The 55911-nt window shown below is 60.1% G+C and carries 53 protein-coding genes, 6 pseudogenes and 1 riboswitch (2 of these 60 cut by a window edge); of the genes and pseudogenes, 24 read left to right on the top strand and 35 right to left on the bottom strand.

Features of this window, described 5'->3' with window-relative positions:
• Positions 1-329, top strand: the 3' end of a protein-coding gene (gene doeB / locus ACVDG8_RS14870; RefSeq protein WP_447255320.1) for a N(2)-acetyl-L-2,4-diaminobutanoate deacetylase DoeB. Its footprint begins 670 nt before the window's first position; 329 of the gene's 999 nt are visible here — the last part of the coding sequence; the start codon falls outside the window, past its left edge; it ends in the stop codon at positions 327-329.
• A 94-nt stretch (positions 330-423) separates the two neighbouring features.
• On the opposite strand, the gene ACVDG8_RS14865 is transcribed toward doeB, so the two are convergent.
• Together ACVDG8_RS14865 and ACVDG8_RS14860 are read right to left on the bottom strand one after the other, a co-directional pair.
• On the bottom strand, positions 424-1659 hold the full coding sequence (locus ACVDG8_RS14865) for an AGE family epimerase/isomerase (protein ID WP_447255319.1): 1236 nt from the start codon (positions 1657-1659) through the stop codon (positions 424-426).
• Positions 1660-1712: 53 nt separating this feature from the next.
• The gene (locus ACVDG8_RS14860; protein WP_455707773.1) at positions 1713-1985 is read right to left on the bottom strand and encodes an aldo/keto reductase; all 273 of its coding nucleotides are present in this window, start codon (positions 1983-1985) and stop codon (positions 1713-1715) included.
• A gap of 77 nt (positions 1986-2062) precedes the next feature.
• Here ACVDG8_RS14860 and ACVDG8_RS14855 point away from each other — a divergent pair, with 77 nt between their 5' ends.
• Positions 2063-2380, top strand: coding sequence for a DoxX family protein (locus tag ACVDG8_RS14855; protein ID WP_447255317.1), 318 nt, complete (start codon positions 2063-2065; stop codon positions 2378-2380).
• A gap of 332 nt (positions 2381-2712) precedes the next feature.
• Here ACVDG8_RS14855 and ACVDG8_RS14850 read toward each other — a convergent pair whose 3' ends face one another.
• The 18 genes and pseudogenes from ACVDG8_RS14850 to ACVDG8_RS14765 all read right to left on the bottom strand — a co-directional run bounded on the left by ACVDG8_RS14850 (position 2713) and on the right by ACVDG8_RS14765 (position 21127).
• Positions 2713-3474: a hydroxymethylpyrimidine/phosphomethylpyrimidine kinase gene (locus tag ACVDG8_RS14850; protein ID WP_447255316.1), complete on the bottom strand. Its 762-nt coding sequence runs from the start codon at positions 3472-3474 to the stop codon at positions 2713-2715.
• The gene (locus tag ACVDG8_RS14845; RefSeq protein WP_447255315.1) at positions 3465-4070 is read right to left on the bottom strand and encodes a thiamine phosphate synthase; all 606 of its coding nucleotides are present in this window, start codon (positions 4068-4070) and stop codon (positions 3465-3467) included. Before ACVDG8_RS14845 ends, ACVDG8_RS14850 begins: the two co-directional genes overlap by 10 nt.
• A pseudogene (locus ACVDG8_RS14840) lies at positions 4070-4838 on the bottom strand (thiazole synthase). The gene ACVDG8_RS14845 and the pseudogene ACVDG8_RS14840 overlap by 1 nt, the downstream one beginning before the upstream one ends.
• A 3-nt stretch (positions 4839-4841) precedes the next feature.
• The gene (thiS, locus tag ACVDG8_RS14835; protein ID WP_447255313.1) at positions 4842-5039 is read right to left on the bottom strand and encodes a sulfur carrier protein ThiS; all 198 of its coding nucleotides are present in this window, start codon (positions 5037-5039) and stop codon (positions 4842-4844) included.
• Positions 5008-6009, bottom strand: coding sequence for a glycine oxidase ThiO (gene thiO / locus ACVDG8_RS14830; RefSeq protein WP_447255312.1), 1002 nt, complete (start codon positions 6007-6009; stop codon positions 5008-5010). Before thiO ends, thiS begins: the two co-directional genes overlap by 32 nt.
• Complete coding sequence (thiC, locus tag ACVDG8_RS14825; RefSeq protein ID WP_447255311.1) at positions 6006-7841, bottom strand: phosphomethylpyrimidine synthase ThiC; 1836 nt, start codon at positions 7839-7841, stop codon at positions 6006-6008. Before thiC ends, thiO begins: the two co-directional genes overlap by 4 nt.
• A gap of 105 nt (positions 7842-7946) precedes the next feature.
• A riboswitch (TPP riboswitch) is annotated at positions 7947-8063 on the bottom strand.
• A gap of 99 nt (positions 8064-8162) precedes the next feature.
• A pseudogene (locus ACVDG8_RS14820) lies at positions 8163-9147 on the bottom strand (beta-ketoacyl-ACP synthase III).
• Positions 9144-10408: pseudogene (locus tag ACVDG8_RS14815) on the bottom strand (adenosylmethionine--8-amino-7-oxononanoate transaminase). The pseudogenes ACVDG8_RS14820 and ACVDG8_RS14815 overlap by 4 nt, the downstream one beginning before the upstream one ends.
• On the bottom strand, positions 10408-11043 hold the full coding sequence (gene bioD / locus ACVDG8_RS14810) for a dethiobiotin synthase (protein WP_447255309.1): 636 nt from the start codon (positions 11041-11043) through the stop codon (positions 10408-10410). The pseudogene ACVDG8_RS14815 and the gene bioD overlap by 1 nt, the downstream one beginning before the upstream one ends.
• The gene (locus ACVDG8_RS14805; protein ID WP_447255308.1) at positions 11040-12179 is read right to left on the bottom strand and encodes an 8-amino-7-oxononanoate synthase; all 1140 of its coding nucleotides are present in this window, start codon (positions 12177-12179) and stop codon (positions 11040-11042) included. The genes bioD and ACVDG8_RS14805 overlap by 4 nt, the downstream gene beginning before the upstream one ends.
• Positions 12176-13117, bottom strand: a complete 942-nt coding sequence (gene bioB / locus ACVDG8_RS14800; protein ID WP_447257352.1) for a biotin synthase BioB — start codon at positions 13115-13117, stop codon at positions 12176-12178. Before bioB ends, ACVDG8_RS14805 begins: the two co-directional genes overlap by 4 nt.
• 157 nt (positions 13118-13274) lie before the next feature.
• The gene (gene nadC / locus ACVDG8_RS14795) at positions 13275-14129 is read right to left on the bottom strand and encodes a carboxylating nicotinate-nucleotide diphosphorylase (protein WP_447255307.1); all 855 of its coding nucleotides are present in this window, start codon (positions 14127-14129) and stop codon (positions 13275-13277) included.
• Entirely contained in the window at positions 14126-15667 is a 1542-nt protein-coding gene (locus ACVDG8_RS14790; RefSeq protein ID WP_447255306.1) for an L-aspartate oxidase, read from the bottom strand. Before ACVDG8_RS14790 ends, nadC begins: the two co-directional genes overlap by 4 nt.
• The gene (gene nadA / locus ACVDG8_RS14785) at positions 15664-16638 is read right to left on the bottom strand and encodes a quinolinate synthase NadA (protein ID WP_447255305.1); all 975 of its coding nucleotides are present in this window, start codon (positions 16636-16638) and stop codon (positions 15664-15666) included. The genes ACVDG8_RS14790 and nadA overlap by 4 nt, the downstream gene beginning before the upstream one ends.
• A 65-nt stretch (positions 16639-16703) precedes the next feature.
• Positions 16704-17669 carry an NUDIX hydrolase gene (locus ACVDG8_RS14780; protein WP_447255304.1) on the bottom strand — a complete coding sequence of 322 codons (966 nt, stop codon included), beginning with the start codon at positions 17667-17669 and terminating at the stop codon, positions 16704-16706.
• A gap of 641 nt (positions 17670-18310) precedes the next feature.
• Positions 18311-19234: an ROK family protein gene (locus tag ACVDG8_RS14775; RefSeq protein ID WP_447255303.1), complete on the bottom strand. Its 924-nt coding sequence runs from the start codon at positions 19232-19234 to the stop codon at positions 18311-18313.
• The gene (locus tag ACVDG8_RS14770; protein ID WP_447255302.1) at positions 19231-20271 is read right to left on the bottom strand and encodes an SIS domain-containing protein; all 1041 of its coding nucleotides are present in this window, start codon (positions 20269-20271) and stop codon (positions 19231-19233) included. The genes ACVDG8_RS14775 and ACVDG8_RS14770 overlap by 4 nt, the downstream gene beginning before the upstream one ends.
• A gap of 97 nt (positions 20272-20368) precedes the next feature.
• Positions 20369-21127 carry a DeoR/GlpR family DNA-binding transcription regulator gene (locus tag ACVDG8_RS14765; RefSeq protein ID WP_447255301.1) on the bottom strand — a complete coding sequence of 253 codons (759 nt, stop codon included), beginning with the start codon at positions 21125-21127 and terminating at the stop codon, positions 20369-20371.
• 184 nt (positions 21128-21311) lie between these two features.
• Between ACVDG8_RS14765 and ACVDG8_RS14760 the strand changes: the two genes are divergently transcribed.
• Together ACVDG8_RS14760 and ACVDG8_RS14755 are read left to right on the top strand one after the other, a co-directional pair.
• A complete protein-coding gene (locus ACVDG8_RS14760; RefSeq protein WP_447255300.1) occupies positions 21312-22778 on the top strand; it encodes an APC family permease in 1467 nt (488 codons plus the stop codon).
• Positions 22779-22978: 200 nt separating this feature from the next.
• Positions 22979-24592: a choline dehydrogenase gene (locus tag ACVDG8_RS14755; RefSeq protein WP_447255299.1), complete on the top strand. Its 1614-nt coding sequence runs from the start codon at positions 22979-22981 to the stop codon at positions 24590-24592.
• 169 nt (positions 24593-24761) lie between these two features.
• On the opposite strand, the pseudogene ACVDG8_RS14750 reads toward ACVDG8_RS14755, so the two are convergent.
• Together ACVDG8_RS14750 and ACVDG8_RS14745 are read right to left on the bottom strand one after the other, a co-directional pair.
• Positions 24762-25114: pseudogene (locus ACVDG8_RS14750) on the bottom strand (DUF2083 domain-containing protein); the annotation flags it as partial.
• 186 nt (positions 25115-25300) lie between these two features.
• A complete protein-coding gene (locus ACVDG8_RS14745) occupies positions 25301-25996 on the bottom strand; it encodes a response regulator transcription factor (protein ID WP_447255298.1) in 696 nt (231 codons plus the stop codon).
• A 295-nt stretch (positions 25997-26291) separates the two neighbouring features.
• On the opposite strand from ACVDG8_RS14745, the gene ACVDG8_RS14740 reads away from it, so the two are divergent.
• On the top strand, positions 26292-26735 hold the full coding sequence (locus tag ACVDG8_RS14740; RefSeq protein ID WP_447255297.1) for a hypothetical protein: 444 nt from the start codon (positions 26292-26294) through the stop codon (positions 26733-26735).
• Between the two features lie 302 nt (positions 26736-27037).
• Positions 27038-29668 carry an EAL domain-containing protein gene (locus ACVDG8_RS14735; protein ID WP_447255296.1) on the top strand — a complete coding sequence of 877 codons (2631 nt, stop codon included), beginning with the start codon at positions 27038-27040 and terminating at the stop codon, positions 29666-29668.
• A gap of 576 nt (positions 29669-30244) precedes the next feature.
• Here the strand turns inward: ACVDG8_RS14735 and ACVDG8_RS14730 are convergent.
• Positions 30245-30742, bottom strand: a pseudogene (locus ACVDG8_RS14730) (tyrosine-type recombinase/integrase); the annotation flags it as partial.
• A 498-nt stretch (positions 30743-31240) separates the two neighbouring features.
• Here ACVDG8_RS14730 and ACVDG8_RS14725 point away from each other — a divergent pair.
• The 7 genes and pseudogenes from ACVDG8_RS14725 (at position 31241) to ACVDG8_RS14695 (ending at position 39172) form a co-directional block, all read left to right on the top strand.
• A complete protein-coding gene (locus ACVDG8_RS14725; RefSeq protein WP_023780675.1) occupies positions 31241-32440 on the top strand; it encodes an IS256 family transposase in 1200 nt (399 codons plus the stop codon).
• 314 nt (positions 32441-32754) lie between these two features.
• Positions 32755-33393 carry a hypothetical protein gene (locus ACVDG8_RS14720; protein ID WP_447255295.1) on the top strand — a complete coding sequence of 213 codons (639 nt, stop codon included), beginning with the start codon at positions 32755-32757 and terminating at the stop codon, positions 33391-33393.
• 71 nt (positions 33394-33464) lie between these two features.
• Positions 33465-34334, top strand: a complete 870-nt coding sequence (locus ACVDG8_RS14715) for a hypothetical protein (RefSeq protein WP_447255294.1) — start codon at positions 33465-33467, stop codon at positions 34332-34334.
• A 9-nt stretch (positions 34335-34343) separates the two neighbouring features.
• Positions 34344-36665 carry a phage/plasmid primase, P4 family gene (locus ACVDG8_RS14710; protein ID WP_447255293.1) on the top strand — a complete coding sequence of 774 codons (2322 nt, stop codon included), beginning with the start codon at positions 34344-34346 and terminating at the stop codon, positions 36663-36665.
• A gap of 224 nt (positions 36666-36889) precedes the next feature.
• Positions 36890-37851: pseudogene (locus ACVDG8_RS14705) on the top strand (DNA cytosine methyltransferase).
• A 161-nt stretch (positions 37852-38012) separates the two neighbouring features.
• The gene (locus ACVDG8_RS14700) at positions 38013-38519 is read left to right on the top strand and encodes a hypothetical protein (RefSeq protein WP_447255292.1); all 507 of its coding nucleotides are present in this window, start codon (positions 38013-38015) and stop codon (positions 38517-38519) included.
• 170 nt (positions 38520-38689) lie between these two features.
• Positions 38690-39172, top strand: coding sequence for a hypothetical protein (locus ACVDG8_RS14695; RefSeq protein ID WP_447255291.1), 483 nt, complete (start codon positions 38690-38692; stop codon positions 39170-39172).
• 367 nt (positions 39173-39539) lie between these two features.
• Here the strand turns inward: ACVDG8_RS14695 and ACVDG8_RS14690 are convergent, their stop codons facing one another.
• Positions 39540-40910, bottom strand: coding sequence for an IS1182 family transposase (locus ACVDG8_RS14690; RefSeq protein WP_447252026.1), 1371 nt, complete (start codon positions 40908-40910; stop codon positions 39540-39542).
• Between the two features lie 92 nt (positions 40911-41002).
• Between ACVDG8_RS14690 and ACVDG8_RS14685 the strand changes: the two genes are divergently transcribed.
• Positions 41003-41629, top strand: a complete 627-nt coding sequence (locus tag ACVDG8_RS14685) for a hypothetical protein (RefSeq protein WP_447255290.1) — start codon at positions 41003-41005, stop codon at positions 41627-41629.
• 105 nt (positions 41630-41734) lie between these two features.
• Entirely contained in the window at positions 41735-42070 is a 336-nt protein-coding gene (locus ACVDG8_RS14680; protein WP_447255289.1) for a DUF3768 domain-containing protein, read from the top strand.
• 44 nt (positions 42071-42114) lie between these two features.
• Here ACVDG8_RS14680 and ACVDG8_RS14675 read toward each other — a convergent pair whose 3' ends face one another.
• Entirely contained in the window at positions 42115-42381 is a 267-nt protein-coding gene (locus ACVDG8_RS14675) for a helix-turn-helix domain-containing protein (RefSeq protein WP_447255288.1), read from the bottom strand.
• Between the two features lie 107 nt (positions 42382-42488).
• Between ACVDG8_RS14675 and ACVDG8_RS14670 the strand changes: the two genes are divergently transcribed.
• The 3 genes from ACVDG8_RS14670 (at position 42489) to ACVDG8_RS14660 (ending at position 43921) form a co-directional block, all read left to right on the top strand.
• Positions 42489-42845, top strand: a complete 357-nt coding sequence (locus tag ACVDG8_RS14670; RefSeq protein WP_447255287.1) for a hypothetical protein — start codon at positions 42489-42491, stop codon at positions 42843-42845.
• Positions 42842-43429, top strand: a complete 588-nt coding sequence (locus ACVDG8_RS14665; protein ID WP_447255286.1) for a DUF4339 domain-containing protein — start codon at positions 42842-42844, stop codon at positions 43427-43429. Before ACVDG8_RS14670 ends, ACVDG8_RS14665 begins: the two co-directional genes overlap by 4 nt.
• Positions 43430-43498: 69 nt before the next feature.
• Positions 43499-43921 carry a superinfection immunity protein gene (locus ACVDG8_RS14660; RefSeq protein WP_447255285.1) on the top strand — a complete coding sequence of 141 codons (423 nt, stop codon included), beginning with the start codon at positions 43499-43501 and terminating at the stop codon, positions 43919-43921.
• 1545 nt (positions 43922-45466) lie between these two features.
• Here ACVDG8_RS14660 and ACVDG8_RS14655 read toward each other — a convergent pair.
• The 3 genes from ACVDG8_RS14655 to ACVDG8_RS14645 all read right to left on the bottom strand — a co-directional run bounded on the left by ACVDG8_RS14655 (position 45467) and on the right by ACVDG8_RS14645 (position 47059).
• Positions 45467-46147: a thermonuclease family protein gene (locus tag ACVDG8_RS14655; protein ID WP_447255284.1), complete on the bottom strand. Its 681-nt coding sequence runs from the start codon at positions 46145-46147 to the stop codon at positions 45467-45469.
• A gap of 284 nt (positions 46148-46431) precedes the next feature.
• Positions 46432-46692, bottom strand: coding sequence for a helix-turn-helix domain-containing protein (locus tag ACVDG8_RS14650; RefSeq protein WP_447255283.1), 261 nt, complete (start codon positions 46690-46692; stop codon positions 46432-46434).
• Positions 46693-46873: 181 nt separating this feature from the next.
• Positions 46874-47059 carry a DUF3606 domain-containing protein gene (locus ACVDG8_RS14645; protein ID WP_447255282.1) on the bottom strand — a complete coding sequence of 62 codons (186 nt, stop codon included), beginning with the start codon at positions 47057-47059 and terminating at the stop codon, positions 46874-46876.
• Positions 47060-47187: 128 nt separating this feature from the next.
• Here ACVDG8_RS14645 and ACVDG8_RS14640 point away from each other — a divergent pair, with 128 nt between their 5' ends.
• The 3 genes from ACVDG8_RS14640 to ACVDG8_RS14630 all read left to right on the top strand — a co-directional run bounded on the left by ACVDG8_RS14640 (position 47188) and on the right by ACVDG8_RS14630 (position 48755).
• Positions 47188-48072 (top strand): ATP-dependent DNA ligase, encoded by an 885-nt coding sequence (locus ACVDG8_RS14640; RefSeq protein WP_447255281.1) that lies wholly within the window; start codon positions 47188-47190, stop codon positions 48070-48072.
• Positions 48073-48283: 211 nt separating this feature from the next.
• The gene (locus tag ACVDG8_RS14635) at positions 48284-48475 is read left to right on the top strand and encodes a hypothetical protein (protein WP_447255280.1); all 192 of its coding nucleotides are present in this window, start codon (positions 48284-48286) and stop codon (positions 48473-48475) included.
• 136 nt (positions 48476-48611) lie between these two features.
• Complete coding sequence (locus tag ACVDG8_RS14630; protein WP_455707772.1) at positions 48612-48755, top strand: hypothetical protein; 144 nt, start codon at positions 48612-48614, stop codon at positions 48753-48755.
• Positions 48756-48759: 4 nt separating this feature from the next.
• Here the strand turns inward: ACVDG8_RS14630 and ACVDG8_RS14625 are convergent, their stop codons facing one another.
• The 3 genes from ACVDG8_RS14625 to ACVDG8_RS14615 are packed head-to-tail and all read right to left on the bottom strand — an operon-like array spanning position 48760 to position 49916.
• Positions 48760-49011, bottom strand: a complete 252-nt coding sequence (locus tag ACVDG8_RS14625) for a hypothetical protein (RefSeq protein ID WP_447255279.1) — start codon at positions 49009-49011, stop codon at positions 48760-48762.
• Positions 49008-49307: a hypothetical protein gene (locus tag ACVDG8_RS14620; RefSeq protein WP_447255278.1), complete on the bottom strand. Its 300-nt coding sequence runs from the start codon at positions 49305-49307 to the stop codon at positions 49008-49010. The genes ACVDG8_RS14625 and ACVDG8_RS14620 overlap by 4 nt, the downstream gene beginning before the upstream one ends.
• 18 nt (positions 49308-49325) lie before the next feature.
• Positions 49326-49916 carry a hypothetical protein gene (locus tag ACVDG8_RS14615; RefSeq protein ID WP_447255277.1) on the bottom strand — a complete coding sequence of 197 codons (591 nt, stop codon included), beginning with the start codon at positions 49914-49916 and terminating at the stop codon, positions 49326-49328.
• 114 nt (positions 49917-50030) lie between these two features.
• On the opposite strand from ACVDG8_RS14615, the gene ACVDG8_RS14610 reads away from it, so the two are divergent.
• The gene (locus tag ACVDG8_RS14610; protein WP_447255276.1) at positions 50031-50528 is read left to right on the top strand and encodes a hypothetical protein; all 498 of its coding nucleotides are present in this window, start codon (positions 50031-50033) and stop codon (positions 50526-50528) included.
• 206 nt (positions 50529-50734) lie between these two features.
• Here ACVDG8_RS14610 and ACVDG8_RS14605 read toward each other — a convergent pair whose 3' ends face one another.
• The 4 genes from ACVDG8_RS14605 to ACVDG8_RS14590 form a co-directional block, all read right to left on the bottom strand.
• A complete protein-coding gene (locus ACVDG8_RS14605) occupies positions 50735-51190 on the bottom strand; it encodes a MucR family transcriptional regulator (RefSeq protein WP_447255275.1) in 456 nt (151 codons plus the stop codon).
• An 81-nt stretch (positions 51191-51271) separates the two neighbouring features.
• Positions 51272-51820, bottom strand: a complete 549-nt coding sequence (locus tag ACVDG8_RS14600; RefSeq protein ID WP_447255274.1) for a recombinase family protein — start codon at positions 51818-51820, stop codon at positions 51272-51274.
• A 101-nt stretch (positions 51821-51921) separates the two neighbouring features.
• The gene (locus ACVDG8_RS14595; RefSeq protein ID WP_447255273.1) at positions 51922-53280 is read right to left on the bottom strand and encodes a hypothetical protein; all 1359 of its coding nucleotides are present in this window, start codon (positions 53278-53280) and stop codon (positions 51922-51924) included.
• A 17-nt stretch (positions 53281-53297) separates the two neighbouring features.
• Positions 53298-53690, bottom strand: a complete 393-nt coding sequence (locus ACVDG8_RS14590; protein WP_455707771.1) for a hypothetical protein — start codon at positions 53688-53690, stop codon at positions 53298-53300.
• A 316-nt stretch (positions 53691-54006) separates the two neighbouring features.
• Between ACVDG8_RS14590 and ACVDG8_RS14585 the strand changes: the two genes are divergently transcribed.
• Positions 54007-54768: a DUF1353 domain-containing protein gene (locus ACVDG8_RS14585; protein WP_447255271.1), complete on the top strand. Its 762-nt coding sequence runs from the start codon at positions 54007-54009 to the stop codon at positions 54766-54768.
• Positions 54769-54808: 40 nt separating this feature from the next.
• Positions 54809-55911 carry the 5' portion of a S8 family peptidase gene (locus ACVDG8_RS14580; protein ID WP_447255270.1) on the top strand. Its footprint extends 442 nt past the window's final position, so only the first 1103 of its 1545 coding nucleotides appear in the window; it begins with the start codon at positions 54809-54811; the stop codon falls past the right edge of the window.

The raw sequence follows: 55911 nt of genomic DNA, 5'->3' as shown, positions 1-55911 counted from the left end.
TGCGCATCGCGCGGCGTGGCATCCTCAATGTGCTGCGCCATGCCGGCATCGTCGATGGTGCGGTCGAGAAGGACAGAACCCAGTGGCTGGACATGCCTTCGGGTGATTGCTTCGCCTTCGCCGAGGATGACGGCATGATCGAGACCATGGTCGATCTCGGCGAGCCAATCGAGGAGAGCCAGGCGATTGCCCGCATCCATCCGATCGGGCGCACCGGTCAGGCTCCGCAAGAGATCAAGGCCAGGATGTCGGGGCTGCTCGCCGCCCGTCATTTTCCCGGCCTGGTCAAGGCCGGCGACTGTGTTTCGGTCCTGGCGGTATTGGTTTGAAAGGCGTCGAGGCCGCTACGGCGACCGGACGGCATACCGAGGCTTGCCAAGGTCCAGCGGGAAGCACATGTGCTTCCCGCTGAAACGCTCCAGGTCAGCCGATCACTTTTGTAAGGCTTCCCTGCGCCGGGTACAGCGGTATCAGGCAAGCCTGCAGCGCGTGGTACAAGTCTGCCTTGCCCGCAAACAGCGAATGCGACGGAACAAGATTCTCGTCGAGTTCCTCGAACCATCCGCCATGCTCGCGGTCGATGTAGGATTCGGCAATCGTGTTCCAGATGCGCCGGTACCATTCTTCATGGAATGCGCTCGGGCGGTGTTCGATCAGAAAAGTGACAGCGCCCGCGGCCTCCGCTATCGGCCACCAGGGTTTGAAACGAAATGAAGGCTTGTCGGCCCAATCGAGGGTGTAGAAGAAGCCACCCTTGCTCCTGTCCCAGCCCAACTCCACGGACCGGCGAAACAGCGTCTCCGCGGCTGCGGGCATCCAGTCATGCTTTTTGCCGCCGAGCGCCCAGAGCTGGAGGGCTAACCTCGCCCATTCAAGCCAATGACCCGGCGTCGTTCCCGAGGGCCGGAACATCTCGTTGACCGCCTTGTAGGAGCGGTCGACCGTCCATTGCTCATCGAAATGCTCGGCGACACGAAAATCGCAGTCGCGGGCACGGCGGTTGATGATCAGGTCGGCGATTCGCTCGGCTTTGCGAAGATAATCCTGGTTGGCGGTCGCCTCATAGGCGGCCATCAATGCCTCGGTCAGGTGCATGTTGGAATTTTGACCGCGATAGCCTCGCATCGGCGTCCAATCGCGTTCGAACTCCTCGGTGATGGCGCCGTGCTGGTCTTCCCAGAAGCGATCGTTCAGGATCGTCGTGACGTCATCCAGCATCCTGTCGGCCAGGGGATGCCCCACCAGCTTCGCGCTTGACGCCGCAAGCAGCACAAAGGCGTGCCCGTAGCCCTGTTTGCTGGCGTCTTTCGGGCCGTCGTCGTCGAGCGACCACATGTAACCGCCATGCTGTGCGTCACGATGCGAATGCCAGAGGTAATTCATCCCGTGATCGATCATCCGGTCGCTGCCGGGGCGGCCAAGCAGACTGGCGATGACGTAACAGTGGACGGCCCGGGCCGTGGTGTGGATTGGCCGCACAGCGCCACCCGGCAGCGGCTTGCCGGAAGGATCGAGATCGAAAAACCCGCCCTTCGGGTTGATTGCGACGGGATCGAAAAGATCGAACAGGATGTTTGCCTGCTTCTCGAGCCAGGCGCGATGCCAAGGCTTGTCGCGCCAGGCCCCTGGGGTAGCTGACGTAAATGAAAGCTCTGGCATTCAACTCCTCCTGTTGTGGTGACCGCCTCGCGATGGCCCGCCGCAGATTTGGATCAGGTAACTATCGATGGCAAGTGAATGAGGTGCAGCTTGATGTTTTTGCTGCTCTCGCGATCGCTTTTCGCGTCGCGTGCCACGCCGATATTGTGCTTGCGGCAATAGGGCAGCGTTTCCGCCTCCACCTCGCGCCACAGCATGTTGTAGGGCGGCTGAAGCACGTCGATGACGCCGTGCTGACGGGCGCTGTCCATATCGGCGGTGCTGAAATTCGAGACGCCGACTGCCTTGATACGCCCTGACGATCGCAGCCGCTCCATCATCTCCATGGTCGGCCCGATTACGACGCCGATCCGACCGACGGCTATGGTCTCTCCAAGGTGCTGGGCGAGAAGATCATGGTACAATGAAGCTTTTCGGATGGCCCGCACCGTTCGAATATCCGCTGAATCCTTTGCTCTACGCCGCCGGAATCCTTGAGGTGTTTGGCGGCCTTCTATTGGCGATCGGCTTATTCGCCCGCCCAGTTGCCTTCGTGCTCTCGGGTGCGATGGCTTTCGCGTATTTCATTGCGCACGGGTCGAACGGCTTTTTCCCTGTGCTCAACCATGGCGAAGCAGCCGTGTTGTATTGCTTTCTGTTTCTCTACATTTCCGCAGTCGGACCCGGCGTCTGGACCCTGGACGCGCTCCAGAAGCGCATGCCAGCCCCTCGTCCAGGCTGAAGAAGGCGGTGTAACGCAATTTGGCATGGGCCGGCGCCCGGGTTAACCGGAATCGGGCTGTTTCCATGAAGCATGAGACGCGTGCGTCGTGCTTTCTGAATGTCGGCAGAGCTTCGCTTCTGAGCGCGGCCATTGATGGGGCGCGAGCCGACTGAGGCGCTGTCAGCCGGCAACGATACGGCTTAACTGCCCCGACCGCCGCAACCGCACCATACGGTCGCCTTTGTCCGTTGCATGGAACCGGCCGGGCCTTTCTATATTCAATGGCCGAGTGTCGAAACTCGGACTCCGCTTGGGCTGAAGGCGGTTACCGTGGGCCGACTGCCACACTGTCACACAGCTACATTCTCCCGGAGCTTCTCGAAAACAAACAGCTTGCCATCGCGCACGCTGTCTTCAAGCGGCTTCCCAATGGCCAGATGCGCGGCGATCGCGCTGGCCAGCATGCAGCCGGTGCCGCGCATCGATCCGGCGAGCCGGGGCATGTCGAAGCGGATGGGTTCCTGATCGGAGTCCAATAGAATATCGGTTGAACTAGGCCCCGATGCGTGACCGCCCTTGATCAGCAGCGCATGCGGGCCGGCCGCAAGCAATCGCCTTCCCTGCCGCAGCGCGCCGTCCTCATCCGCTGCCGGTTCGGAGCCGACAAAGAGTGCCAGTTCGATGAGATTGGGTGTGACGAGACGACAAAGCGGCATCAGATCGCGTTTCATGGCGGCGATGGCGCCTGCTTCCAGCAGCACCCGGCCCGATGTAGAGGCCAGTACCGGGTCGAGTACTGTCGGCACCTGCGGATTTTCGCGCAGCACGGTGACGACCGCGGTGACGATGTGTGCCGTTGCAAGCATACCGATCTTGACGGCCGCTACCTTGTTGGCCTGCAACGCCGCGCGCATCTGATCGGATACCAGGCTTGGTGACGAACGATGGATTTCCATCACAGCGTCGTGCGTTTGCACCGTCAGCGCGGTGACAGCAAGGCAGGTGCGCACACCAAAGGAAGAGATCGTCTCGATGTCGCGTGCAATTCCGGCACCCCCGCTGGAGTCCGAACCGCCGACCACCAGCACATGCGGTTCGCGCCTTACCGCCATTGGCCTGTCTTTTCGATCCATTCCCGCGTGCGAGCCTCGGGGTCGACGTTCAGCGTGATGTCAGTGACCACCGCGGCACTATCCGCACCGGTAGCGAAAACGCGGTCGAGCCGGTCAGGGTTGAGGCCGCCAATGGCGACCAACGGGATAGGCTCGGCCCGGCGCTTCCATTTGCCGATCCGTTCAAGTCCTTGCGGGGCCCATTTCATCTTCTTCAGGATGGTTGGGTAGACGGGGCCGAGGGCGACATAGTCGGGCTTGGCCGCCAATGCCGTTTCCAGTTCGGCATCATCATGGGTGCTGAGCCCGAGCCTCACGCCGGCTGCCCGTATCGCCGAGAGGTCGGCGCTCTGCAAATCCTCCTGGCCGAGATGCACGAAGTCGCAGCCTTCCTCGATCGCCAGCCGCCAATGGTCATTGACGATGAGCTGGCACTGGTACCCGGCGCATAAGGCCTTTGCCTTGCGGATTTCGCCGCGCAGCCCGGCCTCATCCATGGTCTTGATGCGAAGCTGCACCAGCTTCACGCCGAGCGGCACCAGCCGTTCGATCCAGGCAGCGCCGTCGACGATCAGGTAGAAGGGATCGAGTTTCATCAGAACGCAGCCATGCCGATCACGGGCGTGGAGGGGACGGCCATGTCGCGCGGTTCGAGCATTCCCGAGCCAAAAGCCTCGCGACCGGCCTCGACCGCCTTGCCAAACGCGCGCGCCATGCCGACCGGATCGGCCGCCTTGGCGACCGCAGTGTTCAACAGCACGGCGTCAAAGCCGAGCTCCATGACGGTGGCAGCATGCGAAGGCCTTCCAAGACCCGCGTCCACAATCAGCGGGACATCGGGGAAGTGCCCGCGCATCGAACGCAGCGCCGTCATATTGACCGGCCCGAGGGCGGAGCCGATCGGCGCGCACCACGGCATCAGCACCTTGCAGCCGGCCTCCAGCAGCCGCTCGGCGACAACGAGGTCGTCGGTGGTATAGGGGAATACCGAAAAGCCGTCCTCGCACAGGATGCGCGCGGCTTCGACCAGGCCGAACACATCCGGCTGCAGCGTGTCGTGGTTGCCGATCACTTCGAGCTTGATCCAGCTCGTGCCGAACACCTCGCGCGCCATGTTCGCGGTCGTGACCGCTTCCTTGACGGAGTGGCAGCCGGCCGTGTTGGGAAGGATTCTCGTGCCGAGCGAGCCGATCAGCGACCAGAATTTTTCGCCAGCCCTGCCACCTGCCATCTCGCCGCAAGGAGGTCGTCACAATCGCCGTGCCCGATGCCTTGACCGCATCTGCAAGGATGGCCGGCGAAGGGTATTGTGCCGTGCCGAGAAGCAGCCGGGAGGGAAGGGGCATTCCGAAAAGTTCGAACATTGTCTAGCCTCCCTGCATGGGCGAGAGGATTTCGATCCGGTCGCCGTCACTCAACTGGAACTCCGCCCGATTGGCTTTGTGTACGAGGTCGCTGTTGACGGCCGTCGCCAGCCAATCGCCTTCATAGTCGAGTGCGGCAAGCAGCTCGGCCAGCGTGGTGGCGGCAATCTCATGCGCTTCGCCGTTGACCATCAATTTCATGAGCAAGCTCCTTGGTTCCGTCTTGATTGAAAACCAGGTTGGCAGCCTGGCGCGCCATGGCTGGGGCGAGGAGAAAACCGTGGCGATAGAGCCCGTTGATTGCGACGGTGCTTCCGTGCGTCTCGACTCGCGGCAGGTTGTCTGGAAAGGCCGGACGAACACCGGCGCCGGTCTCAATGACGCCAGCCTCACCGAATGCCGGATGGAGAGCGTAGGCCGCGCCCAAAAGCTCCATCATCGAACGCGCCGTCACCGGCCCCGCGGACTGGCTCTCGATCATCGTCGCCCCGACCATGAAACGGTGGCCGGTGCGCGGCACCACATAGAGCGGAAAGCGCGGGTGAAGCAGCCGGACCGGGCGCGACAGCGACACATCCGGCGTGCGCAGGATCAGCATCTCACCCCGAATGCCGCGCAGTCGGTCGTCTTCCGCCGCCATGCCCGTGCAGTCGATCCGGCGATCGAAACCGGAAATGTGCCGGGCGTCAGTGCCGAAGCGGAATTCGACACCCATCGCCATCAGTCCGTCATGAAGTGCCGCCATCGCCTCGCGCGGATCGAGATGGGCCTCGTCCGGGAAAAACAGGCCGCGGCGAAAGCGACCAGCGAGGTCAGGCTCCAGCAACGCGATTTCATCTTCATCGATGCGCCGATGGCCCGACGTGCGGCTGGCGAATCGCTCGAGTTCGCCGTTGTCGCGCGGTGCGGCCACGACCAGCGTTCCGGCCCGCGTCACCTGCCCTGGCGTTGCCGCATCCCACCAGTCTGCAGCATCGCGTCCGAGATCCAGCACCGGCTGCTCGGCGCTTTCACGCTCGCACCATGGCGCCAGCATGCCGCCGGCGAACCACGAAGCATTGCCACCGAGGGCATGTCTTGTCTCGGCAACTGTCACCGCCGCGCCGCGTGTGGCGAGCTCGAAGGCGGCGGTGAGGCCGGCGATGCCGGCCCCTTGGATCAGCACCCTCATGATGGCTCATGCGCCTCCGGCATGAGCGTTGCGCCGGTCGCGTCCGCCGGCACATAGAGATCGCCGCCCTCGCGATATTTCGCCGCCATCGCCGCCATGCCCTCCTTCTGTGCCTCGGCGCGGATGTCGTGGGAGATGCGCATCGAGCAGAATTTCGGTCCGCACATCGAGCAGAAATGCGCCACCTTGTGCGCCTCCTTGGGCAAGGTCTGGTCGTGGAAGGACCGCGCGGTTTCGGGGTCGAGCGACAGGTTGAACTGGTCTTCCCAGCGGAACTCGAAGCGCGCGCGGGAAAGGGCATCATCCCTGACTTTCGCCGCTGGATGCCCCTTCGCCAGGTCGGCGGCATGCGCCGCGATTTTGTAGGTGATCACGCCGGTCTTGACGTCGTTGCGATCGGGAAGGCCGAGATGTTCCTTCGGCGTGACGTAGCAGAGCATGGCGGTGCCGAACCAGCCGATCATGGCAGCACCAATGCCGGAGGTGATGTGGTCATAGCCTGGCGCGATGTCGGTCGTCAGCGGTCCCAGCGTATAGAACGGCGCCTCGCCGCAGACGGCGAGCTGCTTGTCCATGTTCTGCTTGATCTTGTGCATCGGCACGTGGCCGGGCCCCTCGATCATCACCTGGCAATCCTTCGCCCAGGCGATCTGCGTCAGCTCGCCGAGCGTTTCCAGTTCGGCGAATTGCGCCGCGTCGTTGGCGTCGGCGATCGAGCCGGGACGAAGACCGTCGCCAAGCGAGAAGGACACGTCATAGGCGCGGCAGATGTCGCAGATTTCCGCGAAATGCTCGTAGAGGAAGCTCTCGCGGTGATGGTGCAGGCACCATTTGGCCATGATCGATCCACCGCGCGAGACGATGCCCGTGACCCGGTCGACGGTCAGCGGGATGTAGTGCAGCCGCACGCCGGCGTGGATGGTGAAATAGTCGACGCCCTGCTCGGCCTGCTCGATCAGTGTGTCGCGGTAGACCTCCCAGGTCAGGTCCTCGGCAATGCCGTTGACCTTTTCGAGCGCCTGGTAGAGCGGCACCGTGCCGATCGGCACCGGCGCATTGCGCACGATCCATTCGCGGATGTTGTGGATGTTGCGGCCGGTCGACAGGTCCATCACCGTGTCGGCGCCCCAGCGGATCGCCCAGACCATTTTTTCGACCTCTTCGGCCATCGAGGAGGTGACCGCCGAATTGCCGATATTGGCGTTGATCTTCACCAGGAAATTTCGGCCGATGATCATCGGCTCGCTCTCGGGATGGTTGATGTTGGCGGGAATGATCGCGCGCCCGCGCGCCACCTCATCGCGCACGAATTCGGGCGTGACGAAGTCGGGGATCGCCGCGCCGAAGGCTTCGCCGTCGCGCTCGAGCTTGCCGCGCAGCATCTCGCGGCCGAGGTTCTCGCGGATGGCGACGAACTCCATTTCAGGCGTGATAATGCCGGCGCGCGCATAGGCGAGCTGTGTCACCGCCTTGCCGGCCTTGGCCCTGAGCGGCCGGTTACGGGCCGGAAACTCCGGCGTCAGGCGTTCGCCCGTGACAAATCCATTGTCTTCGGGCCGGATATGGCGGCCGTCATAGGCTTCGACATCGCTGCGCGACATGATCCATTCGTAGCGAAGCCGGGCAAGGCCGGTTTCGATGCTGGTTTCGACCGTCGGGTCGGTATAGGGGCCTGACGGATCGTAGACGGTAACGGGCGGCTCGCCGGCAGTCGGATGGACGGAGATTTCGCGCATCGGCACCTTGATCTGCGGGTGGATGGTACCGGATTTGTGGATTTTGCGTGAGGCAGGCAGCGGTCCCGTCGAGACGGCGGGGGTGAGGGCATTCATCTTGAGGCTCCTTTGCTCGTTGCATTGGAGACCCAGTTCTGTGCCGGAAGGATGAAAAGACGCTTTGGTCGACCTGCTCGAAACAGGACTTCGGGCGTAAACTCCCGCAAAGCGCTTGCACCGTCCCTACGCCAGTATGAACTGGATCAGGTTCAACGGGTCACTGCGCCGCAAAAGCCAGCAGTATCTCAGCCCCTTGCCGGGACTCCCCTGGTGAATGCCTCAGGTTGAACGGGCCGGCGCTAACTTGTCAAGCGCCTTCGGCCAGTCATCCAACGCATGTGGCCAGTCTTGCTGTTAGCCGGGCCGAGCGTCGCTCGGCTAAATCCCGACCACGAGGGCGCCGCCGCTGAGACCCGCACCCGCAGCCGCCAGAAGAACCTTCTCACCCGGCTGAAACGGCTGCGTGCGATGGGAGAGCGACAGCGAGAGCGGGATCGTCGCGGCGGAAGAGTTGCCGTATTCGACGATGGTCTTGACGATCGCTTCATCGGGGATGCCGAGGTTCCTGCCGACCGCATCGAAAATGCGCGCATTGGCCTGATGCGGCACAAACCGGTCGATGTCCTGCGGAGGCATTTGGGCTGCAGCGAGCGCACCTCTCGCGCAGTCAGTCATCATCTCCACGGCCTTGGCGAACACCTCGCGGCCGTCGGTGATCGTCATCCGGGTCTGCGCGAGGTCGAGGTCGCCATGGAACGGGGTATTGCTTCCGCCGGCGGGAATCTGGATCAGCCCATAGCGTGAGCCGTCCGAGATCGACCGAGGCACCGAGAATGCCTCGATCGGCATCCCCGCACGGACCGATCACCACGGCGCCGGCGGCATCGGCGAACAGCACGGCGCTGGCGCGCTCGGCCGGATTGATGCGACGGCTGAGTATGTTGGCGGCGATGACAATGCTTGCCTTGCCATGCAGGCGGGTGAATCCGTCGGCGAACATCAGCGCATAGATGAAGCCGGCACAGGCGCCGGTCAGATCGATCGCGCCGGCGCGGCTGAGCCCGAGGCGATGCGCGACCAGTGGTGCGCTGGGCGGCAGAAGGTGGTCGGGTGTCGAGGTGGCGAGCAACAGCAGACCAATGTCGCTGCGGTCGATGCCGGCATTGGCCAGGGCCATGTCGCCGGCAGAGGCGGCAAGGCCCGACAGCGTGTCTTCGTCTGTTGCCCAGAAGCGCGACCGTATCCCGGTGCGGCGCTCGATCCAGCCGGGTTCAAGCCCGAGACGGTCTTCGATTTCCGGGTTCTCGACCTTGCGCGACGGCGCATGATGGCCAAATCCGAGAATGCGCGACGATCGGCTCATGGCCTCGGACCGAAGCGTTCACCGGCCTCCTCGATGGCGTCATAGAGCCCGTCCAGTTCCTCGCTGGTGATGCAATACGGCGGCAGAAGATAGACGACATTGCCGAGCGGGCGCACGACCATGCCTCGTTCGAGGAAAAAGCGCGCAGCTTCGGTCCGATCTCGGCCAGATAGCCGGCAGAGCCGGTGCGTAGGTCGAGAGCAGCGATCGTGCCGGTCGCCCGGCAGTCGGTGAAATATGGATTGTCCCGGAAGCGTTGCAGCCCCGCCGCCTGCCTCGCGCCCAGGGCCGCGATCCGCTCGGCCACCGGCTCGTCGCGCCAGACCTCGACATTGGCGAGTGCGGCCGCGCAGGCGATCGGATTGGCGGTGTAGGAGCTCGAGTGGAAGAAGGTCTTCTTCCGGTCCTCGGAATAATGGGCCTGGAAGATGGCATCGGTGGCGAGGGTGGCCGCCAGCGGGATGGTTCCGCCGGTCAGGCCCTTCGAGGTGCACAGGATGTCTGGAGTGATGGACGCCTGCTCGCAGGCGAACATGGTTCCGGTTCGCCCCCAGCCGGTCATCACTTCGTCGGCAATCAGCAGCGTGCCGGAGGCCTCGGCGATCCTCTTCAATTCGCTCAGAACCCAGGCCGGGTACATCAGCATGCCGCCGGCGCCAAGCACCAGCGGCTCGACGATCAGCGCGGCGGCGCGCCGGTCGCGGCTCACAGCCTCGAAACGATCCAACGTTTCCTGCTCGCGTCCGGCGGCCGGGAAGGGAATGGTGTCGACCTCGAACAGCAAAGGCTCGTAGGCAGCATTGAACACGCCGCGGGCGCCGACGCTCATCGTGCCGATCGTGTCGCCATGATAGCTGTGCTCCATGACGACGATGCGCGAACGCGGCGCGCCGATATTGCGGAAGTAGCCTAGCGCCATCTTCAGCGCGACTTCGACGGAGGTCGAGCCGCTGTCGGAATAGAACACCCGGTCGAGGCCGGCGGGCGCGAGGTCGACAAGCGCCTCGGCCAGGCGTTCGGCCGGCTCGTGGGTGAAGCCCGCGAAAATGATCTGGTCGAGGCTCGACGCGGTCGTCTCGATGGCCTTCATGATGCGGGGATGGCGGTGGCCATGGGTGACGACCCACCAGGATGAAATGGCGTCCAGGATGCGCGCGCCGTCGGCGTTGTGAAGGTAGGCGCCTTCGGTCCGGACGATTTCGGGGATCGACGGCTCGAGCGCGTGCTGGGTGAATGGGTGCCAGACTCGAGACTGCGGCATCATTCGCCTCCGGTGATCATGGCCAGGTCGAAGCCGGCAACCATTGCATCTCTCAACGTTTCACCCGTCAGTGGATCGAGGTGCGGCAATCTACCAATTTGCGGCACACCGCCGAATTCCACGATTGTCCTTTGCGTATCGGCGACCTCTTCGCCGATGAAGGCGATGCCGATGAGCGGAATGGATCGCGCCCGCAGGGCCTCGATCGATAGCAGGGTGTGATTGATGGTGCCGAGCGCGGTGCGGGCGCAAAGGATGACCGGCAGTTGCCATTCCTGGAAAATATCGATGAATCTTGTCTGTCGATTGAGCGGCACCATCAGTCCGCCCGCGCCTTCGATGACAAGCGGACCCGGCAAGTCTGGAAGCGAGAGCTTGGCCGCCTCGATCGCGACGCCGTCCATTTCGGCTGATCGATGCGGCGACAGCGGCATGCTCAGACGGTAAACCTCCGGCAGTACGCGTCCGGCCGGCAGGCCGGAAAGCCGGGCAACGACCTCGCTGTCAGTCTCCTCGTCGAGGCCCGATTGCACCGGCTTCCAGTAGAAGCCGTCGAGCAGGCCGGCGAGCCCCGCCGAAAATACTGTCTTGCCAATTCCGGTATCTGTTCCGGTGACGACGATGCGCTTCGTCATGCCGTGGCCAACACCTCGGCGAGCGCCTCGACCATGGCGGAAATGTCGGTTTCGTCGACGTTGAGCGTCAGAGAAATGCGCAGGCGCGATGTGCCCTCGGGCACGGTCGGCGGACGAATGCCGCGTATGTCGAAGCCGCGGGCCTGCAGTGCCGCCGCCACAGTCATGGTGCGCCTGACGTCGCCGATGACAAATGGCTGGATCTGCGAGCCGCTCGGTAGAGCGCCGCAGCGCTCGGCCAATTGACGGCCCGCGAAGGCAATGCGTTCCTGCAGTTGAACGCGGCGCAAGGGCTCGTCGGACAGCATGGCGAGCGCTTCGCGCGCCGCGACCGCCATCAGCGGCGATGGCGCGGTGGCGTAGATGAACGGCCGGCAGCGATTGACGAGATAGTCGCACAGCGTTCGCGGTCCGGTGACGAGCGCGCCCGACGCTCCGAGCGCCTTGCCGCATGTGTGGAGCGCGATGATGTTGTCGCGGCCCTCGAAAGCGGCGGCCAGCCCGCGGCCGTCCGGTCCCCAGACGCCGGTGGCATGCGCCTCGTCGACGACGAGGAATGCCTCGTGCCGATCGGCAAGCGCGACGACACTCTCCATCGGCGCGCAATCGCCATCCATGCTGTAAAGGCTTTCGACCGCGATCCAGACGCGCCCCATGCCGCCTTCGGCGCGCCAGCGTGTGATCGCGTCCTCGACAGCGTCGACGTCGTTGTGCGCGGCCAGCTTGAACTCGGCGCGCCCGGCGTGCGCGCCCTCATGCATGCTGGCATGGGCGAGCTCGTCGAGGACCAGCAGGTCGCCTTTCTGGGGCAGCGCGGTCAGGAGAGCGAAGTTGGCGATGTAGCCGCTGCCGAAGAACAGCGCGCGTTCGGCGCCAAAGAACGCCGCCGCGTCCGCCTCCAGTTGCTCATGCTCCGGCGCGTTGCCGCGCAGCAGCCGCGACCCGGTGGCGCCGACCGGCGTACCCCGCGCGATCGCCGCCGCAACCGCGTCACCCAGTCTTTTGGAGGCGGCAAGCCCGAGATAGTCGTTCGACGAGAAGTCGAGACCGGCGCGCGGCGCAAGCGTCCGCAGCCGGTCCTTGCGCGCCAGTCCACGCAAAGATGCGTCATACCGGGCAAGAAGTGCTTCGTTCATTGCGTGCCGATTTCCATCGGCTCGATGCCGAGACGCTGGAACAGCAGAGTATCCTTGTCCTCGCCGGGATTGTCCGCCGTCAGCAGCGTGTCGCCGACGAAGATCGAGTTGGCGCCGGCAAAAAAGCACAGCGCCTGCATCTCGTCGGTCATGGCGGTGCGGCCGGCCGAAAGTCGGACATGCGAATTCGGCATCATGATGCGCGCCAGCGCGATCACACGCACGAACTCGATCGGCTCGATGGGCTTGGCTTCGGCAAGCGGAGTGCCGTCGATCGGGATCAGCATGTTGATTGGAACGCTTTCGGGATGCTCCGGCAGGTTGGCCAGCGTCACCAGCATGTCGATCCGGTCGACCGGTTCTTCACCCATGCCGACAATGCCGCCGCAGCAGACCTTAATGCCGCTGTCGCGGACATTGGCGAGCGTATCCAGCCGGTCGGCAAATTTGCGGGTCGAGATGATCTCTGAGTAGTAGCGCTCCGACGTATCGATGTTGTGGTTATAGTAGTCGAGACCGGCCTGTTTCAGACGAGCGGCCTGCTCAAGATCGAGCATGCCAAGCGTCATGCAGGTTTCCATGCCAAGCGCCTTGACGCCCTCGACCATCGCCACGACCGCATCCATGTCCCGGGCCTTGGGGTTTCGCCAGGCAGCGCCCATGCAATAGCGGGTGGCGCCGGCATCGCGTGCCTTGGTCGCCTCGGCGATGACGCGTCGGACCTCCATCAGCTTCGACGCCTTCAACCCGCTTTCGTGATGCGCCGACTGGCTGCAATAGCCGCAATCCTCCGGGCATCCCCCCGTCTTGATGCTGAGAAGCCGGCTGAGCTGGACCTTGTTGGGATCGAAATTCTGGCGATGAACGCTTTGTGCCCGAAACAGAAGGTCGTTGAAAGGCGCGTCGTGGAGCGCCTGGGCTTCTTCCAGGGTCCACATCCGGTGGCCGTCGAAGGATTGAGCTTCAGGCAGGGTTTTTTCCGAAATTGCTGCTCGCATTTCCATCCTGTTCCTTGCGTTGTGGCGACACGGGCGCCTTTGGACTGGCGGACACGGTCGAGAAAAAACGGATAGGCTAGAGGGTCAGCCTCGACGATCAAGGCTCACGGTAGTCGAGGCCGATATCGAGGATGGGGGCGCTGTGAGTCAACCAGCCGATGGAAATCAGATCGATACCGGTTGCGGCAATTGCTGGCGCAATCGCGGCGGTGATCCTGCCAGACGCCTCTGTGACCGACCGGCCGGCAACCAATCCCACAGCCTGCTGCAGCTCGTCGACCGACATGTTGTCGAGCAAGACAGCGTCGGGTCCCAGGTCCAAGGCCTCTTCCAACTGGGCCAGCGTATCGACCTCGACTTCGATCTTGACGAGATGGCCGACGCTGCTCCGCGCGTGCTCGATTGCCGTGCGAATTCCGCCGGCGATGGCGATGTGGTTGTCCTTGATCAGGATCGCATCGTCGAGGCCGAAACGGTGATTGGATCCGCCACCTGCACGCACGGCGTATTTTTCGAGCGCCCGCAAGCCAGGTGTCGTCTTCCGGGTGCAGACGATCTTGGCTTTGTGCCCGCGGACTGCATCAACAATCGATGCCGTCGCCGTGGCGATGCCGCTCAGATGACAGAGGAAATTGAGCGCTGTCCGTTCCGCGGTAAGAATGGCCCGGGCCGGACCGCTGATCGATGCAATGGTCTCACCTTGCGCAACGTCGCTACCGTCCGCTCGCTCCACTGTCATTTCGACATTCTGGTCGATCAGCTTGAAAGCGAGCATCGCCAGATCGAGGCCAGCGATAACTCCGGGCTGGCGTGCCGAGAGTACGGTCGTTGCCCAAAGGTCCTTCGGTACGATGGCATCGGTGGTCAGGTCTCCGGCTCTGCCGAGGTCTTCGAGCAAGGCTGCCCGGACAGGAGGCTCGAGCATGATTGCGGGGAGTGGTGAGAGGTTCACAGAACGCTTTCCAGTGTTGGGGAGGATGCGAGTTCCCGCGCCGCGGCTATGGCGGCGTCGAGCGTGATTTGGGAACGACGGGCGACGGTCGCATGATGCGGAAAGTCGGCCCGGAAGTGAGCGCCGCGGCTCTCCCGGCGCAACAAGGCCGCAATGGTGATCATCAGCCCAACGGCGGCGGGATCGGACGCGGCATCGTGGCATTCTGCGAGCGGCAACAGGGCGCGTGCGGCGGCTTTCAAGGCTTCGCCATCCCGCACGACGCCGAGCGCGCGCGACAAAAGAGAGCGCACTGGTGTCGGGTCGGGCGAAGGGTAGTCTCTTGCAATCGCCGGCTCTGTTCGGCGGGCAGGGGTTCCCGCCAGGCTTTCCGCAACCCAGCGCGCGCACACTACAGCTTCGGTCAAGGAATTGCTGGCAAGCCGGTTGGCGCCGTGCAGCCCGGTCGAGGCGACCTCGCCGCAGGCCCAAAGTCCCGGAATCGAAGTGCGCCCAGCCAGATCCACGGCGATGCCACCCATGTGGTAGTGCTGCGCCGGCCGGATGGGGATGAGATCGCGCGTCGGATCGATACCGGCTTTGCCGCAGGCTGACGCGACCGTTGGAAATTGCTGCGCGAATGCAGCGCCTGGTTTTTCGCGCACGTCGAGGAAGACGCGATGGCCGTCGGCAAGGTGTTGCCAGACTGCACGCGCGACGACGTCGCGCGCTGCAAGTTCCGCCCCTGGCACGCCGTCGAGAAAACGCCGTCCTGTCTCGTCGGCGATCACCGCGCCTTCGCCGCGAACCGCCTCGCTGATGAGTGGCATCGGACGGCCCGGCCCATCGAGCGCGGTCGGGTGGAACTGGATGAACTCCAGGTCGGCAAGGACGGCACCCGCGCGCGCCGCAAGTGCCAGGCCCTGCCCGCAGCTGCCGAATGGGTTTGTCGAGTCATGGAAGAGGCCGCCGATCCCGCCAGTGGCGAGAACGACCCGTCCCGTGGCGAAGAACACCGGACCCGTCGAACAATTCGCCAGCACACCGGTGATCCTGCCGTCCTGCACGGCCAGCCTGCGCGCTTCGATGCCTTCAACGACCGTTATTGTCGGCGTGGAGCGCACGGCGGCGACGAGCGCGCGCATGACCTCCCGTCCGCTGCCGTCCCCTCCGGCATGAACAATGCGCCGGCGGCTGTGCGCGGCCTCCAGTCCCAGACGAAACGCGCCTGCCGGCGTCCGATCAAAGCGAACCCCAACGCGTGCCAGATTCTCGATCGCGGCGGGCGCGGCGTACACGATGCGTCTTGCTGCTTGCGCATCGCAAAGACCATCACCTGCGGCAAGAGTATCGGAAAGATGGAGCGCCGGGTCATCATCGCCGCCCAGGCTCGCTGCCAGTCCGCCCTGTGCCCAAGCACTCGATGCGTCCGCGCCCAGCGGCGATCTCGACAGCAGAAGCACCGGCTCAGGCGCCAAGTGAAGTGCGGTCATCAGCCCAGCTATGCCGCCGCCGACGATGACCGGCCGGCCTGAGAGATCGTGGACATCCGTGCTCATACGGCCAGCATCCGCTCGACGGCCAGCCGCGCACGCCCGGCAATCTCCGGCTCGATGGTGACGACATGGCGGTTCTGCTCAAGTGCAGTACGGATATTGGCGAGCGTTATCCGCTTCATGTGAGGGCACAGATTGCAGGGCCGGATGAACTCGACCTCGGGGTGTTCGACCGCGACATTGTCGCTCATCGAGCACTCCGTCATCAGCACGACGCGGGGCGGCTTTCGCTGTCCGACATAATCGGACATGGCAGCGGTCGAGCCGGAGAAGTCCGCTTCTGCCACCACCTCGGGCGGGCATTCAGGATGCGCCAGCACCGTCACGCCAGGATGACTTTCACGCAACTCGCGTATGTCGGCCGGCGTGAAGCGCTCATGCACCTCGCAATGCCCTTTCCAGGCGATGATCTCGACATCGGTCTGGGCAGCAATGTTCTGGGCCAGATACTCGTCCGGCAGCATGATCACCCGGGGAACACCAAGGGATTCGACGATGGCCCTCGCGTTGCCGGACGTACAGCAGATGTCGGACTCGGCTTTCACTTCGGCCGACGTGTTGACGTAGGTGACGACCGGCACACCCGGATAGCGTTGCCGCAGCAGTCGGATGTCCCCGGCGGTGATGGAGTCTGCCAGCGAGCAGCCGGCCTTCATGTCGGGAATGAGAACCGTCTTTCCTGGATTGAGCAGCTTCGCCGTCTCGGCCATGAAATGCACGCCGGCCAGCACGATGACATCGGCCTCGACCGTCATTGCCTTGCGGGCAAGTGCCAGGCTGTCGCCGACGATGTCGGCGACGCAGTGGAAGATCTCCGGCGTCTGGTAATTGTGCGCCAGGACGACCGCGTTTCGCTGCCGTTTCAGATCGAGAATAGCCTCGATGTCCTCTTCGAATGCTGGCCACTCGATTGGCGGGATGACCCGCCGCACTCGATTGTAGAGCGCGACCGTACGCCTGGAGACGTTGAGCATGCTCTGCTCCTTATGCTCGTAGTGAGTATAATTTGCACATATGCTTACTTTGAGCATAAGAAATGTCAAGCGCGTGAAAGTGGTAATTTTGTCCCTGCGACAGCTCGCTCCGCCAGAACTTCCTGGCGGAAGCGGAAACGCTTTGCCGGACGCCCGCCTGTGTCCGACATCGTTTCGCCAGTCTCTTCGACCAAGTCCTGCTGTTCGATAAGCCGACGAAAATTCTGTTTATGCACCAGCCTGCCGGCAAGCGCTTCAACGGTACGCTGCAATTGCAACAGCGTGAATGCCGGTGGCATCAACTCGAATACGACGGGGCGGTATTTGATCTTGGTTCGAAGCCTGGCGATCCCCGTCGCCAGAATGCGGCGGTGGTCGGCGATCATCGGTCGACCGGGAATAGCCGGAGCACCCCTGGTATCTCGGTCGCCTGCGGCCTCAATCACCAACGCTGCTTCATAGAGCAGTTCGTATCGCTGCAGGACGAGTTCCTCGTTCCAGGCGCGATCTTCTATGCCGAAGGCATATGCCACGCGCTGCCGGCGATCACGTCGCATGTTCATACTCTTGGCTTCTTCGGCCCAGACCAACAGTCGAGGCACGAGGATATCAGGCAGGATAGGCGGCACGCCCGCGCGGTGATCTTCCCATGGAAAATAGTCGTACCATCCGTGCCATCCATGCGTCGGCGACCGCTCCGCCTGTTCCTCCCGCGTCAAGCCGAGATAGCTGATCGAGATCTGCACGCGCTCGTCGCCGGCCCGGTCGCGATCGGCAAAGGTGTAGAGCTGTTCGATATAGCCCAACGGATGACCGGTCTGCCGCTCTACCCACGCCCTCAGGCCCGACTGCAGTGAACGATGGCTGAGCTCAAACGGGCCAGACGGCAAAGCCCCGGCCCGCTCGATGGTCAGAACGCGTGGCTCACCATGGGTTACCGCAATAACGACGGCAATCAGATCCGCGCTAATGGCGTTGCTCGGATTGTTCCCTGCAGCCTGCCTTGTCGCCTGGGTTGTCTTGTCTTGCATTGGGATCGACGGAATTCCGGTGTGAAGGTGCTCGAGTGGACCACCAGCAGATCGCTGCGTTGTGGCGACAGCCAAATCCAATCGCTGCAAGGCAGAGCCCATTTTCCTGCCCGCAAACTAGGTTCCTTGGTGCGAAGAAGCTATAGCCCCTGCCTTCTCACATTGACCATCGTCGATCGGGCAAGCAAAGGCAAACGCCAGCCCGTGTCAATTGCTGGTGTCGAAAGACCCGCGGAAGACCGTTCCATTCGGGCAAGATCACGGGCTAACTGAGCGAAGCGTTCCTGCACAACGGCCGCCTCGATCCCAGCAGACGCGTTTCAAGGGAAGGCGACGCCGCATGCCGCTGTGCGCGCACATCAATGATGTCGTAGCTTGCATAGGGGACTAGGTGGCCAACTCGTTCCGGCTAGGGCGGCGGCGGCACCACGTAAGACGCGTTGCCGCCCAATCAAACCTCCGAGGAGTTGACTATTCATACCTAGTATCTTGTGAGTCTGGATGATGTCGAGGCCACGGGATCTGGTCATGTCTGAAGTTTCTCACAGAGTTCAGGGCGCTCTATTGGCAGATATATTCTTGATGTGTTCGAGCCAAGCCTAATTAATTATAGTGTAATTCGGCTGCACAGATACGGCCGATCATTGCCGCTTCGCAAACAGGCCCTGTGCAATCAATGCGGCGCCTATTGCGCCAGCTTCGTCACCCAGCGCAGCAACATGTACGGCCGACTGCACCGCGAAGGTTGGAGTTCTTTCCATCGCTTTGTGCACCTTTTCCTCGAACAGGTGAAGATAGGCTGCCGCACTGCCACCCAGCACGGTAACCTGCGGCATGTAGTGAGTGTGGAGAATCGACAGGCCCCGCCCCACGAGGCTTCCGTAAGTCTCGAATGCATCGCGTATGAAGGGGTTTTGGTCCACCGAAGCGGCCGCAAGAGGGATCACGTCTTTGCCCTGCACGTTTGATGGCAGATGCTGTCGGAGCATGGCCTGCAGTGCTGATCGCGATGCAACCTGCTCCCAGCACCCATCCGCGCCGCAATAGCATCGACCGATGCCGCTCACGATGGGGATATGTCCGGTTTCGGGATGCATTCCGTTCGGGCCGCGGAATGGCTCGCCGTTCACGAGAAACGCCGCACCGATGCCGGTGCCTAGCGTCACCATGAGCATGCGCGAAGCGCCTTCGCCAGCCCCGAGCCGATGTTCAGCAACGGCTGCAGCCACGGCATCATTGTCGATAACCACAGGGACTTTGAGCCGTGTCTCCAGTTCAGCAACCAGACCGGTCCCCGAGAACCTGGGCAAGGTGTCGATGTTATGGATCACCCCAGCAGTACGATCAACGGGTCCGGTTGCACCGATTCCAACGCCAGCCAAAGTGTCCCCTCGAGGCACCAGGTCGCGGATAGCGCCGACTAGGCGCCTCAGTCTGGTCTCGAGCTCTCCGGCACCGAGTTCCGAAGTCTTCAAGATACTCGACGCAAGGACGCCGTGCGGCCGCAGAGCGACGAAGCGGCTCCCTGTTCCACCAAGGTCGACACCCGCGAAAACGAGGCTCACAGCAGCGCCGTAATCTTCTGGCCATAGCGGAATTCACCTGGCACTAAACCGGCTTGCCGAGCCAGGCTGACGCTGAGGTGCTGCACGGTGATCATGGCGTGCGCCATACGGCTGCATACAGGGTGCGACGGTATCGCAATGTGCTCCGCTCCGTCGTAGTTGCGCGGTGCGATGGTGACCACCGTGCTACCAGTTCTGGAAAGATCCCGCACGAGTTGGCGAAGGGTCAAGTCCTCGTCCGCGCCCGACCCGAACAGGAATGCGGTGAGCCCGGGGCCTGCCAGTTCCAGCGGCCCGTGTCGGAAGGCGCCGCCGATATAGCCCTCCGCCGCGACTTTGGAGGCTTCCTTGAGGATCAGAGCACCGGTAAGGGCCGTCGCAGCATCGGGCCCTGAGCCGATCAGGGCGAACCGCGGATTTGGAGCTGCCAGTGCTCGCTTCGCCACGACGGAGATGATCTGCGGCGGCGCCTCGATGGCGGCGCGCAGATCACCGGCCAAGGTCCGGATATCGTTGACTGCCGCCTCGTCCACGCGACCCTCCACACGAGCGCAAACCCTGTGCATCACCGCCAGCGTGTTGAGGTAGCTTTTGCTGCTCACCGTCGCTTCCTTGCCGCAATGGAGTTCGACGACGTGATCGGCGGCGCGTGCCAGTGGGCTTTCGGGGTCATTCGTCACCGCCACGACAATGCCTCTGCGGCCCGCCGACAATCGGTCGAGCAACGCCACGACCTCACCGCTACGGCCTGATTGGGAGGTGATCCAGAGCAATGTCCGATCCGTGATCATCTCCAGAGTTTCCAGGAGCCGGCTCGTCTGCAAGCGCCAGACAGGCATGCCGCGGCCGGCGAGCAAAAGCTCGAGCGGGATCGTTACATAGTCCGACGATCCCATGCCGGTCATGATGATACGATCGAACTGCGCCAAATCGAGTGACGCAATACCTATCGGCAAGGGCCGGGAGGCGAAGGATGCAAGCGCGTCCGGCTGATCGAGTATGTCTTGTTCGAAGCCGGCGATCATGGGCAGGGTCATGGGGAAGTCTCTCAGTGGAACAATGGCGCGAGAACGCCTGTTCCAATTCTATGCACGATTGCACACTTTCGTGCAATCCCCTGCGCAAAGGGTCATTTCAGTGCACGCAACGCAGCTTTGTCCCAAATGCTGGCCGCTTCTCCATAGCCAGCCCGTCATCGGTGAGGATGAGGTCCGCCTGGCTCAGTTGACAAACCGTGGCAAAGGATCGGCGGCCGAACTTCGTGCTGTCGGCGACGAAAACCGTTTTTGCCGCCGCTGCCATCATCGCGTGCTTGATCGGGATTTCGACGACGTTGATGTTGGTCACGCCCGCCTCTGCATCGATGCTTTCGGCTCCCAGAAACGCCCAATCCGCGTGGAGTCCATCGAATGCCGCAACTGCGGCGGGACCGACCAGCGTGTACACGGTGTCGAGCAGCACGCCCCCCGTCATATGGAGACGATTGGTGGGATGCCCCGCGGTTCTGACGGCAATGAGCAAATCATTGGTAATAATAGTTAAATTACGGCGTCTCCGCAGTTCGGTGGCAACCTGATATGTCGTCGAGCCATTGTCGAGAATGACGATCTGCCCGTCTTGCACGAGGTCGACCGCAGCGCGAGCGATCGCCTGCTTGGCTTCGAGATTTTCATTCTGGCGCACCGCATAGGGCGTATCGATGACCGTTCCCGGATCCGCTGGCAGGACGCCGCCATGCGTGCGCCGGATGAGACCGGCCCGTGTTAGTTGTGCGAGGTCCCGGCGGATCGTTGAGCTGTCGACGCCAAAGACGTGAGCAAGCGATCCCGCATCGACATATCCCATTTCACGCGCGCGCTGCAGCAGGGCACGGCGTCTCTCCGAAGTGTTCATGATTCCCAATCTTATGAACGTTGCATCAGGCGACCGTAGCCGGGATGGACAATTCGTGCAACCGGATGTGCACGATATTGCGCCTTGACTGCACACTTTCGTGCAATATAATTGTAGTCGCAGGGTATGTCTTCGTAAGACGCTGCCCCGCACCATTCGTCATAAAACAAAAAAGGGGAATCGCATGGTCAAGGACCATTCAGACGAAGGCCTGCAACGAAACTCGGTCGGCCTGACAACGGTGCTCATGCAAAGCATCGCCCAGATTGCACCAGCGGTTGGCGTGCTCACGACGATCGGGTTCAATACGCAGCAAGCGGGCCTCGGTGCCCCATCCACCTATATCGCTGCATTCGTGATCGGCCTGGTGGTCGCGATTTCCCTTGCACAACTCGGCCGGCATCTGCCGTCGGCGGGCGGCTTCTACACTTACGTCAGCGCCACCGTAGGCCCGCGTTCCGGCTTCCTGGTCGGCTGGCTCTATTCCTGGTTTGTGGCGATCATCCCGGGCGGCCTCGCGTCCTATACCGGCTTCGTCCTGCAGACGGAACTGCAGCAACACTATGGTTTCAATCTTCCCTGGCAGATCACGACCCTGGCCATCCTCCTTCTGGTTGGATACATCGGCTATCGAGGAATCAAAGTTTCCGGCAAGATGCTGACGGTTCTATCGATCATCGAGATGCTGATCGTCCTCGCGCTTGCGATCTCCGGCCTGATTTCACCAGGACCTGGCGGCATCTCGTTTAGCGGTTTCAATCCGGCCAGCAGCACGAATCTGCACGGCTTCTATCTGGCCGTCGTGCTTTCGATCTTTGCGTTCACGGGCTGGGAGGGCGCGGCAGCGGTGGCAGAGGAGGCCCGCAGACCGCGGACTGTGATCCCTCGAGCCATCATCGGCTCGGTCATCCTGCTTGGCGTGTACTACGTGTTCTGCGCTTGGGGCCTTCAAATCGGCTGGGGCACCCAGAATCTGAATGATCTGGCGAACGCGACGGAAAACCCGGCATTTGTTGTCGCGCAGCGTCTCTGGGGCAATGGCTGGGTGCTTGTGCTCCTCGCGTTGCTGAATTCCGGCATCGCCGTCTGCATCGCATGCACCGTGGATTCCACCCGCAACTGGTACGCCATGGCTCGCGCCGAAGCGCTTCCGTCCTGGCTTAACAAGATTCACCCGCAGTATCGCACGCCTCACAGTGCCGTGCTGGCGCAGTCGCTTTTGGCAATTGGGGTTGGTCTGGGCGTTGGAACCCTGGTCGGGCCCGATCAGTCGTTCTTCATGCTGGGGACGCTTGGCACGATCATCTATGTCTTCGTCTACCTGATGGGCAACATCGGCGTGGCCCGGTTCTTCCTGACAACTGCGCGGCAAGAATTGAACGTCCTCATTCACGTCATATTCCCCATCATCTCGACCATTGCGCTTTTCCTTGTTCTTTACTACTCGCTCGTGCCGCTGCCGGATCCGCCGGTCGGTTACGCGCCCGCCATCGCGGCTGCCTTGCTGGCCGCGGGGCTCTTGGTCCTGTGGCGGCTGCATGCCAGTTCGCGCACTGGCTGGAAAACCTTGTCGCAATATGTGGTCGGCACCGAACAACCCATGGCTGCCCTTAGAACCGCATCGTCGGCGAATCCGGCCGTGCAGCGCTGAACGACCGACAACACGGGTTGGGCGCGCCGAGCGCCCAACCGAATGCAATTATGAGGCTGAGTCATGAAGCCCCGTTGCTGGCCTCAGCAATCACGATGAGCTCAACGCAGAAGCTGAGCCTCTAACGCGACGAACTTTATGACGGAACCAATAGCGCGGGTTGCCATGCAGTCATCGGCACCTGCCGGATGGGATAGTACATGAGCCGCACAAAATTCGAATTCGACTATGTCATCGTCGGGGCCGGATCGGCGGGATGCGTTCTTGCCAGCCGACTGACCGAAGACCCTTCGATCGAAGTCTGCCTGATCGAAGCAGGCCCATCCGATAGAAGCATTACCATTCGGATGCCGGCCGCGCTGACATTTCCAATAGAGAGCGATGTCTACAATTGGAAGTTCGAGAGCGAGCCCGAGGCTGAGCTTCATGGCCGAAGTATCGGCCAGGCTCGCGGCCGCTGCCTTGGAGGCAGTTCCTCCATCAATGGCATGGTGTTCGTGAGGGGCAGCCACCAGGATTATGACGGCTGGCGCGACTTCGGAATCGAGGGGTGGGACTACAAGGACTGCTTGCCCTATTTCCGCAAGATGGAGACCTTCGAAGGTGGTCGTGACCCCCTGCGGGGCGGGTCGGGGCCGATCTCCGTTGTTCGCAGCAAGGCGGAGCACCCTCTTTACAAATCGTTCCTCAAGGCTGGCCAGGAGTTCGGTCTGCGCGATGCCGGCGACTACAACAGTGGCAACCAGGAGGGTGTTCACATCACGCAGGCGACTATCCGGGACGGCGTGCGCTGTAGCACCAGCCTCGCCTATCTCAAACCAGCCGCGTCACGGCGGAACCTGACGGTCATGACGGATTGCCTTGTCGAGCGCATCGATTTTGACGGCAAGGTCGCTGCTGGCGTCACCCTGTCTCGCTGCGGTGAGAGGTTGCGTATCCGTGCTGCGCGTGAAGTCATCCTCTGCGCGGGCACGGTCGGCTCGCCACAACTGCTGATGCTCTCCGGCGTTGGCGATCGAGAGCATCTTCGGTCGCACGGGATCTCACCCTTGGCCAATCTGCCAGGCGTGGGCGCGGACCTTCAAGACCATGTGGTTGCCCCCTTGCGTTTCCAATCGACGAAAGGCGTCTCGATCCGACGGCAACTCAACATGGTCGGGCGCTTGAAACTCGGCCTCGAGTGGATGCTGTTCAAGTCCGGTCTGGGCGCGACGAATTTCTTCGAGGTCGGCGCCTTCTTCAAAAGCAGCGACGATGTCGCCTATTTCAACCTGCAGCACGAATTCCTGCCCTTTCTGGCTGACTTCCAGTCCGGGAAAGTCACCATTTCGGATGGTTTCCAATACTTTGTAAGCCAGATGCGGCCTTACAGCCGCGGAAGGATATCGCTCAAATCCGCCGATCCAGCCGCTAAACCGAAAATTCGGTTCAACTATCTGACCGACCGGCGCGACATCACCGAAATGGTGGCCGGCATTCGCAAGACCTTGCAGATGGTCGAGCAGCCGGCTTGGATGCCTTACCGTGGCCCCGCGGTTGATACGCCGGACATCAAGGCGACTGACACCGAGATCGCCGGCTGGCTCAGGACGGTCGCCAACACTGAACATCACCCCACAAGCACATGCCGGATGGGCTTGGACGACCTCGCCGTCACCGACGGCGCTGGTCGTGTCCACGGAATCGAACGCCTGCGCATCGTAGACGGGTCAATCCTGCCGCGTGTACCTTCCGCCAACATTAACGGGCCAATCATAATGGTGGCGGAGAAAATCGCAGCTTCGATGTCGACTAGAGTGGTCCCCACGACTTGAGTCTCGGTGTGCAATCAGATCATCACACAAGGCCAGTTTAAGCCATTACCCATTACCGGCTCGCTGCGAGCTTAGTCACTGACAGGCAGAAACGACAAAATGTGGTGATGGCATCCTCCTCCCCAGAGACCATACGGAGGCTGGAATCAGCAATCGCGACCTGCTCTGGTTAGACTATCACATAGGGCAGAGCGCCACGCGCGTTATGATCGACCTGGAGGCGCCGCTTGAGTGGCGGCACCGCCCATTGGTCGCAGTTCGTACGCTCGCAGATGCGACAGGAGATACCGATTGGCTGGAAAGCGGCCCGATCGGCTAGATCTAGACCGTCCGAATACACCAGGGCCCCGGCATTGGCGACTTCGCAGCCTAGTGCGATAGCATAGCGACGTTTGGAGGCATTGAACCGCCATCTCCTTTAGTGAGCTCGGTAGCCACGCTGAGATAGCGAACGCCGTCCGGCGTCTCGGCCAGTTGGCGAATGAAACGGCCCGGAGTTTCGAATGCCCGATGCACATTCCAGGTGCTTCTTCCGGAATTGCCTGGCCAATATTAGACAATGTCGAATTAACGCTGGCGATCAAATCTGGCAGTCCGGACACGGGAACCGACGGACCTTGCGCCCGCTTGTCGGAGTTGCCCGAAACCAACCATTGCACGGTCGGCAATGGAAAATAGGAAGGTCCTCAATCAAGCCGGCTTGTATCGTCAGGTGAGAAGGTCGTGGCGTATCGCTTCGGCCACGGTGTGCGTCCGATTTTTCGTGCCTAGTTTGTGTGCGACGTTGTCGATGTGCTGATTCACGGTTCTAGGCGACATTCCTAAGCGCTCGGCAACTTCCTGCGATGTGAGCCCTTCGGATGAAAGCCTCATGACTTGCTTCTCGCGGGCTGTTAATGGCCCGGGCAATGTCTTGAGCCCGACACTCCTGAACGAGCGCGTCTGAGCGAATAGGTTGTAACTTACGATCTGAAGAGCGGTTTGCTCGGCCGGTGTCAATTGCTTCGGTCCGCAAAAACCCACCACACTCACCACTTCGCCCCCGTGCTGAATAGGGACGACGGTGCAATCGACTATGTCGTTCTGAGTGCAAAAGTCCCTCCTAGCTCGATCTTCCGGGGAAAAACGGTTCGCATCAAGGAAGGTGACCGGTGAGGAAGATAGTACGGCCGCGACGGCCTTGCGGTCATACAGCGGGCTGTTGAAATAGTCGCTCCATATTCCATTCCGATGTTCATTCGTGTCGACGACGATTTGTGGCTTCCTTTGCGGTCCGATATATTCAATGACGTAGGCGCTGCGGTATCCAAAGTGCCCGCAAAGTTTGCTCAAAACCGAAACGATGTCCCTGTCTGACTGCGCGTTACGGATACTTTGAAGATGCTCTTCGATTAGCGCCAGCATGCGGACCCCCACGGAAAGCAAGTTATCTTTTGCAAATGCACGCATGGTTACGAAACTGTTGGACGGCGCGAATCCGCCTTTGCCAGTATCTCTGTGACAGTATCATACGTAAAAACAACATTGTGAAAAATACGGAGCAATCGGGGCAAATGGTATTTTTACGGATGGTATTTTTGCCAACGTAAGATTTAGCAGCGGCATTAGTGCCGATTCCCAACGGCTTGCGCCCCGCTTATCGTTCCGGAGATCAAGCGTAGTCGACCTTCATAGTCTTCGTGCGTTGCAGGGTGCTAAGATGTTGATTTCCCAGAACCGGCGGTGCCACCCTGCAGCTGGGCAACCGGTCGGGGACAGAAAGTGGGACCGGCGAAAGGTCGATTTTGCAATCCGTGTGATGTTTCCGTCGCGAGGTATCCGTGAGGTCAACAGCGCGAACTTGAGTCTGTGCGACATCTCCGAGGGAGGCGCTTCCATCAATGTCGGGAGCCTGAAGGGCATTCCCGATTTCTTTTACATCCAGTTCGGAGACGAGAATTCAGAGCTGGTTGGATGCTATGTCGTGGGAAGATCGGGATTCCGCATCCACTGCCAGTTTATGTACGAGCGAAGCTCTGCCGAAATAGAAGAAATTATTGCTGCAAATGAGATGGGAAGGTTACTCGATTCGCTATTCGATGCACCGAAAGAAGTGCTGGTGATGGATGAATTTCTCGATTTGCTTGACACGGCGACCCGCTAGCGAATCCTCGGGCTCACGCTCCTGCCATTTGGCTTTGGTCGGGCTCGTTATGACGGCTGACCCCTCTTTGCCAATTCGGACGAATAGAATGTCCGTTCTCGTGTATCCCAGCGAAAAACCAGGCGGTGCGCAATCGGTCCCAAAGGCGATCTGTCTAGGAGATCGGAATGTTCGTCGCAAATGTCCGAGCTAGGGATCGACCGGGCTCGGTGGCTCAGCCGAGCAACCGCCGTATGTAGTCTTAAGTCTGCATTAACACCTTAGGCGTGACACTGCGAATACACTTAATATTTCGCGAAAACTTGGAACTCGTTTTAATTGGGAACGCGATTTCGGTGTTCTACATAAGGCAGCTGAAGGACATTAGCGTCGGAACCAAGCTCTCGTTGGGCTTTGGACTGGCGCTGCTGTGCATCGTGGCTGTGGGAGTATTTGGGGTCGCGCAACTTCGGTCACTCAACAAGGTCACGAGCGAGATCACCAGCGTTTGGTTGCCACAGGTCCAGGTCGTCGGCGAGATGAAACGCAACCTCGCGGAACACCAGCTCTATGCGACGTTGCGCGTGCGCACAGCCGAGGCTGCGCAGATAGCCGGCATTGACAAGGAAATGGCGAGGGAGAGCGAGGAAATACTGCGAGGCCGGCGTGCCTACCGCAGGAGTGCCGGATCACTCGCCGAGCAGCAGCTGTTCGACCAGTTCGTCAACCTGTGGACAGCCTATCAGGATTCCCTGACATCGATTTTCCCGCTCCTCGAAACAGGAGAGCGGACGACGGCCGTCAAGGAGTTCGAGACGGTATCGCTGCCGACCGTTGCCGCCGCCACGCAGCGGTTGGACGATCTTCTCGCCCTCACCAATGAGCGCAGCAAGGCGGCCGCGGCGATGGCAGATAACACCTATACCGTCGCGCAGAGATTGACTTGGCTGGCAGTTCTCTTTGCCGCGGGATGTCTTGGTGGGCTTGTCGCCTGGATACGCCACAATGTCAGCAAGCCGATCCTTGCCGTGAGCGAGGCGATGCATCGCTTGGCGCAGGGCGAGCGACGCTCGAGTCTCATTGCGCTGAAAAGGGATCGTCGGGACGAGGTTGGAGTGCTGTTCTCGGCCTTTGCCGGCTACCGAGCCAGTCTGGAGCGCAGCGATACCCTGGCCCGCGAAGCCGAGCTGGAGCGGCAGCAACTGGCCGCGGCTGCCGCCAACATGCCCGTGGGGCTTTGCATGTTCGATGCGGAGAGGCGGCTGGTTCTATGCAACCAAAACTACGCGGATCTCTACCATGTGCCGGAGGTTCTGACTCGTCCCGGCACGCCATGGATCGATTTGATGCGGTTCCGGATCGCGGCGGGGCTCTATGTCGGCCAGCACCCGGAAAAGTATCTGCAGCAGCTCACGGCGACTATCGATCGCGCCGAGCGCGTGGTGAGCCTGGTGGAACTCAGCGACGGACGCACCATCGACCTCATCCATCAGCCACTGCCGGGCGGCGGATGGCTTGCGACCCACCATGACGTGACCGAGTTGCGGCGCAGCGAAGCCAAGATTTCCCACATGGCGCGCCACGACGGGCTTACCGGGCTTCCAAACCGCTTATTGTTCCGCGAACGCGCCGAGGAGGCTTTGGTCGAGATGCGGCGCGATGATGGCAAGATTGCTTTCCTCTGCCTCGATCTCGATCATTTCAAGACGGTCAACGACACACTGGGGCACCCGGCTGGCGACGCCTTGCTGAGGGAGGTCGCCGCCAGGCTGAGACAGGCCGTTGGTGAAGGCGATACCGTCGCAAGACTCGGTGGCGACGAGTTCGTGATCATCCAAAAGGGAGCTGATCAACCGGTCGAGGCGACAGCCCTTGCCCAATGGGTCATCGATGGGCTGAGCGCACCTTATGTCGTGGATGGCCACGGCGTTATGATCAGCGCCAGCATCGGCATCTCGATTGCGCCGGATGATGGCATGGACGCCGACCAACTTCTCAAGAACGGCGACATGGCGCTCTACCGCGCGAAGGCGGAAGGACGCAGAACCTGCAGGTTCTTCGAACCGGAAATGGATGCCCGCATGCAGGCGCGGCGGTTTCTCGAACTCGATCTGCGTGAAGCGGTGCTACGGGAGCAGTTCGAGATCTACTACCAACCGCTCCTCAATCTCGACCGCGGCGAGGTCAGCTGCTTCGAGGCGCTGCTGCGTTGGCATCACCCGACGCGCGGCATCGTTTCCCCGGGAGAATTCATCCCCCTGGCCGAGGAGATCGGCCTCATCGTCCCGATCGGTGAATGGGTTATCAAGCAAGCCTGTCTCGACGCGGCAAGCTGGCCCGCCGGCACCAAGGTCGCTGTCAATCTGTCGCCGGCGCAATTTCGCAACGCGCGTTTGCTCTCGACGATCGTCGGGGCATTGGATGCTTCGGGACTTCTTCCGGGGCAACTCGAGTTGGAAATTACCGAGACAGTCCTGCTGGCCAATACCCAGTCCACTCTCGCGATGCTGGAACAGATCCATATGCTGGGCGTGCATATCGCGATGGATGACTTCGGAACCGGCTACTCGAGTTTGAGCTATCTGCGCTCATTTGCGTTCGACAAGATCAAGATCGACCAGTCTTTCATCAAGGACGCGGGGGATATCGACAGTTCTGTCGCCATCATCCGGGCGGTCACGAGCCTAGGCAACAGCCTCGGCATGCAGACCACCGCCGAGGGCGTCGAGACCCTCGAGCAACTGGAACGAGTCCGGCGAGAAGGCTGCACCGAGGCGCAGGGGTTCCTGCTCAGCCGCCCAATGCCCGCACGGGACATTCCCGCGATGCTTGAACGGACACGCGCCGTCGTGGCGGGTGAAATCATCGAGACTGCACCCGAAACGACAGGCGAGCGGAAAATCGCGCAGGCCTCCGCTGGCGGGCGTCGCAGGAATGCCTCTGTGCCGGCCTAGCTGGGTGCGCAAGCGAAACTCCGTACCAACGATCTGAGATGATGCGAACTTCGGCGTCGAGTTCCGGCCGGAGCTTCGCGACCACCGAGCCGATTCCCCACCCAAAGAAATAGCCAGCCTGAATCGGACTTTTGGGGTTTCGAGTTGCATCCTCAGCGGGAGGCATCCTTGCGCAGAGACGGTACGGCTTGAACAGGATCAGGTCTGCTGCACTCATGTGCCGCGGTAGTGTGCTGAGAGTTCTGCAAAGGTTGTGTGCGTCAAGTTCTGCAAATTGGGGCGGCCACGATGCGGGTGCAGCACTAAGTGGGTCGGAGAGTCTTGAAAAAGATCACGTCCTCCGGGCCTGCCACATTGGTCGTCCAATTTCGTTTTTTCGACGGGTTCAGTATCATTTTCGGAGGTTGGTCTCGTCGTTTGGCGAACCGTCGCTGTTGGATTCAATTTGACCCTGGCGATGGTGTATGGACGGGCAGGCTTGCCTCGCGTCCGCTGATTGAGATCATCCGCGGGTTTTGCTCTCGAGTTCATCCAGATAATCGGCCCACCATTGCATCATCCTGACGCGGTCTTCCCAGTGCTCTGCCCGGGCGTAGGCGACTCGTATCGACCGCGAACCTCCACGCCGCGGAGAGCGGTAAGAATTGTGGCTGGATCGATCTCCCGAACGCTTTCGTCCCCGAACGTTGGATAGGCAAAGTCGAGCAACCATTTGACCTTGATGATGGTCCGGTCGGCACGTCCCTCCTTCTTCAACTTGTCGACATAGTCCTCCGCGATTGAGCGAAAGGTGTCCTCTGCCAAAGCCTTTTGCGACTTACGCTCCTGTGCGGGGTCGATGCCACGTCGGAGGAGACGTTTGGCGGTATCGCGCGCCTCGCGCGCCTCGGCGAGGGAGATGAGGGGATAGCTGCCCAACGCCAGAAGCTTCTGCTTGCCGCCAAAACGATACGCGAGGCGCCATAGGCGAGATCCGGTAGGCTGAACCCAAAGCTGGAGCCCGCCGCCGTCAGACAATTTCACGAGCTTGGAAACGGGTCGGGCATTTCGGCATTTTACGTCGGAAAGGGCCATTTTCGGGACCTCCATTTGGCTGCATCGATACCACCAGGAGCTCCAATACCAGCGAAAATACCAGCCCCTCGCCTCGTTGGACCAATTGCGCAGAAATTCCACAAAACCCGACCATCCGCGCCTTGCGCGCCGAAATCAGTAAGGATTTCAGTTAGTTGCCGAAGCATAAGCGTAGAGGCTTCGGCGAAAGAGACTATCGAGAGAAGAGGGGATGGTGCCCAGAGGCGGAAAAGGCAGAACGCAGAAAAAACCTAGCAAAATCAATCGCAAGGCCATCCCATTTTGTAAGCCTGTGTAGCACTGGTGTGGTGCAAGGTCGAGCTGGCAGTGTGTAAGATAGCAGGTCGTGTCCCCACAGGTGGTGTAGCTCGGCGGTAGTGAAGCCGCTCGCGAGTGCGCCGTTAGTCGCGCTGTAGCGAGCGAGCGGCTTGCGGTGGTCATCGGCGCTTTCCGGTAGGGTTTGGTTGTTGACGCCAACCCAATTCGGAAGGACCACCGATGACCGACGACATGATGAACCTGCGCACGCTCGTGGAGAAGACCCCGGATGCCGATCTCCTGCGCGAGATGATCGGCTTTGCCGCCGAGCGGCTGATGGAAATGGAGGTTGGGGCCGCCACCGGCGCCGCCTATGGCGAGAAGAACCCGTTGCGCACGGCCCAGCGCAACGGCTATCGCGAGCGCGACTGGGAGACGCGCGCCGGCACCGTCGAGCTGCGCATCCCGAAGCTCAGGAAGGGCAGCTATTTCCCCGGTTTCCTCGAACCGCGCCGCATGGCCGAGAAGGCGCTGACCGCCGTCATCCAGGAGGCCTACGTCCAGGGTATCTCGACCCGCTCGGTTGACGACCTGGTCAAGGCCATGGGGATGAGCGGCATTTCGAAGAGCCAGGTCTCGCGGCTGTGCGAGGAGATCGACGGCAAGGTCAAAGCGTTCCTTGAAAGACCCATCGAGGGCGACTGGCCCTATCTGTGGATCGACGCCACCTACCTGAAGGTGCGCCGCGGCGGCCGCATCGTCTCGGTCGCCGTCATCATTGCCGTCGGCGTCAACGCGGACGGCCGGCGCGAGGTGCTGGGCATGGAGATTGGCACCTCGGAGGCCGAGCCGATCTGGACGGAGTTCCTGCGCAAGCTGACCCGCCGCGGCCTGCGCGGCGTCAAGCTCGTCGTCTCCGATGCCCATGAAGGCATCAAGGCGGCCGTCACCAAGGTGCTGTGCGCGACATGGCAGCGCTGCCGCGTCCACTTCATGAGGAACGTGCTGGCCCATGCCGGCAAGAGCGGCCGCAGGGTCGTCTCCGCTTTCATCGCCACCGCCTTCGCCCAGGAAACGCCCGAGGCCGCAAGCGTGCAATGGCGCGCCGTCGCCGACCAGATCCGGCCGAAGGTGCCGAAGTTGGCGACAATCATGGACGACGCCGAGCCCGACGTGCTGGCCTACATGACCTTCCCGAAAGAACACCGCGCCAAGCTGCACTCGACCAATCCGATCGAGCGTCTCAACGGCGAGATCAAGCGGCGCACCGAGGTCGTCGGAATCTTCCCGAACGACGATGCGATCGTGCGTCTGGTCGGCGCAATCCTGCTCGAACAGAACGATGAATGGGCAGTGCAGCGGGCCAGATATATGACTCTGGAAACGATCAGCCAGATGAGCGATGATCCCCTGATCAGCTTGCCAGCCGTGGCGCGCTGATCAGCCCGGCCCATGCCGGAGAGCACGGCGACCAATGCCGTCAGCTACACCACTCCCCGGGACACGATCAGATAGCAATCTTCACAACCAGCTTGCTAAACTTTATACCTGCGTTGCTTCTATCGGTCGTGTCGCGATAAGTCGGTCCTTGGGGCTGATCGCCATCTACAAGCCAAAGACTCTGGACGCTCAGGAAAATGGTTCGTCGAGGATCCAACGAAGACCAACTCCCGGTTCGATATTTCGCTGACACGCCCTATCAGGGTGAAGGGATGTTCCCATCTTCGCAGGCTATTGCGAGCAGGAACGAAGCCATGAAGCTAGTGCCAAGGCTACCAGACAAGCCTTTTGCGCTCGACAAGGTGAAGCTTCATGAATACCCGTTTGCGCAGGTATTGGAGCGAATTTGTCAACGATACTGGAGCGAGGCGAGTTATTTTTTGCGAACTCCCATCAGCAGAGGGGACATCCGTGAGCTCAAAAAGCTTCAGTCGGCAGCCTCGCTTTTGATAGGCGTCGTCGCCCCAGGCTCGGTTTCGCTAGCTTCCCCTGAAGCACGGCTGGCCGGTCTAGTCAGAAGGAGCTTGAAGAGCAACCGGGCGGAATTCGACGCCAACCTTCAGGCGTGTCTCCAAAATTTATCAATCCTGACGCGTCTAGAGGTACCTCGCTCCGTCGACAAGGGTAGGCCGGAAAATCTCCACATCAATAACGCGACCGTTGCCCTGTGTGAGTTGTGGAAAGAACTCGGCGGCAGAAAATTCAAGCAGAACCCTGATGTCGTAAAGCGTGAAACGAAGGAACTTGAATTTGTGCAGCCGGGTCCGCTTTTTGTTTTCCAAATGCTACAACTCATTGATCCTGACATTAAAGCCGAAGAGGTCCGGACTGCCTTGAAGTTAGTGCCCGTCAAGCGCGCGAGGGGTCCAGAAAGGGAGCCTTTTTCTGGCTGATTTTGTGGACCGTAATTCGCTCGACCATTCGTGGGTGTCGTGCCATTTGATCCCGATAACGGGAGAAAGAAATGGTCGAGCTCAGGGCAAATAGTGGTGCTTTCCCGTTTGCGGGCGTGGGCGCTGAACACGGCACTTTCTATGCGCAAGGCGGTGACAACTTCGGTTCAACCGAAACTGGGCAGGCCCAGGGAAGCATCGAACCGGTCGTCGATTCCACTGTAATCGCCCCTTGCAGCAAGTCGCCTTCCGTTCTCCACAGCGCGATCGAAAAGTGCTTCCTCACCGATGCCCATTGGCTCTTCTTTGGAACATGGCAGGAAAAACTTGAAGCATTGATGCCGGCGTATGAACTACTTCTTACAATGGCCATTTGCGGAGAAGACTCAATTGCGCATGTCAAAGCCCATCCGTACTTCGCCGGCCTGAAACGCCGCCCGTCCGCAACGAACCCGGCACTCCTGGCTGTGAGGCTCATCACACGGCCCGAGTGGGAGGACGATCATAAGATCGCCTCCGACTACGCTGCAATGTTGATGCATGCTCAGCATGAATCTGTCCCTCCGCATGAGTTCTTAGCCTGGGCGAGCAACAGAACGTTGCGTGACTGCCGTAAAGCAATCGCACAGGCGCGACGGATATCAACCAATAGATTGGCGACAGCTTCGACCCTCGGAGTCGGTGCTCAAGGTTGCGAAGTCATGCCGCAGGACGAGGCGGTAGCACCGGCAGGTGAAGCAGTAGGTGGTGCGACCCGCCTCCGAATACAGGTCAGCAAGGACGACTCGGAGCTTCTTTGTGAGTTTCGGTTGTGCGCTGAGATCATGGATGAGTTGCGTGACATGTTTGAACAGTCATCACGCAAGACCGCGACTGAATTCCTTCTCGCCATGTCGGCTAAACTTGGGCTTTGCCCCAGCGCCGATCAGAAGCCTAGTTGAGATACCTCCATGACAAAACGCAAAAAAACGCGACCAGTTCTGCAACTTAAGGATGTGACCAGCCTTCACGATAAGAACAATGGCAGTATCCGTGATCATGCACTCCGTTACAGCAAAAGGGGTTTCGCAGTTCTCCCCCTTCATGGAATTGTCCATGGTGCTTGCACTTGTTCGAAAGGTCAGGCCTGCCCAAACGCTGGCAAGCACCCTCTGATTGACGGCGGCGTCAACGCTGCTTCCACGGACCCTCGTCAAGTGGCGAAGTGGTGGCGCATGTTCCCTGAAGCGAACGTGGGAATTGCGACCGGAACCGCATCGGGCTTGGTGGTGCTTGATATAGATCCTCGCAATGGGGGAAAGGCTTCGCTAAAGGCACTGCTCAATAAAAACGGGCCTTTGCCTCGCGCCCCTCGCGTGAAAACGGGAGGCGATGGCGAACATCGCTTCTTCACGTTGCCCGATGGGGACATCCGGACAAAGCACGGCAGATTGGGTGCTGGAATCGACTTGCAAGCAGAGGGTGCATACGTCGTGGCGCCGCCTAGCCGCCACGTCTCGGGCAAGCAGTACTCGTGGTTCCCAGATCGTAAGTTGAGACGCTCCGCCCTGAAGGCGCTGCCGGGGCCGTGGGCGGCCGCAATCGGCGGTAAAGTATCGGCTGCTGAAATCAGGTCTTCCTTGGCCTCGGGTTTGAGCTCCTCTCCGTCGGGATTGTTGGCTCTCGCGGAGGAAGTTAATCGCCTTCGCGCGACGGGCCCTGGCAAAAGGAACGACGCACTGAACTTGGCGGCGTTCTCGCTTGGCCAGCTAGTTGCCGCCGGCGATCTCGCTCGTTCTCACGTTGATCTGGAGCTGGCCCAGGCCGCCCGGGAAATCGGGCTTGATGCGGCAGAAATAGCCTTGACGATCAAGAGTGGACTCGGCGCCGGGGAGCAAGTCGAACGCGACCGTCGCCGGAATGCGCAAGAGGAAGTGGAAAACCTCGATCCTCTGACCGCCGAACTGGCTGCACTTGGTGAGACCGATGCCGACATGGGTCACCGCTTCGCGCGTCGACATGCCGGGAAGGTGATCTTTACGCCTGGTCGCGGTCTACTGGTTTACGATGGCAAGATTTGGAACTCGGACGACGCCCGCCAACGCTATCAGCTAGCGGAATCCGTCGCCCGTCTCGTGGCCACCGAAGCCCCCTTGCTCAAAACGGATCGGGAGAAGCAGAAACGTCTTGAGTTCGCGACCAGTTCATTGTCGAAAAGCGCCCTGGAACGCGCCTTGGATCTAGCGAAATCGCATCTCGCTGTCGATGATGGCCGGCTCGATAGCGACCCTCTCGTCCTGAATGTCCTCAACGGGACGGTCGACCTGCGCACCGGCCTCCTGCGTTCTCACGATCCCAGCGATCACTGCACTATGATGGCCAACGTGACACACGACTCCCAGGCGAAGTGCCCACAGTTCCTCGCTTTCTTGCGGACTGCCTTTCGCGCCGATCAAGATCTCATGACATTCGTGCAGAAAGCTGCCGGGCTCTCCCTCACCGCCAACATCGAAGAACACATCTTCTTCTTCGTCTATGGGCCAGGTCGCACCGGAAAATCTACCTTCGTCAACCTGATTCGATCGATGCTTGGCGGTTATGGAAAGCACACGCCGACGGAAACTCTGCTGGCGAAACACTATGACAATGCCATTCCTGCTGACTTGGCCCGTCTGGTTGGTGCACGGATGGTCACAGCTATCGAGGCGAACTGGAATCGGGCAATTGACGAGGCCCGCATCAAGTCGATGACAGGCGGCGAGCCGATCACAGCCCGCTATCTGCGGGAGAACTACTTCGAATTCCGTCCGAGCTTTAAACTCTGGTTCGTCGCAAACGATCTCCCAGGGGTGCGTGGAACAGCACAGGCATTTTGGGAGCGCGCACGGGTGATCCCCTTTAATGTTGTGATCGCTGACAAGGACCGCGATCGTGAGCTGACGGCCAAGCTGAGAGCCGAGGCTTCGGGCATATTGAATTGGGCGATCGAAGGCTGCCTCATTTGGCAGCGCGAAGGTCTCGGCACCTGTGAAGCCGTCGAGGAAGCTTCCAAGGGCTGGAAGAAGGCGGCTGATCCCCTTCGCAAATTTGTTGACGAGGAGCTCATTCGCGAGTCGGGCAGCATCACGCAGGCTCATGATCTGCTCGAACACTATCAAGCGTGGTGCCGCAGGCATGGGGAGCAGGCTCTTAATGACAAGAACCTCAAGCGGCAGCTTATTGCGACGGACTTCACCCATGCTCGCGCCAAAACGGGAAGCATTTGGAAGGGGGTCAAACTTCGCCTGACTTAGGCTTGGCCAGCCATGGTTGTGGGTGACAGCGGTGACAGCCCACCGCTAAGCAATATAAACAGGCCATCGGTATTCGTGAATACAAAATAAGTTACCTGTCACTGCTGTCACCGGCAGGTGAAGTTCAGTGCGCTCGGCTCCGAGCAAACCACCACCATCACCATCACCACAACGGATTGAACCGGCGTCCCGCCGGACGACCCCCATGTCCTGCAGGAGGCCAAATGAGCAAGTTAACGTCGATAGAATTGTGTGCTGGTGCAGGAGGCCAGGCCCTCGGTGTTTCCAGGGCAGGTTTTACCCACCTCGCTCTCGTTGAGATCGAAGAGGACTACTGCGCCACACTGCGCACGAACCGCAGCAGGTGGAACGTTGTCCAGTCAGATATCGCCGACTTCGACGGACGCCCGTACCGCGACAAGGTTGACCTTCTGGCGGCGGGGCTTCCCTGCCTACCGTTCACGATCGCGGGCGAGCAAGAAGGCGAACGCGACTCAACATGTTCCCTTCGGCGCTGCGCCTGATCGAAGAAATTCGTCCCAAGGCAATCATGATCGAGAACGTGGCCGGGTTTCTTGCCCAGCGGTTCGCATCCTATCGCAAAGCTCTGCGCCGCCAGCTCAAGAGCTTGGGCTACAAAGTGAGGTGGCGGCTGTTTGATGCCACCAACTTCGGTGTGTCTCAGTCGCGCGTCAGAGTCGTCATTGTTGCCATCCTTCGTCAGTACGCTTCCGCGTTCAAATGGCCGAGTGCAGCAGCCAACGGTCCGCCTTCTGTGGGCGACAGGCTGTACGATCTGATGGCGGAGAACGGCTGGCGTGGTGCGAAAGGGTGGAGCCGGCAAGCGACCGGTCTGGCGCCAACCATCGTCGGGGGATCGAAGAAGCACGGAGGACCAGACCTTGGACCGACCCGCACTCGTGAGGCTTGGGAGAAACTGGGTGTGAACGGCAAGTCCTTGGCTGACGCGGCACCGTTGCCCAACCACGTCGGCCTGCCACGTCTAACGATCAGGATGGTGGCCCGACTTCAAGGCTTTCCCGACGACTGGGAGTTCGTTGGAGGCAAGACCAAGGCTTATCGCCAAGTCGGGAATGCTTTCCCTCCACCTCTTGCGCAGGCAGTCGCCTACCGGATCCGCAAAGCCCTGCGGGCAAAGTCTGTGTCGCTGCAGGCGGCCGCGTAACGTCAGGGTCATACAGTTGATTGGCTGCCTGCATAGGTCCGGCTCACTCGACCTGCCGAAGCTATCCGCTCCTGTTCCGATCGACCGAGCCGTAGACCGCAAACCCATCGGGGACAGTCGGTAAAGGTCCATGCAAATTCGAAATCACGAAAGGACAAACCATGCCGAAGACGAGCACGCCAGAACCCATTCGCAAAATCACCGACCAAGTTGAACTCATAGATTGGCTGATCGATCTGGTGAAATCGGATAAGCCGGAAATGATCCGTGCCGGTGAGGTCACCTGCTTCGACACCGTAGCTCTGGAATACAAATATGGCCGCCTAGACTTGGGGGACATGTGGGGCGAGTATCTCGTCCACCTGTTCGACGACCTCGTTGATCAGGAGGAGAAGGTGCTCTGCTCGCCGGCTGTCCGCTGGTTGGCAGCCCGAGCCCTTGGAGCCGCCGCCGAGCATTCGGTCGGCGAGGCCCAGCACTTTATTGATCTCCTGCTAGTCGCCGCACGTCTGCAGAGACGAATTCTAGCGACACCACTCGGCAACACGACCCGGCTCAAGAGCACCTGGCGCTTTGAAGAACAGCACGGGTTTCGTTGCGATGTCACCGTGAAGCACGGGGAATACGCCGACCTCTATCGCCGCGAGGTTGGCGAGCAGTTGAGGTAGCAAGTCCGCCCGGCATGAAGCATAGGCTAGGCGCTTCCGCGCGGTCGGCGACATAACTGCGCGTCCGACGCCCTATTTCCTCGAAGCCAATTCCGAGCGCCGTAAAGCACGAAACTGCCTCACCAATAGGCGGCTGACCGGCAAGCGCGTTCAATATCAAGGAGAATGAGATGAAGCTCGACGACAAACCAACCCTGATTCATCAGCTCGACCCCTTCCTCGGCTGGCTAGAAGGCTACATGCTGCATCGTGGCCCTCGGATCACCGTGACCCAACGTTCCATTTCGTTCTTTCAGGCTCTGATGCGCTGTGCGCGAGCTAAGGGGCATATCCCAGGCTCGGGACGCTTCGAAATGATAGATACCGTCACGGATGGTTTCATGGTGCCCAGCAAGAAGGCCAAATGCAATGCCGGTATGACCATGCTCCTCATCTCCATCTTCAATGAACTTCTCATGGAATCTGAGCCCCACATCGAACTGGATGAATTCTGCGGCTATTTGATCGAGGCTCTTGAGCTGGAGATCTTGGCAACGAAGCGCGGAAAGGAAGTGCGGTTCACGTCATCACGCGAGTTGACTCGTGCCGAAGGAGTTAAGATCGACGTCACTGTGCCCGCTCGGTTGAGGGATGCAGTCGAGCCTATCTATTGACCGTTGGCACGCAAATTCCGGAGCCGTCCAGCGGCATTCGGAAAGCGTCGTCTGCCGGTCGCGATAAGAAAGCTAAAACAACCTCCGGTTGATTTATGAATATATTCCTGTTATACTGGATGCGGCGAGCTACGTCGGTTGATGCGGCTAGGCCAGGACCTAACAGGAGTTCTAACATGCATATGACATACCGACCCGGCACCTTGTGTCGGCAGCCAGCTCAACTTGACCATGAGGGCCCTTCGGGGCCCTCAGACCGCTGACAAACCCCGTCGATTTTCGGCGGGGTTTTGTTTTTGCGGATTGATTTGGCTCAGCAAATTTGTGTCGGGAGGAGATGTCAGGAGACAGCTGGCGGCGATGGGCCTCAGGCGAGGCTCGGTTTGAGCTTTGGCCAGAGGCTGATTGCGATCTTTTTCATGTTCTGGGCGGCGGCTGCGATCAGGCACTGGCAGGCGACACGAGTTCGCCCTCGGAAGCGGGCGTAGCGGTGGCCAAAGAGCTGCTTGGCATCGGCGAAGGAGCGCTCGACCGTCTCCTTGCGGCGCCGGTAGATGGCCTTGCCCCAAGCCGTGAGCCGGTTGGCGTCGACCCGCTCGCGGGCATCTTGCCAGACATGGCGCGTGATCGTGCGCTCGGCCTTGGCGTTTGATGTGCAGGAGGCCAGCAGCGGACAGTCGCGGCAGATGGCTGGATCGCTCCTGTAATGGCGATAGCCACTGCGTTCGGTGGTGACGTAGGTGAGCAGCTGGCCCTGCGGGCAACGATAGCCGTCCGCCTCCGGTTCATAGACGAAGTTGCTCTTTCTCATCTTGCCAGGCTTTGGCGGGGTCGGGTTGCGATAGCCGATGACGCCGCTGATGTTCCTGTCCTCCAGGCCCTTGGCGATGCCCGGCGTGGCATAGCCGGCATCCAGCCCCGCCGCCGCCACGGTGAAGCCGAAGCGCTTAACCTGACGGTCGAGCCGGCCTAGATAGACGATCGAGTCATGCACGTTGGCCGGCGTGGCGTATGTGTCGGTGATGATGCCGCAGCGCCCATCCACCGTGCGGTGATCGAGGTAGAAGAAGCCCTTCGGCTTGCCCTCGCGCACCATGTAGCCGGCATCCGGATCGGCGCGCGAGATCTTGGTCTGCTTCTGCGCAGGCTTGCGCTCCTTGGCCTTCAGCGGCTTTTGGCCATGCAGCGTCCGTTCCGCCTCGATGGCGCGGTCCAGATCGGCCCAGTAGTCGGCGCGCGACTTGGCCACCATGGCAAGGTCGTACTTGCCCTTGTTGGCGTTGGCCTTCAGATGTGTGCTGTCGGTATAGAGCACCGTCCCGTCCACCAGCCCCACCCCGATCGCCTGTTCGACGATGCGGTCGAAGATCGCTTGCGCGACCGTCTCGTCTTGATAGCGACGGCGTCGGTTCTGCGACAGCGTCGAGGCATCGAACACCTTGTCGGTCAGCTTCAGCCGCAGGAACCAGCGATAGGCGACATTGACCTCGATCTCGCGCACCAACTGCCGCTCCGAGCGCACCCCGAACAGGTAGCCGATGAACAGCGCCTTGAACATCAAGGTCGGGTCGAGCGGCGGCCGACCATTGTCGGCACAGTACAAGGGCGCTGTCAGATCGTGGATGAAGGAAAAGTCGATCGCTCGATCGATCTTGCGCAACAAGTGATCAGCCGGAACCAGCTGATCCAACGTTACCATCTCAAGCGCGGTCTGTTCAGGGGCGGGTCGCTTCAACATGACCCAGTGAATCAAAAACCCCCGGCAAATGCCAGGGGTTTGTCAGCAGTCTGAGGGCCCTTCGGGGCCCTTCTTCTTGGGGAGGCGGGTCGATGAGCGTCGCCTCTGAAACCACTCCCTCGCTGATCGTGTTCGGCAGGGATGAGACCAGCAAGGCTCATGCTTCGATCTTCCTGCTGCCCGACGTTGAAGCCGCGGAAGGCGCGGCCAGACTGATGGGGATGCATTCGCATCGCATCGAGCCGGGCGAGGCGGGTGACATCGTGTTACGCCTTCCTCGGGGCAAGCTGTTCGACAGCGGCAAAGCCTTCGTGCCCTTCGTCAAGGGTGAGCTATATACCCGAATAGCTGCCCTCGCGGGGGTCGCTGACGAGCCGCGACGGGTTTCGACCGGCACCGGCGACCCCGACACCCCCGAAAACGCTTCAGCGGGCTCGCCTGAGGCGCTGGTGGGCCATGCCGACGACGTGCAAAGCGGCGGTTCAGGCGGTGGTGGCGGCGAGGGCGGTTCGCCCGACCCGTGGGGCAAGCTGGCGATTGGCGACGTAGTGCTGGCGTCGGAAGGCCCCGACGAGGGATATTTCGAAGCCCGCATCATGAAGACCAAGGCCAAAGGGATATTCACACTGAAGTTCCGCGACTACCCGGACGCACCATCGGTCGACCGCAGCTACTATCAGCTCGGCCTGATCCACCCGAGGCAGCTCAGCAAGAAATAGAGCCTGCTTCAAGCGGGCTGGGCTCGGCTCGGCCCGCCACCCTTTCAGCGACCATCAAATCACAGGAATTGAACCATGACCTGCTCAGCAGAGTGCGCCGCGCCGTTGCCGGCTGCCGACAAGAGAACTCGAATTCGCAAACTCAACGACCAACTGCGCCAGACGGGCGTCGGTGGCCGAATGGTGATGACCGCCGGTGTCGCGGCGCTGCCTGCGCACGACATAGCTGCCATCTTGCTGGCCATCGCCCAATTTGATGCCTTCGACGAGGACAACGACCCATGGGGTGAGCACGATTGCGCCCTGCTGCATGTCGGCGAGAGGCAGCTGTTCTTCAAAATAGATTACTACGACCGATCCCTGACCAACCTATCGCCGGACCCAGCCGATCCTGCCGTCACCATTCGCGTCATGACAGTCATGCTGCCGGAGGAATATTGATGGCCTCCGCTGTACAGGGCGAAGGGGCACATCCGACCGCGCCACTAGCCCGCCTTCGGCTTCCTACCGGACGCCAATGGCGCAGGGTCGCGGGCACCTTTCGGCGGCTCAATCAAAAGAGCCGCGGCCGGGACGCCAAGTGCCTTCGCCAAGGCTTCCAAGGTATCAGTCGTGACGTTTTCAGAGCCGCGCTCGACACGACCGACGTACGAACGGTCAATCTCGGCCACCAGCGCCAGCCGCTCTTGCGACAGACCGCGTTCGACACGGAGCTTGCGGAGGTTCCAACCAATGATCTTGCGCACGTTCATCGTGGGCAAGAAGGCAATACAAACGGCTTGACAATCGACGGACCAATAGTCCCCTATTTCGATTTCATGGGGATTGCACGATTGATGTGCTTGCTTGGGGGAGTGAAATGAAAATCGCAGTTGGAATTATCGGAATTCTGCTTGGCTTAGTGTCGATGCTGCAATCTTGCGCGGTGGCGACCGGCGGCAGCCTCACAGCCAATCACGATCTAGCGGGTGCAGGGTCGGTTGGCGTTTTGGTTGGCCTGCTGTTTTTTGTCGGCGGTGCTTTTGCCTTCGGCCTGCCGCTTGTCTCCGCGATCGTTTTTGTCGTTGGCAGCCTGTTCGCCGTCATTGCGGCCAGCGCTTTCACCGACATGAAGATATGGGCCTTCGCCGACCTGATCCTCGCCGCCATGGCATTCTTCGCATGGAGAACCGCACGGGCAGCCCGGATCAAAGCCTTGGGAGTTGCCCAAAAATGAAGACCTGGTTTTACGAAGAAAACGGGCAACAGCGTGGCCCAATCTCGGAGAGCGATCTGGTAACGATGTTCGCCAACCGGCTGTTGTCCTTGGAAACACGCGTGTGGACCGCGGCCTTCGGCAATGAATGGCGGCCTGCCTCGCAAACACCTCTGGCGGAGGCGCGTGGCGTCATGCCGCCGCCACTGGCATCAACGGGCACAACGGCAGCGCAGCCTCTCACAAGTGCACTACAAGACGCCGCGCCAAGCGACTTATGGGCCTATCTGCTGGCCTTTTCACCGCTGCTGCTCATCGTGCTGGAGATGGTCTTCTACAACCCGTTGTTCCCTGCGCCGGGGGACAAAGTTCCAGTGGCGGGCGTGTGGCTCGGTCTGCTGCTGGCATGGGCCGACGCCCGCAACCTCAGCCGCAGCCGTCGCAATCCGCAGATGCGGCGAATGGTACCGTTCGTGCTGCTGACCCCCATCGGCTATTTCTGGCGGCGCTGGGCGATCACCAGGACATCGATCAAGTTCCTTTGGATATGGATCGCCTGCTTCGTGGCCTATGTCATCAGCGTAGCTGCGCTGTCGGGCGCTTGAGCCAATCGGGACAACATCGGCATACAGCCGGGCGGCGCGTTCGCCCGGCCGCATCATGTGGGGCAGATCGTGGACACAAGCGAATTCATTACCGGGCTGATCATCATATTCGTGATCTACCTGATCCCGACCATCATCGCCTTTTGGCGAGGCCACCCGAACCGCTGGATCATTCTGTTGCTCAACATCTTCTTGGGCGGCACCGGCATCGTCTGGTTCGGCTGCCTGATTTGGGCATGTATGGCGGTCCATATCAGCAACGACCCCACTGGCAGCGACGGCGGCGAATCGGGCCTCAATCTTGCCGCCAACGACATCGTGCCTGTCCGCCTCGTCGGCAGCCCGCCAGCGCTGCCTGCAACGCCGCCGCCACTCAGCAGCCCGCCAGTGTCCGACGACACCCTTACGCGCCTGGAACGGCTCAAAAAGCTGCTCGATGACGAAGTGATCGATCGGGACCAGTTTGAGCGGTTGCGGCAACAGATAGTTTGACCACTCGGACGTTTCTTGGTGATAAGCACTGCTCTCCGAAGGCAGAGGTCACAGGTTCGAATCCTGTCGGGCGCACCAATGGAATCAATGTCTTACATGGGCCGCTCATCCCATACTGCAGTTCCACACAAGCACGATGGTCAGAAACGGCGCGCCGCTGATCGTAGTGGCTGAAGCGCTTGGCCATAGCGACACTAGGAGGCCGAAAAGCACTTGCGCATCTGGCGCCACCCTGTGTGGCAGACACTATCAGGCGATTGGCGCCTGATACATGAAAGGACGCGACACCATATAGCCGTGGCAACGGTCTAATAGCCAACCTGCTCCACAATCACTTGTCCATCGCGTCCCTGTTTTCCATTGGCTCCGGGAGGGCCTGGGTTACCAGAGGGTCCCTGACTGCCGTGGGCGCCTCGTCCAGTACACGCGCCTCCCGAAGCCCCGCCGTTCCCACCATCACCACCTTGACCTGGTACGCCGCCCGGCCCTCCCGCGCCGGGTTTCCCGCCAGACACAACCAAGGCTCCAGGCGCGCGGTAAAGCTTTGCGTCACCCATTATAATTCTGATGATACCACTATCTTCACCATCCGCGCCGGGGGCACCGGGTCCGCCATTCCCGCCGGGCCCTCCGTCCCGGCCTCGCCCAGGCCCACGGTTGCAAAAAACACCAGAGCTTGAATGATCACCTTCCGCCCCGGGTGCACCCTTCACGCCGGGGGCTCCCTGTACCCCGTCAGTCCCTGCTCGCCCGGAAGCATCCACCAAGAACTGCCCTCCTAGCTTTGAATGCACGGTCAACGTGATATCTCCTGCGGGTCCGAAACTGTCAAACGGCACCTTTCCATCACTAGCACGCGCTCTTATCACCCCGCCGTTCCCGATGAGGTTGATCGTTTCGATCGAAAAGTCGCCGTTTGTAATTATGGTCCCGTTATTGAGATCCAGGCTCGAAGCAGACAAGCCCTTTCGCCCCTCGATCACGATTTTTGCACCGGAGTCCAGCTTTAGTGCGGGCAGCTTCGACAGATATACAATTCGGTCGAATTCTTCGCGGCCTTCGACTGTGGCAAATGCGCTTTGCGGGATATCTGCGGCTGATCGCACGATAACCGTGGGCGGGTTGCCCGGATCTATCAAGTCTGGCTGATGTAGAATGCGCGCCAATAACAGGGCGCCGCCAGGCGGCCATCCGAAAAATGCTGCCGAAATGAAGAGAGATGTCACGACCACGACAGCGGCTATTACGAACCAGGACACAATTCTGGCTTGGAATGAAGAGCCACGCCCCGTTGCACCTCGTGCGGCTAGATAAACTATGAAGCCAAGTAAAAATACTCCGATGGCCGTCGGCCAAAGGACTCCAGGCGCGAATTTCCACGATAGTACTAATGCCGAAATGGCAAGGACAGCATATGCGGCATTGACGACATTTCTGACCGATTTTTGTGAACTTCTGATAGGATTTTCAAATTGCCCATCAGAGGGGATATTCGACATAATACTCCTCCTCGCTATTGCCCTAAGAGCGTTCGAAAGCCTTGCCCTAGCATAACGATTCGCACGCCACGCCATCGCCGTCCCGGTCCAGCTTCCCGCCCCATGAGCAGTTCTGCAGGTACCATTGGCCTTCGTCGCACGAGCCGATCTGCTTGCACGTCCGCCGCGGTTCGCATGAATAGCTGCTTTGCGCGATCAGCTTGCGGCTGAGGATGCCGCGCGGCTGGCGGGACGGCGCCGCGCCGTCGGCGTGCGCTGCACGCCACTCCCAAGGCGTCTGAAACGTTCCGACCCACAGCCCGAGCTTTGCGGCTTCTGCTTTCGCCTGCTGCGCCGCATATGCGCCATGGCTGTAGCGCGGCCAGTCGAGCGCCTGGCCATGCTCGACCATCCACGCGGCCACGCTGGTGCCGTCGGCGCGCCGGCAGTCGCCCACAAAGCGGTGATAGCGGTCCCATGTGATGAAGGTGCACTGCACCGGCCTGGAGGCGGCCAGGAAGCCGTCGAGCGCTTCAGCTGATCGGCGGCCGCACGGGTATTCGAAGCCCTTGGCGTCGTCGCAATATTGCCGGCTCTCCGGTGCGTCGATGCCATTGAAGCGGATCCGCTGGCCGTGAACTTCGATCGTGTCGCCGTCGATGACGGACGCGACGCCGGTGATCGCCTCTGGATCGGGGCCGGTCAGATTCGACAGGTTGAGCTCGGGCAGGCTGCGGCTGTGCTGCATGACCGTCGCTGCGGCCAGCGCGCCGGCCGCAGCGACGGTTACTACGACGAGCCACAGCGGAACGCTTGCCCAGCGGCGAGCGCGCGAGCCCCGGCGGTGCGATCCCAAGCGAAGCGGCATTGCTAGTCCGCCTCGTGTCCGGTTCGGCCGCCCGCTTTTGCTTCGGCGTCGCGCCCACCACCCCAGGGGCGGCCCAAGCTCGCAAGACAAAATACTGCTCGCCGATACATTGTCCCCACTCCCCGTTGAGAAAGTGACACGGCGCGCTCTATTTTGCAAATTCGCTAATAGATGTTGCGGTTATTCCGGATTTTCACAGAGAGCGACGGCGCGCCTACGGTGAAAATCACGCCGGCGGTCTCAAAAGCAAGTCGGATAGCCTCCAGTTTCTGATGCCGCAAGAATCTTTTCTCATTCTCAAAATCGCGGATCGTCCCTTCGCTCACGTTTGACTTGGCGGCAAGGCGCACTTGAGACCATTTCAGAAGAGCGCGCGCCGCTCTCGACTGCTCCGGCGTCAGATCCTGCAGAGGGGCCGATGGCATCTTTAGCTATCCATTTCTAGCGGCTCGTGCCCCGGTTGCTCATGCCAGATGACTTGCCGAAGGTCCCGCCAGTCGACTGCCTGGCCGCAAACCGGGCAGCGGTGGAAATGTTCCCCTTCGCGCGCCGGTTGAATGCCATGTCGTGTGCCGACGATCGGCGGCCCCAAATCGGAGAGCTTGGTCAATCCCGTAGCTTCCGGGCTTCGCGCTCCAACGTCTTACGATTGTTGCCGTGCTCGTTGATCAAAGACCGCACCTGCTCAGGTGTGATGCGATGCTGCTTGGCGAAATAGCGGACCTCGTAATCCTCGTCTTCCGACACCCGGTCACGGTCCCGAAAATCTCGCTTGGTTTTGCCGTCTGCCATGGGTACTCCTCCTGGTCAGAAAGAACCGCGATCGCCGGGGAATGTTCCCGGTCGCTTAAACAGCAACAGCTAACGGAACCGAAACGACCGTGCGATATTGAGTCAAATTCGCGTTGTTGGGGCCTTCCATGCGTAAGCCTGCCGGCGGGGGCCGGTTGTCCTTCATTGAGCCGTTGATGCCGACCCTTGTCGAGAAGCCTCCCGAGGGCGACGGCTGGATTCACGAAGTCAAGTTCGATGGCTATCGATCTCAAATCGTCCGCGACGCCGCTGGCGTGCGCATCTTCACGCGCCGCGGGCTCGACTGGACGTCGAAATACAGCGACCTCGCCAAAGCCGCTGGTGAGCTTGGGGTCGAAAATGCGATCATCGACGGTGAGGTCATTGTCACCAACGAGGCCGGGCTTTCCGACTTCAAGGCATTGCGCAGTGCCATCACCCGGCGCCAGCACGAGCTCTACTTCGTCGCCTTCGATCTGCTGCACCTCAACGGCCACGACCTTCGTGACATGCCTCTAGAGGACCGCCGCGAGATCCTGACTGAGATGATCCCGGCAGGTGGCCGGATACAGTTCTCACAGGCACTTCCCGGCGACGCCAAAGCCATCTTCAAACTGGTCGACGATGCCAGGCTTGAGGGGATGGTCTCAAAGCGCAAAGACAGTGTTTACCGGAGCGGCCCGTCAACAGCCTGGCTGAAGATCAAGGCCTTCATGATCGACGAATACGATCTGCTCGGCGTCGAGCGCGAGCCTGGCAAGCCGGCCTTTGCACTGATGGCCGATCGCCGAACCGGCCGCTATGTCGGTAGCGCGTTCATCAACGCAAACCGGGAGCTGCGAGAGCGGCTTTGGGAGCGGGTGCAGGCGCGTCCAGGAACGTCGCCAAAAGGGATGAAGCGGCCGGCGACTGTTTGGGTGAAGCCTGGCATCGTCGGTCGTGTGAAGCATTTGCGCGGAGAGGAAGACTTGCGGCACGCTTCGCTGCAGGACTTTCGCGAGGAGGACCGCTGAAATGGCCGGCGCGACAGCCGGTAACAGCAAACCGCCTAAGACCGCGCCGGCCACTGCGGCAACTTTGAGGGGATTGCCGCCTGCCGGAGCTAGAGCGCGCCGATTGGCCGGCAATTCCTTGGTAAAAACCGTACAATCTTTTTTTATTGAAAGACCGATTTCGGCGGGCTTATAAAATCCAACGTTGCCATTGCTTTCGCAGGAGGCAGCGATGGACGGCGTAACGTCGAACGGCAAGGTTCACCCTTGCATTGAAGTGGTCGAGGCCTGCGGCGAATGGCACGTCCGCGTGATCGAGGAAGACCAAGCAAAAACTCTGACATTCGAGCTTGAATCGTTCGCTCTGGCCTTTGCGGAAGGCCAGCGGATACGCCTAAAGCTTCCCGACTTCACACGGCTGTAACCTATGGGCGCTACCGCATCAGGAGCAACACTCGCCCGTCCAGAAGACCTGGGCGCATTGAAGCGCATATATGATCGAATCTCCCAGGAGCGCGCATTAGGCCGTCCGGAAGACTTGGCAGCATTGAAGCGTATATATGATCGAGATCTGCCAGGAGCGCGCATTAGCGATAGGTAGTCCGGAAGCGGCAGCCCTAAGCACGCGCGCCATGTGGCTTTTTCAACACTCGATTGGACCGTTCGACGAAGAGATGTTCTACCAGACGCTGCGCCATGGCTAGGACATCACCCCGGTCGCGTCCTCCCGGCTCGAACTGCGGCGCGCGCGAGCGCGAGTTCGGTTTCGAGCCTCGCCGTCTCCCTTTGAGCTGAATTGTCGGCCGCGATCAGGCGCCGCAACGAGCGCTTGATTTCCCCGCGCGACCAACCGGCTTCCAACATGCCATCGACGATGGCCTGGAACCCAGGCTCCATTGCCTCTTGGCAGTCGATCTCACGATCGGCGTACTCGCGTTCCTGCTTCGGCGCTGTGATCATGCGTTGCCTTTCACGTCGCTCTCTTCGTCCAATGCGTGCGGCACCGGCAGATAAGCATTTGCTACCAGCCATTCGCCGACGATCGTTTCCACCAGATCGGGCTTGGCCGTGCCCATTTCGGCCGCCAGGCTGGTAAGAGCGTCATCGGTGCGCGCGTCAAGGCTGATCCCTCCGACATTTCTAAGCAGCAACGCGGCGCGGCGCAGCATTACCTGGAGGTCGGCGCGCGAGGCGTCCGCGATGTGGTCGGCGGTGCTTTCCAGCTCGTGCACGAATTGATGACGGGACATCGGCATCGCTCCTAAAGGGCTTTCTCAATTGAGGGGCGCGGATCCCGCCTCAAGCGCGTCAATAGCGTCGAGCACTGCCTGGCGCTTCGGCTCGATAGGCTCATCGGGAGTGAACTGCGCGCACGCCAGCGGCGTGTACGCAACGGTCACCGCCATGACGAGATTTCTCGCCAAATCCCCGTCAGCCATGGCGTCGGTCGCGGTGCAGGCCAGTTCGCCAATCCTCATGTCATGGAACTCATTCTTACCGTCCTCAGCTTTTATGATGGCGCGCAGTTGCGCCAACGCCGTGACCCGATCGACAAGCTGCGTCTCCGGGTCACTAAGCAACTGGAGGCCGTGAACCTGTCGCCGTTTCTCGTCTGGCCAGCCCTCACAGCACGCCTTGATCGCCGCGTTGCTGGCCTCCCACCATGCTTCAGCGGCGACATACTCGTCTTCCGACGGCTCTTGGTCCGGCGGGAACCCCATATCGTCCCATCGTTCGACAGCAAAGGAGCCGCAGGCCGCGTCTTCAGCAATCATGCCGATACGCTCGAGCACAGCCCTCGCGGCATCAATCCCACGCTGCTTTTCTTCGGGGTTGGCGCCCCTGGCATTCATTAAAATGTTCATGACCGGCCTCGCTGTGGCTGTCCTGCCAACAGTGAACAAAATGAGAACAAAAATGTCAAGCCGGGCATTGACCCGCTAGGAATTTGTTCCCTATTCAGATGTTCGACGGATCGAATGAACAGGGCGGGCGCCAAGCGCTCGACGGCGAAAGCTATGCCAAAAACGGCTGAGGACAATTTCAAAATCGAAGTCTGGGATAAGCAGGAGTCGGCTCTTGTCGAAACGGTATCGCGGTCCCCGGATTTTTTCGTGTCGCAAGCAGCCTGGCAGGCGGCGATCCGGCGCAGGCCAGGAATGGTGCTGATCCATCTCAACGCAAGGCACTCGATGGAAAAGTTGATTACGCCGGGCGAACCTACCGTGAAGCTGGAAACCATTGTGGATGGTTCAATTCATGCCGGGCTCGATGTCGCGCTCGGGGATCTTCGAGATTGGCATAGTCTTCGGGCGTGGTGCAAGCACTGCTCGCATAATGCTCCGGTGAAGGCCGAAGCTCTTATCCGCCGCTATGGCAAGGAAGCGCTGTTCAGTTCTGTGGAGCGGGCGCTGTTTTGCACAAGCTGCGATCGGGGAGGGCCAGTGAGGCTGGAGATATTGTCGCTGCCGCGGTGAGGGACTGGTCGAGATCAGGTGGGGACAGCGGGTGGTGTGGTGGCGGCTGACGATAAAAAGGCGAAAAGGCCGGCGCCCTCGCTGGGAGGTTGCCCGAGTGGCGCCGGCCAGACGGTTCCATTTTTCAGGTCCGCCGCGCTTCAGGCATAGCTGATTCTTTACGTAGGTGGAGCGGCTGGCTTTACGTAGGTGGAGCGGCTGGCGGGTTAAGCTTTGGCTTTCCGCTTCGCAGATGCTTTTGCGGCTGGCGCGACTGGAGCTGCTTTTCGTCCAAGCCCGCTGGACTTTGCCAATGCTGATCGCTGCGCCGCATAGTTGGGTGCTGCCATCGGATAGTCGGGCGCCAAACCCCACTTGGCCCGGTATTCGTTAGGTGTCAGGCCTAGGACGCCGAGATGGCGCTTCAGCGATTTGAACTTTTTCCCGTCCTCGAGGCAGACGATGTAGTCAGGGAACACCGACCGCTTTGGGTTGACCGCAGGTACCAAGGGCGGCATCTCAGGTTCGGCGGGCTGACTAACCTTCGCCAACGACGCATTGACGCTTTCGATCAGCTCCGGCAGAGACGCCACAGGCACCGCATTGTTGCCGACGTAAGCAGAAACGATCTCCGCGGTTAACCCGATCAAAAGGCTTCGGCCGTCCTCAATCTCTTCCGACATGAAATAACTCCCGATGGATAAGCCTGAAAGCTTTACCGGCTTTGTTGAGAAAGGCCAGTGGGGCGCGGCTCGCGAGCACGATCACGCGCACGCTTGAATGATGCGGTAAACTTGCATCCTAGAGCAGCCGACCGCTTTCGCTATTCCGGCTGGGCCTACTCCATCAGCGTGCAATGCCATCACACAGTTCCGATCAAGCCGTTGCTTCCCGCCCTTGTAGACACCATCACGTTTGGCTTGCTCGATGCCGTCGCGTTGGCGTTCTTTGATGAAACGCCGTTCCATTTGAGCAACCATCCCCAACACGGTCAGCACGATATGGCCCATCTCTCCCCGGGTCGAAACGTGCGGATCGAGCACCGTGACAAATGCGCCTTTCTGCTCGCATTCGTAAATAAGGTTCAGCACATCGCGCGTATCGCGCCCGAGCCGGTCAAGGCGCGTGACGACCAACTCGTCACCTCGCCGGAGGAAGTCCAACACAATAGCCAGTTCGGCGCGGCCATCGCGGCTGCCGCCCGAAACCTTTTCAGACCGAATAACCTCGCATCCTTCCGCTCTCAGTTTTGCGAGCTGAGTTTCGAGATCCTGATCGATAGTACTGACGCGGGCGTACCCGATGCGAGCCATAGCGTGTTACCTCAAGGTTTTGAGGCTTCACGCTACCTTGCCGCAAATAGTCGATGTCAATTGCAAAAAGGCTTTCCACTTAGCCGGTCTGTATCGCCGACCTATTTCTCACTGAAGGCTCGAAATGGCATGTCCCACAAGAAGTCAGTTTGAAAATAGAGTGGTTTGTCCGGTGATTGCGCATCAGGGCAAAAGCCGGAGCTCTTGTTAAAGAATTTTCCACAGACCGGCGCACCAACATCGGGTCGAGGAGGGGCCGACGACCCGATGTTTCTCACGAAATCAAAACCAAGGAAACGCGGAAGGCTAGTCCCCTCATCCGGCACTGAGCCGGGAATGCCGGCAGTGGCATAAGCATGGCAAGTCATGCACGAGGATTTCTGAAAACTGCTCTCGATGACAGGGTTGGATAATATCGTTGGTAGACCCTGCGCCGTTACGAAATCAATTTGCGTTCCACGTAAGCGATAGAACTCCCACTTCGATTTTACCGTCTCATTTCTGACCCCCATCGAACCCGAAGCGCCCTTGCCGTCCGGGCCATTAGTGGTCGAGTCCCGCAGAACGTTTCCTTCATCGGCAGAAAAATCGGAACACGGACCAGCACCCGTTTCGCAATCAATATGGCCGAAGTCCGCCCAGAACCAGTTCTTTAGGTCTTTCGTAATAACGTGCAGCGACGCAAGGCCCCAAACTTCCGGAACATTGTTTTCCGGATTCACAATCACCCTCCAGTGAAACCTATCTTTGTCAGCGCAGGGCTTATCCGCAGTGCACGAGGTAAGTCGGATCCACTGAGCTTTCACCTCCTTCGCAGAGGGCTCGAATTCCGCAAGTGACGCTTTCCCCGCAGCTTTCGCGGCCGCCACTGCGTCGTCCAATCCTTCAATACTATACAGTCGCTTTGACCTGACAGCTTCATAGGTAGACCGGTTCATCCGAACTTCTTCGTCCCCCGCTGGCACACCCGCCGGCGCGGCGAAGGTCATAGAGCCTCCCGGCTTCATCCCTGCCGCAATGTCCAAAGCTGGGAATAGGCCTTGCAGATTAGCGGAGAGGACCGGCTTGTTTCCCGCGCGATCGAGCTTGTCCCACTCGACAGGGAGTGTTGCCGGTCGCTTGAAAACCTCGCTTTTGTTATCGACATATCGAAGGCCGCTCTGGCTTGGCGCTACAACTAGTCCGCTGGCAAGCGCCCACGTTTCCCATACGACGTCCTTGTCTGGGCCGTAATCGCGGACAGATCCTTTGGAAGGGTCGGCTTGGCCGGCACTGCCTGGCAAGGCTTGACGGTTGATGTACAGAAAGAGCCGCCATGCGAATTCGTCCGGATTGGATAATGCCATTTGGGCATCTTCTGGTGTTCCCCCAGGCTCAACGATCTGCTCAGCAGAAGTTGCGGCGGTGCTCCCTACTAACAGGAAAGCAAAACCTGCCACAGACCGCAGAAACATCCGCATCGAAATCTCCCAAAGAGTTACGGCAATGCGCCAGCATTTATCCAATCGACGATTTCTTCAATTTCCGCATCGATCATGTAAGGTCCACGGTTCGGCATTCTCGGAAATCCCGGAATACCCGTGCGCAGCGCAATGACCAGGTTGGCGTTGTCGCCATCTTTCGCATCGATAATTTTCTGGGAAAGTAGAGGCAGTCCAAAGGCCTTAGAGCTAACCAGTTGGTCCCGCGTGCTCCATCCAAATGGACCATTGTGCTTTGCCAGTATCGGCGCGCGGCCATGTTGAGTGGTCCAATCAGCGATTGCCTTATCGAGAAGCTGCTGGACACGCGCAAATGTTGACACCGCCGTCACCTCGTCAAGGTCAGAGACGCCTATTACTTCGCGAGAAATATATAAAGATTGCCACATGCGGAAGGCGTTCGCAACGATATTTGCGTGTGCCGAGCCTATGCCGCATCGTCAAAAATAAATCTCGCTCCAGTAAATATCTTCGTGTGGCGCACGATCTGCAAGGCAATTCAGTCGGTTGCTGATATTTTTAAATGATTTCGTTCTGCAGAAAGAAGACCTAGGCATCAAGAAATGCATGGAGCAGGGAGTTGCGTTGCGGACGGTAGTGGTGTAATAATAAAGGAATAATTCCTTGATACTGAACTCGTTAAATGCCTGTCGTATAAGCGGCGGGTGGCACGCATTTCTCTGTCTGGCGGAATGGGGGAAGCGGATGGCGTTGGGAGTCCCAAGGTTCGGCATTGCAGCCGGCCTAATCCTTGGTTCCAGTCATTTCTCGGTGGGTGCATCATTGCCAGATCCGCCACCCTGCGCGCCTTGCTTCGTAGGGGCACTCAAGCTAGTGGAAAACCCTTCGGATACCTCTGGAAAGACGAAGGTCTTAGCGGACGATATCTTCTTTATCGATACGGACGAGTTTGTTTGGAAAGCGGGTAAAGGTGATATCACCGATGGCGCGAGCATCCCACCCCTGTTTAAACCCATAATCGGGCTTTCTTTCGAATCTGACTACCTGCCAGCGGCGGTGATCCACGATCACTATACGGACGCCGCCCACAGGGTTCGGAGCTGGCGAGATACAGCTCGCGTTTTTTATCAGGCAATGCTGGTAAATGGTGTGGACGTCGTAAAAGCGAAGACAATGTACTTCGCTGTTTACACCTTCGGACCGCATTGGGGCGCTCTGGCACAAGGCATTTCGTGCGGCAATCGATGCGTTTTTTCGGTTCCTGACCAACTATCAGTCACCGCGGGTGGAACCGTTGTCGCCACTGGCGCCAAGGTGGAAATGAGCGCGGGTAAGGTTTTTGCCGAGGAAGGAGCCGATTACGCGGATGCACATGCAAATGAGCTAAATGAAATTCAAAAGAAGATCGGCTTAAGCGAGGTTCGGGGCACGCCGCTTTCGCTAAAGGACCTCGAATCTCTTGCGGTTTTCAATCATGGCGAGAATGTGTTCCTATCTCATGAATAACGGCCCAGTGATGTCGACTGGTGTGCTTTGGAGGAGTTCCATGGTGAGATTTTGGAAAGTTAGCACGTGCGCCGGGTTGCTTGTGTTTCTACAATCGGCATACGCCGCTGATTTGAAATCGAATATATTTGTAGCTCCAAGCCTTGAAACTCGTCAGGCAATCGAAACGCTGATTCCCGAGAAGAAGTCAGGCGAATTGACATGGAAAGAACTCAAGGTAGATCCCGATAAATTGCCACCACAGCAGACGCCGGCAACCGTCGATGCGCAAGGGAAGGTAGACGTGCCTTTTGCGGCGCAGAACTCTATGATTTTGCAGTTCAAGCCGGACACTACACAGAAGCAGGTTAATGATTATTTGGGGCAACACAACTATGAAGTAATCAGGACGTTTCCTGGGATAGGTGCTGTGCAAGTTAAAACAGACCTGAGCCGCTTTTTCCAACAACAAGGCACTGACAACAGTATCAACGATACCATTATCCGCGGCCTGGTTCAGGCAAGCCAAGAGTTTAAAAAGGATCCTAGGATTCTAGAGGCCACGCCGGACGTGGTAATGCAAGGACAAGCGGATATCACCAACTTCGTAATGCCAACGGAGGTACAAGACCAGGCTCCTGTTGGAGATAATGTCACTGATTGGGGTATCCGGGACATCCAAGCAGACCAGCTTTGGGCCCTGCCGGGTGCCCAGGATGGCGTCATTTTCGGCATAATGGATGTGGGCTTCGCAAAGCACGAAGATCTTGTCTTCCTGGGATACTCGAAGGATATGCCGATCGAAGATCACGGTACCCATGTAGCTGGCATCGCCTGTGGTCGTCACCCAACCTCCAGCGGAGTTCGAGGTGTCCTTCCAAATTGCTTTGTGCGGGCACAGTATGGCAATGTGTTTTTCAAGAGCGTTCAGGGAGGGCAAGTCACCCAGTTCGTGACACTATTCAGTCAGATATTGGGCAGTCTCAGCGATTTTGTTGAATCGACTGACGACGTGTCCACATTCAACATTAGCTTGGGCTACAATTGGGAGGGCAACTTCGGTATCAATCCCGATGCAGCAGATGCAACCCTGTCGAGATCTCTGGTGGAAATTCAGGGGCCAATGCTAGTCACGGTTCTGCGAAACGCCGAAAAGCGCGGCAA

The sequence above is a fragment of the Mesorhizobium sp. ORM8.1 genome (assembly GCF_053005525.2).
The sequence above is the reverse complement of the archived record's forward strand: the minus strand, read 5'-3'. Positions and strand labels throughout refer to the sequence as shown.

Excerpts from the sequence above, each read along its gene's own strand:
- ACVDG8_RS14865 (WP_447255319.1), bottom strand. The coding sequence starts at position 1,659 with ATGCCAGAGCTTTCATTTACGTCAGCTACCCCAGGGGCCTGGCGCGAC.
- ACVDG8_RS14860 (WP_455707773.1), bottom strand. The coding sequence starts at position 1,985 with ATGGAGATGATGGAGCGGCTGCGATCGTCAGGGCGTATCAAGGCAGTC.
- ACVDG8_RS14855 (WP_447255317.1), top strand. The coding sequence starts at position 2,063 with ATGAAGCTTTTCGGATGGCCCGCACCGTTCGAATATCCGCTGAATCCT.
- ACVDG8_RS14850 (WP_447255316.1), bottom strand. The coding sequence starts at position 3,474 with ATGGCGGTAAGGCGCGAACCGCATGTGCTGGTGGTCGGCGGTTCGGAC.
- ACVDG8_RS14845 (WP_447255315.1), bottom strand. The coding sequence starts at position 4,070 with ATGAAACTCGATCCCTTCTACCTGATCGTCGACGGCGCTGCCTGGATC.
- thiS (WP_447255313.1), bottom strand. The coding sequence starts at position 5,039 with ATGAAATTGATGGTCAACGGCGAAGCGCATGAGATTGCCGCCACCACG.
- thiO (WP_447255312.1), bottom strand. The coding sequence starts at position 6,009 with ATGAGGGTGCTGATCCAAGGGGCCGGCATCGCCGGCCTCACCGCCGCC.
- thiC (WP_447255311.1), bottom strand. The coding sequence starts at position 7,841 with ATGAATGCCCTCACCCCCGCCGTCTCGACGGGACCGCTGCCTGCCTCA.
- bioD (WP_447255309.1), bottom strand. The coding sequence starts at position 11,043 with ATGACGAAGCGCATCGTCGTCACCGGAACAGATACCGGAATTGGCAAG.
- ACVDG8_RS14805 (WP_447255308.1), bottom strand. The coding sequence starts at position 12,179 with ATGAACGAAGCACTTCTTGCCCGGTATGACGCATCTTTGCGTGGACTG.
- bioB (WP_447257352.1), bottom strand. The coding sequence starts at position 13,117 with ATGTGGACCCTGGAAGAAGCCCAGGCGCTCCACGACGCGCCTTTCAAC.
- ACVDG8_RS14790 (WP_447255306.1), bottom strand. The coding sequence starts at position 15,667 with ATGAGCACGGATGTCCACGATCTCTCAGGCCGGCCGGTCATCGTCGGC.
- nadA (WP_447255305.1), bottom strand. The coding sequence starts at position 16,638 with ATGCTCAACGTCTCCAGGCGTACGGTCGCGCTCTACAATCGAGTGCGG.
- ACVDG8_RS14780 (WP_447255304.1), bottom strand. The coding sequence starts at position 17,669 with ATGCAAGACAAGACAACCCAGGCGACAAGGCAGGCTGCAGGGAACAAT.
- ACVDG8_RS14770 (WP_447255302.1), bottom strand. The coding sequence starts at position 20,271 with ATGACCCTGCCCATGATCGCCGGCTTCGAACAAGACATACTCGATCAG.
- ACVDG8_RS14765 (WP_447255301.1), bottom strand. The coding sequence starts at position 21,127 with ATGAACACTTCGGAGAGACGCCGTGCCCTGCTGCAGCGCGCGCGTGAA.
- ACVDG8_RS14760 (WP_447255300.1), top strand. The coding sequence starts at position 21,312 with ATGGTCAAGGACCATTCAGACGAAGGCCTGCAACGAAACTCGGTCGGC.
- ACVDG8_RS14755 (WP_447255299.1), top strand. The coding sequence starts at position 22,979 with ATGAGCCGCACAAAATTCGAATTCGACTATGTCATCGTCGGGGCCGGA.
- ACVDG8_RS14745 (WP_447255298.1), bottom strand. The coding sequence starts at position 25,996 with ATGCTGGCGCTAATCGAAGAGCATCTTCAAAGTATCCGTAACGCGCAG.
- ACVDG8_RS14740 (WP_447255297.1), top strand. The coding sequence starts at position 26,292 with ATGTTGATTTCCCAGAACCGGCGGTGCCACCCTGCAGCTGGGCAACCG.
- ACVDG8_RS14725 (WP_023780675.1), top strand. The coding sequence starts at position 31,241 with ATGACCGACGACATGATGAACCTGCGCACGCTCGTGGAGAAGACCCCG.
- ACVDG8_RS14720 (WP_447255295.1), top strand. The coding sequence starts at position 32,755 with ATGAAGCTAGTGCCAAGGCTACCAGACAAGCCTTTTGCGCTCGACAAG.
- ACVDG8_RS14715 (WP_447255294.1), top strand. The coding sequence starts at position 33,465 with ATGGTCGAGCTCAGGGCAAATAGTGGTGCTTTCCCGTTTGCGGGCGTG.
- ACVDG8_RS14710 (WP_447255293.1), top strand. The coding sequence starts at position 34,344 with ATGACAAAACGCAAAAAAACGCGACCAGTTCTGCAACTTAAGGATGTG.
- ACVDG8_RS14700 (WP_447255292.1), top strand. The coding sequence starts at position 38,013 with ATGCCGAAGACGAGCACGCCAGAACCCATTCGCAAAATCACCGACCAA.
- ACVDG8_RS14695 (WP_447255291.1), top strand. The coding sequence starts at position 38,690 with ATGAAGCTCGACGACAAACCAACCCTGATTCATCAGCTCGACCCCTTC.
- ACVDG8_RS14690 (WP_447252026.1), bottom strand. The coding sequence starts at position 40,910 with ATGTTGAAGCGACCCGCCCCTGAACAGACCGCGCTTGAGATGGTAACG.
- ACVDG8_RS14685 (WP_447255290.1), top strand. The coding sequence starts at position 41,003 with ATGAGCGTCGCCTCTGAAACCACTCCCTCGCTGATCGTGTTCGGCAGG.
- ACVDG8_RS14675 (WP_447255288.1), bottom strand. The coding sequence starts at position 42,381 with ATGAACGTGCGCAAGATCATTGGTTGGAACCTCCGCAAGCTCCGTGTC.
- ACVDG8_RS14670 (WP_447255287.1), top strand. The coding sequence starts at position 42,489 with ATGAAAATCGCAGTTGGAATTATCGGAATTCTGCTTGGCTTAGTGTCG.
- ACVDG8_RS14665 (WP_447255286.1), top strand. The coding sequence starts at position 42,842 with ATGAAGACCTGGTTTTACGAAGAAAACGGGCAACAGCGTGGCCCAATC.
- ACVDG8_RS14655 (WP_447255284.1), bottom strand. The coding sequence starts at position 46,147 with ATGCAGCACAGCCGCAGCCTGCCCGAGCTCAACCTGTCGAATCTGACC.
- ACVDG8_RS14650 (WP_447255283.1), bottom strand. The coding sequence starts at position 46,692 with ATGCCATCGGCCCCTCTGCAGGATCTGACGCCGGAGCAGTCGAGAGCG.
- ACVDG8_RS14645 (WP_447255282.1), bottom strand. The coding sequence starts at position 47,059 with ATGGCAGACGGCAAAACCAAGCGAGATTTTCGGGACCGTGACCGGGTG.
- ACVDG8_RS14640 (WP_447255281.1), top strand. The coding sequence starts at position 47,188 with ATGCGTAAGCCTGCCGGCGGGGGCCGGTTGTCCTTCATTGAGCCGTTG.
- ACVDG8_RS14635 (WP_447255280.1), top strand. The coding sequence starts at position 48,284 with ATGGACGGCGTAACGTCGAACGGCAAGGTTCACCCTTGCATTGAAGTG.
- ACVDG8_RS14630 (WP_455707772.1), top strand. The coding sequence starts at position 48,612 with ATGATCGAGATCTGCCAGGAGCGCGCATTAGCGATAGGTAGTCCGGAA.
- ACVDG8_RS14625 (WP_447255279.1), bottom strand. The coding sequence starts at position 49,011 with ATGATCACAGCGCCGAAGCAGGAACGCGAGTACGCCGATCGTGAGATC.
- ACVDG8_RS14620 (WP_447255278.1), bottom strand. The coding sequence starts at position 49,307 with ATGCCGATGTCCCGTCATCAATTCGTGCACGAGCTGGAAAGCACCGCC.
- ACVDG8_RS14615 (WP_447255277.1), bottom strand. The coding sequence starts at position 49,916 with ATGAACATTTTAATGAATGCCAGGGGCGCCAACCCCGAAGAAAAGCAG.
- ACVDG8_RS14610 (WP_447255276.1), top strand. The coding sequence starts at position 50,031 with ATGAACAGGGCGGGCGCCAAGCGCTCGACGGCGAAAGCTATGCCAAAA.
- ACVDG8_RS14605 (WP_447255275.1), bottom strand. The coding sequence starts at position 51,190 with ATGTCGGAAGAGATTGAGGACGGCCGAAGCCTTTTGATCGGGTTAACC.
- ACVDG8_RS14600 (WP_447255274.1), bottom strand. The coding sequence starts at position 51,820 with ATGGCTCGCATCGGGTACGCCCGCGTCAGTACTATCGATCAGGATCTC.
- ACVDG8_RS14595 (WP_447255273.1), bottom strand. The coding sequence starts at position 53,280 with ATGCGGATGTTTCTGCGGTCTGTGGCAGGTTTTGCTTTCCTGTTAGTA.
- ACVDG8_RS14590 (WP_455707771.1), bottom strand. The coding sequence starts at position 53,690 with ATGTGGCAATCTTTATATATTTCTCGCGAAGTAATAGGCGTCTCTGAC.
- ACVDG8_RS14585 (WP_447255271.1), top strand. The coding sequence starts at position 54,007 with ATGGCGTTGGGAGTCCCAAGGTTCGGCATTGCAGCCGGCCTAATCCTT.